The 57,671-nt window shown below is 45.4% G+C and carries 54 protein-coding genes and 2 pseudogenes (1 of these 56 running past the window's edge); 15 read left to right on the top strand and 41 right to left on the bottom strand.

The features are described from left to right. The 9 genes from V512_RS07240 to V512_RS07205 all read right to left on the bottom strand — a co-directional run. A protein-coding gene (locus tag V512_RS07240) for a C69 family dipeptidase (protein WP_099829779.1) crosses the window boundary here: on the bottom strand, positions 1 to 1,250 show its 5' portion. 412 nt of this gene lie to the left of the window's left edge; the window shows 1,250 of its 1,662 coding nt (coding positions 1–1,250); the start codon lies at positions 1,248 to 1,250; its stop codon lies beyond the left edge, outside the window. Between the two features lie 64 nt (positions 1,251 to 1,314). Beyond that, positions 1,315 to 2,589, bottom strand: coding sequence for a hypothetical protein (locus V512_RS07235; RefSeq protein WP_219724926.1), 1,275 nt, complete (start codon positions 2,587 to 2,589; stop codon positions 1,315 to 1,317). Positions 2,590 to 2,600: 11 nt separating this feature from the next. Next, positions 2,601 to 3,224: a DUF6305 family protein gene (locus tag V512_RS14595; protein WP_243392306.1), complete on the bottom strand. Its 624-nt coding sequence runs from the start codon at positions 3,222 to 3,224 to the stop codon at positions 2,601 to 2,603. A gap of 362 nt (positions 3,225 to 3,586) precedes the next feature. Beyond that, positions 3,587 to 5,182, bottom strand: a complete 1,596-nt coding sequence (locus V512_RS07225) for a C69 family dipeptidase (RefSeq protein WP_099829777.1) — start codon at positions 5,180 to 5,182, stop codon at positions 3,587 to 3,589. Between the two features lie 74 nt (positions 5,183 to 5,256). After that, positions 5,257 to 6,822 (bottom strand): C69 family dipeptidase, encoded by a 1,566-nt coding sequence (locus V512_RS07220; RefSeq protein ID WP_099829776.1) that lies wholly within the window; start codon positions 6,820 to 6,822, stop codon positions 5,257 to 5,259. 55 nt (positions 6,823 to 6,877) lie between these two features. Next, positions 6,878 to 8,044, bottom strand: a complete 1,167-nt coding sequence (locus tag V512_RS07215; RefSeq protein ID WP_099829775.1) for a succinylglutamate desuccinylase — start codon at positions 8,042 to 8,044, stop codon at positions 6,878 to 6,880. Positions 8,045 to 8,055: 11 nt separating this feature from the next. Then, entirely contained in the window at positions 8,056 to 8,220 is a 165-nt protein-coding gene (locus V512_RS14590) for a hypothetical protein (RefSeq protein ID WP_165775359.1), read from the bottom strand. Positions 8,221 to 8,247: 27 nt separating this feature from the next. Then, on the bottom strand, positions 8,248 to 9,540 hold the full coding sequence (locus tag V512_RS07210) for a C4-dicarboxylate ABC transporter (RefSeq protein WP_099829774.1): 1,293 nt from the start codon (positions 9,538 to 9,540) through the stop codon (positions 8,248 to 8,250). A 57-nt stretch (positions 9,541 to 9,597) separates the two neighbouring features. Next, positions 9,598 to 10,188 (bottom strand): DUF6305 family protein, encoded by a 591-nt coding sequence (locus V512_RS07205; RefSeq protein ID WP_099829773.1) that lies wholly within the window; start codon positions 10,186 to 10,188, stop codon positions 9,598 to 9,600. 408 nt (positions 10,189 to 10,596) lie between these two features. Between V512_RS07205 and V512_RS14585 the strand changes: the two genes are divergently transcribed. After that, positions 10,597 to 10,761, top strand: coding sequence for a hypothetical protein (locus V512_RS14585; protein WP_165775358.1), 165 nt, complete (start codon positions 10,597 to 10,599; stop codon positions 10,759 to 10,761). Here V512_RS14585 and V512_RS07200 read toward each other — a convergent pair whose 3' ends face one another. Continuing rightward, positions 10,762 to 11,562, bottom strand: a complete 801-nt coding sequence (locus V512_RS07200; protein WP_099829772.1) for a hypothetical protein — start codon at positions 11,560 to 11,562, stop codon at positions 10,762 to 10,764. A gap of 86 nt (positions 11,563 to 11,648) precedes the next feature. On the opposite strand from V512_RS07200, the gene V512_RS07195 reads away from it, so the two are divergent. Then, positions 11,649 to 12,452 carry a methyltransferase domain-containing protein gene (locus V512_RS07195; protein WP_108702525.1) on the top strand — a complete coding sequence of 268 codons (804 nt, stop codon included), beginning with the start codon at positions 11,649 to 11,651 and terminating at the stop codon, positions 12,450 to 12,452. Here V512_RS07195 and V512_RS07190 read toward each other — a convergent pair. The 5 genes and pseudogenes from V512_RS07190 to V512_RS07175 all read right to left on the bottom strand — a co-directional run. Beyond that, on the bottom strand, positions 12,444 to 13,382 hold the full coding sequence (locus V512_RS07190) for a PHB depolymerase family esterase (protein WP_099829771.1): 939 nt from the start codon (positions 13,380 to 13,382) through the stop codon (positions 12,444 to 12,446). The two genes, V512_RS07195 and V512_RS07190, sit on opposite strands and share 9 nt — an antisense overlap. Positions 13,383 to 13,592: 210 nt before the next feature. Continuing rightward, complete coding sequence (locus V512_RS07185) at positions 13,593 to 14,174, bottom strand: hypothetical protein (RefSeq protein WP_180977897.1); 582 nt, start codon at positions 14,172 to 14,174, stop codon at positions 13,593 to 13,595. Continuing rightward, positions 14,171 to 14,347, bottom strand: coding sequence for a hypothetical protein (locus V512_RS14990; protein ID WP_243392304.1), 177 nt, complete (start codon positions 14,345 to 14,347; stop codon positions 14,171 to 14,173). Before V512_RS14990 ends, V512_RS07185 begins: the two co-directional genes overlap by 4 nt. Then, a complete protein-coding gene (locus tag V512_RS14985; RefSeq protein WP_243392303.1) occupies positions 14,347 to 14,529 on the bottom strand; it encodes a hypothetical protein in 183 nt (60 codons plus the stop codon). Before V512_RS14985 ends, V512_RS14990 begins: the two co-directional genes overlap by 1 nt. Positions 14,530 to 15,355: 826 nt before the next feature. Continuing rightward, a pseudogene (locus tag V512_RS07175) lies at positions 15,356 to 16,378 on the bottom strand (FAD-dependent oxidoreductase); the annotation flags it as partial. A gap of 788 nt (positions 16,379 to 17,166) precedes the next feature. Between V512_RS07175 and V512_RS07170 the strand changes: the two are divergent. Then, the gene (locus V512_RS07170; RefSeq protein WP_243392302.1) at positions 17,167 to 17,559 is read left to right on the top strand and encodes a hypothetical protein; all 393 of its coding nucleotides are present in this window, start codon (positions 17,167 to 17,169) and stop codon (positions 17,557 to 17,559) included. A 2-nt stretch (positions 17,560 to 17,561) separates the two neighbouring features. On the opposite strand, the gene V512_RS07165 is transcribed toward V512_RS07170, so the two are convergent. Next, on the bottom strand, positions 17,562 to 18,206 hold the full coding sequence (locus tag V512_RS07165; protein WP_099829768.1) for an MgtC/SapB family protein: 645 nt from the start codon (positions 18,204 to 18,206) through the stop codon (positions 17,562 to 17,564). A 170-nt stretch (positions 18,207 to 18,376) separates the two neighbouring features. Here V512_RS07165 and V512_RS07160 point away from each other — a divergent pair, with 170 nt between their 5' ends. Beyond that, entirely contained in the window at positions 18,377 to 19,186 is an 810-nt protein-coding gene (locus tag V512_RS07160) for a sugar phosphate nucleotidyltransferase (RefSeq protein WP_243392301.1), read from the top strand. Positions 19,187 to 19,342: 156 nt separating this feature from the next. Here V512_RS07160 and V512_RS07155 read toward each other — a convergent pair whose 3' ends face one another. From V512_RS07155 to V512_RS07135, 5 genes are all read right to left on the bottom strand, one after another. Then, the gene (locus tag V512_RS07155; RefSeq protein WP_099829767.1) at positions 19,343 to 19,852 is read right to left on the bottom strand and encodes a ferritin family protein; all 510 of its coding nucleotides are present in this window, start codon (positions 19,850 to 19,852) and stop codon (positions 19,343 to 19,345) included. Positions 19,853 to 19,946: 94 nt separating this feature from the next. Further along, complete coding sequence (gene nifJ / locus V512_RS07150; RefSeq protein ID WP_099829766.1) at positions 19,947 to 23,477, bottom strand: pyruvate:ferredoxin (flavodoxin) oxidoreductase; 3,531 nt, start codon at positions 23,475 to 23,477, stop codon at positions 19,947 to 19,949. Between the two features lie 384 nt (positions 23,478 to 23,861). Next, positions 23,862 to 24,866 (bottom strand): lipoate--protein ligase, encoded by a 1,005-nt coding sequence (locus V512_RS07145; protein ID WP_243392300.1) that lies wholly within the window; start codon positions 24,864 to 24,866, stop codon positions 23,862 to 23,864. Beyond that, positions 24,850 to 25,695, bottom strand: coding sequence for a M23 family metallopeptidase (locus V512_RS07140; protein ID WP_099829764.1), 846 nt, complete (start codon positions 25,693 to 25,695; stop codon positions 24,850 to 24,852). The genes V512_RS07145 and V512_RS07140 overlap by 17 nt, the downstream gene beginning before the upstream one ends. A 251-nt stretch (positions 25,696 to 25,946) precedes the next feature. Continuing rightward, positions 25,947 to 26,267 (bottom strand): hypothetical protein, encoded by a 321-nt coding sequence (locus V512_RS07135; RefSeq protein WP_099829763.1) that lies wholly within the window; start codon positions 26,265 to 26,267, stop codon positions 25,947 to 25,949. 88 nt (positions 26,268 to 26,355) lie between these two features. Between V512_RS07135 and V512_RS07130 the strand changes: the two genes are divergently transcribed. Next, entirely contained in the window at positions 26,356 to 28,221 is a 1,866-nt protein-coding gene (locus V512_RS07130; protein ID WP_099829762.1) for a beta-L-arabinofuranosidase domain-containing protein, read from the top strand. 142 nt (positions 28,222 to 28,363) lie between these two features. Further along, complete coding sequence (locus V512_RS07125; RefSeq protein ID WP_099829761.1) at positions 28,364 to 30,259, top strand: alpha/beta fold hydrolase; 1,896 nt, start codon at positions 28,364 to 28,366, stop codon at positions 30,257 to 30,259. 49 nt (positions 30,260 to 30,308) lie between these two features. Here V512_RS07125 and V512_RS07120 read toward each other — a convergent pair whose 3' ends face one another. Beyond that, positions 30,309 to 30,893, bottom strand: a complete 585-nt coding sequence (locus V512_RS07120; protein ID WP_099829760.1) for a DUF1349 domain-containing protein — start codon at positions 30,891 to 30,893, stop codon at positions 30,309 to 30,311. 365 nt (positions 30,894 to 31,258) lie between these two features. On the opposite strand from V512_RS07120, the gene V512_RS07115 reads away from it, so the two are divergent. The 4 genes from V512_RS07115 to V512_RS07100 are packed head-to-tail and all read left to right on the top strand — an operon-like array spanning position 31,259 to position 35,701. After that, on the top strand, positions 31,259 to 32,299 hold the full coding sequence (locus V512_RS07115; protein WP_099829759.1) for an ABC transporter permease: 1,041 nt from the start codon (positions 31,259 to 31,261) through the stop codon (positions 32,297 to 32,299). Beyond that, on the top strand, positions 32,296 to 33,690 hold the full coding sequence (locus V512_RS07110; RefSeq protein WP_099829758.1) for an ABC transporter permease: 1,395 nt from the start codon (positions 32,296 to 32,298) through the stop codon (positions 33,688 to 33,690). Before V512_RS07115 ends, V512_RS07110 begins: the two co-directional genes overlap by 4 nt. A 5-nt stretch (positions 33,691 to 33,695) precedes the next feature. Beyond that, positions 33,696 to 34,667, top strand: coding sequence for an ABC transporter ATP-binding protein (locus V512_RS07105; protein WP_099829757.1), 972 nt, complete (start codon positions 33,696 to 33,698; stop codon positions 34,665 to 34,667). After that, the gene (locus tag V512_RS07100) at positions 34,664 to 35,701 is read left to right on the top strand and encodes an ABC transporter ATP-binding protein (RefSeq protein WP_099829756.1); all 1,038 of its coding nucleotides are present in this window, start codon (positions 34,664 to 34,666) and stop codon (positions 35,699 to 35,701) included. Before V512_RS07105 ends, V512_RS07100 begins: the two co-directional genes overlap by 4 nt. A gap of 890 nt (positions 35,702 to 36,591) precedes the next feature. Here V512_RS07100 and V512_RS07090 read toward each other — a convergent pair. From V512_RS07090 to V512_RS07060, 7 genes are all read right to left on the bottom strand, one after another. After that, positions 36,592 to 37,764, bottom strand: a complete 1,173-nt coding sequence (locus tag V512_RS07090; RefSeq protein WP_099829754.1) for an iron-containing alcohol dehydrogenase — start codon at positions 37,762 to 37,764, stop codon at positions 36,592 to 36,594. 55 nt (positions 37,765 to 37,819) lie between these two features. Further along, complete coding sequence (locus V512_RS07085) at positions 37,820 to 38,620, bottom strand: MBL fold metallo-hydrolase (RefSeq protein ID WP_099829842.1); 801 nt, start codon at positions 38,618 to 38,620, stop codon at positions 37,820 to 37,822. A 147-nt stretch (positions 38,621 to 38,767) separates the two neighbouring features. Beyond that, the gene (locus V512_RS07080; protein WP_099829753.1) at positions 38,768 to 39,595 is read right to left on the bottom strand and encodes a metal ABC transporter permease; all 828 of its coding nucleotides are present in this window, start codon (positions 39,593 to 39,595) and stop codon (positions 38,768 to 38,770) included. After that, a complete protein-coding gene (locus V512_RS07075) occupies positions 39,592 to 40,332 on the bottom strand; it encodes a metal ABC transporter ATP-binding protein (protein WP_099829752.1) in 741 nt (246 codons plus the stop codon). Before V512_RS07075 ends, V512_RS07080 begins: the two co-directional genes overlap by 4 nt. Then, entirely contained in the window at positions 40,322 to 41,206 is an 885-nt protein-coding gene (locus V512_RS07070) for a metal ABC transporter substrate-binding protein (protein ID WP_099829751.1), read from the bottom strand. The genes V512_RS07075 and V512_RS07070 overlap by 11 nt, the downstream gene beginning before the upstream one ends. Then, positions 41,203 to 41,598 (bottom strand): Fur family transcriptional regulator, encoded by a 396-nt coding sequence (locus V512_RS07065; RefSeq protein WP_243392313.1) that lies wholly within the window; start codon positions 41,596 to 41,598, stop codon positions 41,203 to 41,205. Before V512_RS07065 ends, V512_RS07070 begins: the two co-directional genes overlap by 4 nt. Before the next feature lie 118 nt (positions 41,599 to 41,716). Beyond that, the gene (locus tag V512_RS07060; protein WP_243392299.1) at positions 41,717 to 42,538 is read right to left on the bottom strand and encodes a thermonuclease family protein; all 822 of its coding nucleotides are present in this window, start codon (positions 42,536 to 42,538) and stop codon (positions 41,717 to 41,719) included. A 180-nt stretch (positions 42,539 to 42,718) separates the two neighbouring features. On the opposite strand from V512_RS07060, the gene V512_RS07055 reads away from it, so the two are divergent. Both V512_RS07055 and V512_RS07050 read left to right on the top strand, forming a co-directional pair. After that, entirely contained in the window at positions 42,719 to 43,510 is a 792-nt protein-coding gene (locus V512_RS07055) for a GGDEF domain-containing protein (RefSeq protein WP_099829749.1), read from the top strand. After that, the gene (locus tag V512_RS07050; RefSeq protein ID WP_099829748.1) at positions 43,507 to 44,466 is read left to right on the top strand and encodes an alpha/beta hydrolase; all 960 of its coding nucleotides are present in this window, start codon (positions 43,507 to 43,509) and stop codon (positions 44,464 to 44,466) included. The genes V512_RS07055 and V512_RS07050 overlap by 4 nt, the downstream gene beginning before the upstream one ends. Here V512_RS07050 and V512_RS07045 read toward each other — a convergent pair. Continuing rightward, complete coding sequence (locus tag V512_RS07045; protein WP_243392298.1) at positions 44,463 to 44,891, bottom strand: hypothetical protein; 429 nt, start codon at positions 44,889 to 44,891, stop codon at positions 44,463 to 44,465. The genes V512_RS07050 and V512_RS07045 overlap by 4 nt on opposite strands. A 165-nt stretch (positions 44,892 to 45,056) precedes the next feature. Between V512_RS07045 and V512_RS07040 the strand changes: the two genes are divergently transcribed. Then, positions 45,057 to 48,113, top strand: a complete 3,057-nt coding sequence (locus V512_RS07040; protein ID WP_099829746.1) for a glycoside hydrolase family 38 C-terminal domain-containing protein — start codon at positions 45,057 to 45,059, stop codon at positions 48,111 to 48,113. A gap of 16 nt (positions 48,114 to 48,129) precedes the next feature. Here V512_RS07040 and V512_RS07035 read toward each other — a convergent pair whose 3' ends face one another. From V512_RS07035 to V512_RS14575, 11 genes are all read right to left on the bottom strand, one after another. Further along, a complete protein-coding gene (locus V512_RS07035) occupies positions 48,130 to 48,711 on the bottom strand; it encodes a flavodoxin family protein (protein ID WP_099829745.1) in 582 nt (193 codons plus the stop codon). Between the two features lie 74 nt (positions 48,712 to 48,785). Beyond that, complete coding sequence (locus V512_RS07030; RefSeq protein ID WP_099829744.1) at positions 48,786 to 49,019, bottom strand: thioredoxin family protein; 234 nt, start codon at positions 49,017 to 49,019, stop codon at positions 48,786 to 48,788. A gap of 18 nt (positions 49,020 to 49,037) precedes the next feature. Then, positions 49,038 to 50,153 carry a permease gene (locus tag V512_RS07025; RefSeq protein WP_099829743.1) on the bottom strand — a complete coding sequence of 372 codons (1,116 nt, stop codon included), beginning with the start codon at positions 50,151 to 50,153 and terminating at the stop codon, positions 49,038 to 49,040. A gap of 14 nt (positions 50,154 to 50,167) precedes the next feature. After that, positions 50,168 to 50,701 carry a permease gene (locus tag V512_RS07020; protein WP_099829742.1) on the bottom strand — a complete coding sequence of 178 codons (534 nt, stop codon included), beginning with the start codon at positions 50,699 to 50,701 and terminating at the stop codon, positions 50,168 to 50,170. Then, positions 50,698 to 51,177 carry a permease gene (locus V512_RS07015; RefSeq protein WP_099829741.1) on the bottom strand — a complete coding sequence of 160 codons (480 nt, stop codon included), beginning with the start codon at positions 51,175 to 51,177 and terminating at the stop codon, positions 50,698 to 50,700. Before V512_RS07015 ends, V512_RS07020 begins: the two co-directional genes overlap by 4 nt. Positions 51,178 to 51,183: 6 nt before the next feature. Next, positions 51,184 to 51,471 (bottom strand): metalloregulator ArsR/SmtB family transcription factor, encoded by a 288-nt coding sequence (locus tag V512_RS07010; protein ID WP_099829740.1) that lies wholly within the window; start codon positions 51,469 to 51,471, stop codon positions 51,184 to 51,186. A 404-nt stretch (positions 51,472 to 51,875) separates the two neighbouring features. Continuing rightward, entirely contained in the window at positions 51,876 to 52,088 is a 213-nt protein-coding gene (locus V512_RS07005) for a hypothetical protein (RefSeq protein WP_099829739.1), read from the bottom strand. A gap of 679 nt (positions 52,089 to 52,767) precedes the next feature. Further along, positions 52,768 to 53,118 carry a DUF3147 family protein gene (locus V512_RS06990; RefSeq protein ID WP_099829736.1) on the bottom strand — a complete coding sequence of 117 codons (351 nt, stop codon included), beginning with the start codon at positions 53,116 to 53,118 and terminating at the stop codon, positions 52,768 to 52,770. Positions 53,119 to 53,231: 113 nt separating this feature from the next. Beyond that, complete coding sequence (locus V512_RS06985) at positions 53,232 to 54,410, bottom strand: MFS transporter (RefSeq protein ID WP_099829735.1); 1,179 nt, start codon at positions 54,408 to 54,410, stop codon at positions 53,232 to 53,234. A 141-nt stretch (positions 54,411 to 54,551) separates the two neighbouring features. Beyond that, positions 54,552 to 55,184, bottom strand: coding sequence for a GNAT family N-acetyltransferase (locus V512_RS06980; RefSeq protein WP_243392297.1), 633 nt, complete (start codon positions 55,182 to 55,184; stop codon positions 54,552 to 54,554). A gap of 141 nt (positions 55,185 to 55,325) precedes the next feature. Then, on the bottom strand, positions 55,326 to 55,598 hold the full coding sequence (locus V512_RS14575) for a hypothetical protein (protein ID WP_165775356.1): 273 nt from the start codon (positions 55,596 to 55,598) through the stop codon (positions 55,326 to 55,328). An 87-nt stretch (positions 55,599 to 55,685) separates the two neighbouring features. Between V512_RS14575 and V512_RS06970 the strand changes: the two genes are divergently transcribed. Together V512_RS06970 and V512_RS06965 are read left to right on the top strand one after the other, a co-directional pair. Next, positions 55,686 to 56,573, top strand: a complete 888-nt coding sequence (locus V512_RS06970; RefSeq protein WP_099829733.1) for a membrane-binding protein — start codon at positions 55,686 to 55,688, stop codon at positions 56,571 to 56,573. Between the two features lie 306 nt (positions 56,574 to 56,879). Next, positions 56,880 to 57,671: pseudogene (locus V512_RS06965) on the top strand (hypothetical protein); the annotation flags it as partial.

Genomic DNA, 57,671 nt, shown 5'->3' with positions numbered 1-57,671 from the left:
CTGTCATAAGCATAAGGAACGTCCGTTATTCCACAGTACATCGGCACAAGAATCGTTTCGTGAGGTGCAGCTGCTCCCCACCATACTACTCCACCGACAGGATCAGGAAGCCAGTCTCTCGACTGAGTGACGAAAACGTACTCACATCTGAAGATAGAAAGGGCTCTTTCCCAGCTTCCCTTTATTAGCTTACTGGAACCGGCATAGCGATTAGGATTGCCGAATGGACCTGCTGCAAGCCCTTCAGTAAGATCGAATTCTGTTCCTTCGTAGTGATCTCTGAAGAGATCAATAACATCTGCAACCGACAGTTTCTTGTCAGGTACGATAGAGAATGGGTAGTCTTTTGTAAAACTGTCTTCTACCCAGGGAGAAAGTCCAAGAGATGGAGAGACTCTGTCGAGAACTCTCCATGTTCTTCTCAGACTGTAGTAAGGCATAGAGTACTCGCCTGTACTAACAGTCGCCATCCAGTCGATAGGACCTGTGCTGGGATCGTACCAGCCGGCTTCTGTTGCAACATCGATAAGATTCGGCGAGAACATATTGTCAGGGCTTTCAGGATCGAGTTCTCTTATCCTGAACATGTTCGATTCTACGAAGACTTCTCCATCTGGAACCTTCTTCGCCGCCCAAAGTGCACTCTTCTTGTCTGGCGATGCACAGATTTCGAAGACCCAGGCTTCGTTTGGGTCTGTTACTGTCAGTGTTTCTCCCCAACCGTAGTAACCGTACTCAACGGCAAGCGCACCCATGAGTTCTATTGCTTCTCGGGCTGTGGTAGTTCTCTCCATTGCAACTCTCGAAAGAGCAGCAACATCGAAAATACAATCTGCACTTGGCTGCGCATAGACCTTCGCAGAACATGTACATTCACCGATTGCCAGCTGATGTTCATTGATTACGCCATAAACTGCATCAAAGTAGCCAAATGTGTGCTCGACCTGATCGATGTAACCCAGAGGCTCTGTTGCCGGAAGGTCTGGATCGTTGTAGGTCGGACCCATATCTGCACCGACATAACGTGGATATGGCTCGATGAAAGGATATACTGCTCTCTTTGCTCCCGCTTCATAATCTGCGGGTGGAACATAGACGTACCTGAAATCACAGAGGCCACAGTCAGCTGAATGGCTCGTCATTACTGAACCGTCAACAGACGCACCCTTAGTAACGATGATTGTGGTACATGCAAGGCCAATACTGACTATTGCAGCAGCCACAATCAGGACCAATAGGATCTTACGCAAATGAAACCCCTCCCAACTAGATTTTATTGGGGATATACCCCAGTTTAAGGTCGCTAGACCTCATCTATTTTCCTAACGAAATCAACCAAATATCTTTTCCGCCCTTGTTGCTTTCTACGTCTCCGTCAGATGATGTTGAATAACCACAGAAAATATGCTTTTCATCTGAACTGACACCCGAAAGAATTAGATCGTCTGCCGATCCACCTACCGATAATGATTCGACAAGCTCACCGTTTTCCTTTATTACAATTATCCACCCATCGTTCATACCTAGAGGATCTTTGACGTCAACATTCTGTGAAGTTGTGTGACCTGCAACAAGAAAGTGTCCGTTCCCGAATCGCTGAACCACGCGTGCTATATCTGTAAAGGTTCCTCCATAATTCTTCGCCCAGATTTCTTGCCCAGCTCTGTCTACTGTTACAACGTAGAAGTCTTTCCCTCCGAGTCCGCTGGAAAACATAGATACTCCAGCATCCTGTTCACCAACAATGATTATTGTGTCCTCAAAAATCATCACATCGTAACCATCTTCGAGATACATACCACCGTAACTCTTATAGGAAGAAAGGACTCCTTCATTATCGATGACCGCAAGTGCAGCCTGTTCGTTAACGTAATTACAGCTAATTCCTACGTCTTTGTAGGTCGTATAGCCTACAGCCAGTATCTCGCCTATGTCAGTAATCGTTAGCTTTCGAGCAAGATCTTCGTTGTTGTTTTCTCCATCTATTGTCCACTGCTTCAGAAGCTCTCCTGTAGAAGCGATCTCAATTATCCAGAAATCTTCTCCCCATACATGTCCTCGAACATCTCCATCTACCGATCTCGTGTAGCCTGCAACGACCACATTTCCCGAGGGCCTCTCAACAACATCGTAAGCATGGTCCTGGCCACTTCCCCCGAATGTCTTCTCCCAGAGTAGTTCACCTTCCGAGGAAAGCTTGATTATCCAGAAATCTCCAAGCTTGTTACTCACGGAAACATCGCCGTCTGATGATTCTGTCATGCCAACAACGATGAAGCCGCCGTCTCTTGTCTCAGCTATCGCTTCTGCAACATCAGAATCACTACCACCGAAAGTTCTAGACCACAACACTTCAAAAGAGCCGTCCATTTTCACTACGAGAAAATCCTCTTCCCCTTTTGAAGTCCCGAGATCTCCGGTAGTCGAAGTTGTATATCCTGCAATCAGAATACTTCCGTCTTTGAGCAAAACCAGACCGTTTGCAACGTCATCGCCTTCTCCTCCGTAAGCAATCGAATACTCAACACTAATCTCTGAAAATGTAAGTGCGCTTAACATAATAACGGCTAACAAAAATACTCTCTTCATTAATCCTCCTGTTAGTCACAGCACCTGCCGCCGCCGAAATCCCTTTCAAAGATTGAAACGAGATCTACAACAACTGGCAGCTCCACCAATATAGGGGTATCACTTTTCAGATATGGCAAGTATTGATCAGTGGGGCTCTCGGCTACTATAAGGACATCTAGAAACGGAACGATTGTTCGGACGAACTCTTCCTTTACGGGATCGTTTCCAATCCCTTCAACATCGATGTCTATTGCTAGAACCTTTCCTCCAGAGCTCTTCACTGAAGAGGCAAGCATCTCAATTCTAATGATATCTTCTGCTGATCCCCGTTCAGCGCCTCCAACAATGACAACAAGAGTACGATATGGAGTTCCGGTAACGTAGAATGGATGGAAAAATTCGTCGGGTAGCTCTCTCCCAATCCTGTATCCAGCACCAGAAGCGAGATCTTCGACTGTCGCAAACCGCGAATAGTCACGAGCAATCTGAAGACTGTCACAAAAATAGGTTATATTCTGAAGTTCTATGCTCTCGCCCCAAACTGTCATTAACAGAGGATCTTCAATAACGGGCAAAGGTTCGACTGTCAGAGAGCAAAGAATTGAACCAGCGAAAAGAATCAGCATAACCGTAGCAATTTTCAACAGTGCCATCCCCAAAATAAATAATAATCAGTCCAAGAACGGAAAACTCATTAAGTTAGGTTGTAAAACTTTCTTATAATCATTATAGCAAAGCCTTATGCCATTTTGCCCGCTTGCTCCAATCGATACACAAGTTTTAAATAGGAGGAAAAAGCTCTAGTTTCTGACTCCATGAGTGAGATTCCCTTTCAAAAAGACTTCCTGGCTCATTAAACACTTGCATCAACTTATTGACATGTCCCACATGGAACCACAGTCGCGGCTTAAGAATCGAGAAATCGACTTCAAATGAGTCTATAGTCATACGATATCAAGAACGCTTCAAGAAAAGAAGGGCGAAGATTACTCCGCCCTTCGATAGAACAATAGTACTATCTTCTGGTTGTATCTCCATAACCAACAGCTTCGAGCCACCAGGTTGGGTACCCTGCAGTAGAACCATTCACATAACCGTCGTTCAATGTGTAGATCAGTTCATCAGCGAGTTTCCACCATCTATCCACAACTCTATTAGCAAGACCGTTGCTGTAGTTCGTGATGAAATCAATCGCTGCTTCTGGACTGCTCTTGTAAAGTTCGAGCGCAACCTTTTCGATCAGTGGCTGATTCGTGAGGAACTCAGTTTCAAACTTCGTGTATTCCTCTTTGATAATCTCTATTGCGACATTGTATCTCAGATCGGCTAGGTTAGAGACGTGGTTGAATGCCCACCATGCAGAACTTCTGTCGAAGAAATTCCTTGCTCCCTGACTGAATGACTCGGGAACACTGGTAGCGCCAGCGTAGAAGGGAATGTATACAGTTGAATGAGGCGCATCTTCGCCAAACCATACCAGTCCACCGATTTCAGCAGGCATCCAGTTTCTTGCCTGTCCAACGATTACATAAGAACACCTGAACATGGAGATTGCTCTTTCCCAACCGTCGTAGTTGACACCTTCTGGCCTTTGACTGGAAGAGGTCGCATATCTGTTAGGATTGCCAAAAGGACCCGCGGCAAGACCAACCGTGAGATCGAATTCTGTTCCTTCATAATGATCGCGCTTGATCATCATAAGATCGTGAACAGAAACCTTCTTGTCTGGTTTGACTGACAGAGGGTATCTCTCTGCCCAGGGATCAAGCTCAAGTGATGGGGCTAGAAGATCCAGTACTCTCCACTCTCGTCTTGTGTTATAGAATGCATTCTTCGGCCCATAGGCTGCATAGAAGAGGAAAGTCCCTTCTCCGTCCCACAGTCCTAGATCGATAGCGGTTGAGTAGACATTTGGAGAGGCCATGAAGTAGTCGGTGTTCTCAAGATCGATTTCTCCAATCCTCGATCTGTTGGCGTGAACGAGAACATGATCGTCCGGAATTCTCTGTGCAACCCATACCGCTCCGGGTTCTTCGCTCCCAGGAGACCAGAAGGGTCCAGGACCACAGATCTCAAAGAGCCATGCCTCTTCTCCGTCGATAATTGTTAGTCCTTCGCCGCCATCGCCATATCCGTACTTCTCGGCTAGTTCTCCCATTACCTGTATAGCTTCCCTCGCCGTAGTGGCTCTCTGAAGACCGAGAACCTGCAACTGCTCGATTGTCATCCATCCCTGAGAGTTTCTAAGCGCTCTCTCACCACTCCAGGTTGTTTCTCCCATTATTACCTGGTTTTCGTTCATGAATGGATATCCTATGTGGAAGTAGGTGTACGTTACCGGTGCCTGAGGTATTTCTCCCACGTAAGATACAGTCCTTCCGGGAATACCCGCCTGACAGAGACCCTTGTAAATGCTTACGGTCTCGCCCTCTTCATGTACTCCACCGGGAATAATCTGAATTCTGGCATCGTAGCTGCCATCACAGGTGTGTGTGGTCATCGTTGAACCGTCAACCGATGCATCCTTTCCTACCAGGATAGAGGTGCATGCCATTGCGGTTACGCCAAATCCAACAAAAAGCACTAACAAAACAATAAGTACACGTCGCAATTCTTTCACTCCCCTTTCACAAAATGGGGGTCGGTCTATGACCGACCCGGAAAATATTCCAGAACTAACTTAAATCAAGGAAGCCTAAGAATCAAAGAGTCTGCTAGATCCCAATATGCTTCCTCTACCTCGATCATCAAGCTGGAAACGTAGCTAGTTAGGAATTCAACTGCCAGATCCCTATCGGTCTTGTAAAGCTCAAGTGCTGTAGCCTCAATTGCTGGCTGGACTTCGAAAATCCTTTCCTGAAGAGGTTTTCTGACAGCATCTACTCTCGGCATCATGTCCTGATACCTGACTCCGGATAACCTGTCGACAGTATAGAATGCCCAGAAAGCATCATCTCTGTTGATCTTGCTGTCCCCTCTGTTTATTGTGGTCCAAGATTCAGGAACGCTGGTCGTCGCACAGAATAGAGGAACAACAACTGCTTTGTGGGAATTTCCAAGACCAAACCACGAGACCGCACCAATCTCAGGTGGCAACCAGTCTCTCGTTTGGTTTATGAAGAAGCAGCTTGTACTCTGAACACCGATGTTCCTTACGCTCGGAATTCCAAGAAGATTTCTGAATTCACTTCCTGGCTGTGGCGATGCCAGCCCACTCTTCCTTATCTCGTCTCCGTATTCATATAACCAGGCTTCATTAGCTTCCATGTCACCAGGTGTACCAGTCATAACATCTCTGTAGAGCTCAATTATGTCATATACCGAAACCAGTTCATCAGGCTTCACAGAGAAAGGATAGTCATCAGTCTTGTCATAGGACCAGTTACCGGAAGGATTCAAAGTGCTGAAAATCCTCCAGAGCCTGGAACTCCACTTACCTTTGATGTTTCCGTAAACATACTTCCAGACAAACGGTTCACCACTAGCGGGATCATAAAGACCGAGTTCGATGGCTGTGTCGAGATAATTATCGGAGATATAGAAGTCTTCCTCTGGAACGGCCGGCGGTCTTTTTGTCTCAGGATCTATTTCTCCAATCATACTGTAGTTGACAACAGCCGAAATATGTTCATCGGGGACACGCTGGGCAGCCCATACGGCTCCTGGACCATCTCCTGGCTTCCAAAGAGGGCCTACCCCGTAAACTTCAAATACCCATGCCTCCTTGCCATCGGCTATTGTGATGCATTCCCCAAGATTGCAGGATTCGCGGTAACCATACTCTTCGGCAAGTTGCCCCATAAGCAATATAGCTTCCCTTGCAGTAGTACAACGTTGTAGTGCAAATGCCTGAAGCTGCTCAACAGTCATTATTGCTTCGGGACTATTCGCAGTTGCTCTTGCTCCTCCCAAGGTTGTCTCGCCCATAAGAAGTCCCTTTTCGTTGCCAAAAGGATACGATGTCAGGAAGTACTGGTAAGTATGCTCCACCTGCGGAATTTCGCCCAGTTTCTCGAGTGGCCTTCTATCCGCGTAAACTATCCATTCCCAAACAGGTGTCATGCTTCCCGGTTCATGGTCTGCTGCAGGCTGTATCAGAATCCTAGAATCATATGTCCCGTCAACTGTCTGCGAACAGATAACAGAACCATCAATTGTAGCCATCTTACCAGCAAGTATATCTGTGCAGGCAATCAGACTTGCGTAGAAAACTGACAGTACAAGAACAATCGTTACTAGTATCTTTCTCACCTAAAAACCCCTCCCTTTTGAGGAAAAAAACTCAACAATAATGATGCTTTACCGGTCATTCATAGTAAATCTTACTTGCACTTGCTTTAGATGGATCCTGGAAATAGAAGCCGGTACCGTTACTAACTACCTCGTCGTATCTCGGAACTCCTCCGACAAGTACCTCCTTTCCTGGATTGAAATCGCTCCATAGCTCGAGAACCATGAGAGTCGTGGAGCAGTGTCTGCCGACTCTCACATCGATTGGCCAACCTTTCTCGTCTATCTTCTCGTAAAGCAGACCGTACTTTCCGGCTGTCATAACAAATTCATCCTTACCTGTTAACAGAAGCGCCTCATCCGTGATTCCCCTAACCCTGTCCAGGAAAGGCTCGGGAGTCTCGAACAGAAGAGATATCGCGTCCGAATGATCCCCCACTTCTCTATGAGAGAGTCCGTGAAGGCTAGGAGGAGAGAACTCCATCCCGATCCTGAATTCCGAAGAAGTGAGAATCATGGAAGCCAGCCCCGCTATGTCTGCGGCCTTCTGATGAGCAACTATTGTGCTTATGACAGGGTACTCAAGCTCGGCCTCATGTAAGTCGATGAAAACGTCAACTCCTTCTTCCCTTATAAGATTCATGAAAGCGTAGTTAGTCTGTTCTGTGATCATTCCGTTCTCCCTGCCTGGCCATGTTCTGTTGAAGTTACGAATGTCCATGTAGGCAAGAAGCTGACCACTTGGATAGTGGACGTACGTCTCGGGATCCGGCCACGAATCGAGAGGGCTTGTCCATCTGTCTCCCATTCGGTATTTGCTCTCTCCCCAGGGTGTTTCGATCGTGTAATACATGGGATATGCGTCCCCCGGTCTGGTAACTCGTGATCCACTCTGGTTTGCAGTTATGGCTACGATCAGCCTTCCCTTGCTTGGCATGGCGTTCTCGACTAATATCTTTGCGGCTAGATTCGTCGCTGGTTCCTCTGGATGAGATCTACCAATCACAAGTGCCGTTCCACCGGGTACACCACTATCGATTATGTAGATATTGGTGTCGTTTATGGTGCCTTTCAAGGGCGCAAAATAGTCACCAAGAGTCTTCACATTGGTTACCCCCGGTCCAATTACAACTGGCTCCCGGAAGTTTCTGTGGTTGTAGAACTCGATCCCCGCAATAATAAGGGCAATCCCGACCAATGCAGTTGAAACTATTTTGACAATCATCAGGTTTCTGTCAGTCATACCAGCACCCCCTACTTGATTCTCAGGATTCGCAGGATGAATGGCATTAACATGACAGAAAAGAGGATTGCCTCCTGAAAATTCTTGGTCTTGATCAGGTTTCTAGCTATAACGAAAACTACAAAAGCGATTATCAAGTAGTAACAGACACTGATTATTGTATAAAGAACAGCCATTAACAACACTTCCTTTCGGCCATGACATCACCCGCCAACCAAGAAGGAAAGTTCATTACTGAAGATCAAGAACAGTGTAGTGATCAGCAGAATAAACCCCATTGGAACAAGCGAAGTCTTCAAGAAATCCTTATAGTAGTGACCCTTGAACTTGAGCTCCATAACCGTTGCCCTTCCAACAACTGCAGTAGGGGGAAGAATATCTCCCACTGGCCACATTACTGCCATTGCAGAAAGAGCGATTATTGCGTCCATACCTTTCATGTTGAACAAAAGTATAAGGGGAACTCCGAGAAGCGGTGCAACCGCGTATTGGAGCAACCCTTCAGAAACAGGCAATATTAGCCAGAGTGCAGCAAACAGAACCCACATAGGCAGTGTCACTACGGCCAGAGAGATCAACCCTCTTGCGCCACTCAAAGCCATTATCTGTATCAAAATACCCACAACTATCATGATTCCTACAAGAGGGATCAAAGTGTTTATAGTGTTTGTCGCTATTTTTAGAATCTCCAACTTCTTGGGACTGAGGAGAATCGCAAATACAGATGCTACAACGAACATGAAAGGCAACCCCAGCGTAGGAATTGAGTGGGGCCATATCCGTCCCGCCATGATCAAGAATATTAGGACCACGAAGGGAATTCCTACCCTTATCCAGTTCATCTTCGCAGGCGGTTCAGGCAGCTCCTTCAAAGCTTCTCCTAACTCTACAGGCTTGCCCTTTCCTCCCAAGAAGAACATCGCAAACAGAGACCCCGCAAGCGACAGGACAAGGAGCGGAATGAAGAAGCCTACATAAGGCATGTTAGAACCTGCGGCTGCCATCATCGCCCAGAGGTTAACAGGAGGTGCGGCGGCACTCATTGCAGCACAAACGAAAATTATCGCTGCTACTCGTTTCTCAGATATTCCCATGTAGGTGAGAACTGTCCCAACCAGCGTACCGACCGTGAGCACTGTGGTAGCACCAGAACCAGTCAAAGCACCGGGAATTAACAGGAGAAGAGTCAGGAAGAAAAGGCAGAGCGCTCTGCTCTTGTGGAAGGCAGTAACTATACGCCTTACCAGAAAGGCGACTCCCCCGGACTCCTTTATCAGATTCATGAAGAAAGTAGCAGTGATAAAGATCAAACAGACATCAAGATAAGTGAAAGAGCCTTCAACCAGATGACGAACGGGAATAGCTCCACCAGAATGTACAATGGCCGCTGCGATTGCAGCAACTAACATCGAGAGTTCAACACTAAGTTTAAGTGCCTTTGCAATCCCGAAAGAGACGGCAATTACGGCAAGTATTAGACCAGCGTGGAAGTACACCAGGACACTCCCCCTTCAGAACCGACCATGAGGTCGATTGCAAAATGATTCATTGTTTCACTCCGACTCAAACAGCTCTTTTAGAGCGGGACCGATGTCCAACGATTCCTTCACCTTGATCAGAGGTATTCCATTCTTTTCAGAGTAGTTCGTGAAGAAACCATCTGAATCGCTGTCAGCGATGACAAGAATCAAATCGGATTTTGGAATGACTGTATTTATCGACCTTTCGTCAGTAGAATCTACACGGCGCGCCATCCCCTCAATGTGTGCACCAATAATTGTCATTCCGAGTTCTTTAGCCTTAGAAATAAGAGCTTCAACCCTTTTAACCTCGAAATTCATATCAATACCGGCGGCTCCCATTCCTTTGAGGCTCGTTCCTGTGGTTATAACCAATGTCTTTGGAGCATTTTCTCCTGCCGCCATCTCGGAAAGCTGTTCGGCAGTCAAGAGATCCTCCTGAACACAGGCGATCTGGCTTCTTGTACACACCAGTCTGAACATCAAAGCACCCGGACTCTGCCCCATAGTGGTTACAACCATAGGTGGCTGAACGACCGGCATCTCAGTCTCCACTGAGAAAAGGGCAGAGCACGGCAAAACTAAAATCAGCATTACTAGAAATCCCAGGATAATCTTTCTCACAAAAAACACCCTCCTTTTAAAACTATTGAACTAATATACAGACTACCCATTCTGGCAAATAATAGACCCAAAACGATACTCTTGAAGGCTGCCGAAGAATATAGAAACAAACAATAAAATAAGTACGTAATCCTTATCGTTTACAAACTTATTCTACCATCTCTTCAATCTCTGACAAACCATGATCTGTCAAGATGATCTCCAATGTAGCGCAACTACGTTCGATTATCACTTCATAGTTAATTGATGTGTGATAAGCCAATCGGCAAATGCATTCTTGTTTAATTCTCTGCTTTCATTAGCTTTCGATCCAGTTAATTACCCGCATTGTTATGTTTATGGAAATTCTGCAGACTCATCTCATGCGTGCTACCATGGAAACCAAAAATCTCTTTCTGGAGGGTTTTGATGAAGAGCTGGAGGGTCTGGGAAGGTTACGAATACATCATGTTGAAACCAGGCGAGTTGAAGGGCATAAGGGATGCCATAAGATATTATGACCCGAAAGGAAAACTTGTCGCGGTACAGGTACTACGAAAAACAAGCGAACTGGGGCAGATGAAGATTACATAATCATCCTTTAATGCAGGTTCCCATATTCATATCCTGAACAATTATCAGTCCCATAGAATACATAACCAGGCATAAAACGAAATACAGCCCAATAGGGATTAGTACTCTCAAGACTCTATTCGAGGTTCTGGAATTCAGTTTTTCTACTAAGAAATTGACTGAGAGAATTATAGCCAAAACAAGAGTGTACTCGACTCCAAATAAGAAGAACGGTAAATCGTTTATCTGGTTAACACTGAAATAGGCTTGACCAACTTTCTCCCAGAAAGGCCATGGTGTGAACATCAAATGGCTGATAAGATAGACCGCCCACGTTCCAAACACAATCGGCAAACTCTTTGAGGTCTTCAGATAGTATTTCGAAAAGAGATAGGCGCCTATAACTATTCCCGAAAGATGCACAACGTCATAAACTATCTGGAGCATGTATACATGGTCAGAAAGATCGAGAGTTGAGAGTGCCGCAACAAGAGAGATTCCCATTGTCGCCATTGCCCCCTGTTTTGCCCACTCCCACCCAAACAACAGAGCCAACCAACCAATCAAGAATACTAGATAACATAGATAGATCAGATTATGTAAGTTGTTCGTCGAAAAATAAGTAATCCCGCCGTCAGAAGTGTGCTCGTATTTCATATCAAGAAGATCGAGATCGAAATGCTGGTTTGGTCCACTGTAACCGCAATCTCGCCACTCGTAAAGCCACCCATCCCAAGTTAAGTAGAAGATAAGAATTAGAATCCACAAAACCATGAAAAAAAAACCGAGCCTTCTCTCAAATATGTTTTGGTTTAGCTTCATAATAACTCCCGCCGAAAAGACTAAAGATAATCCTGATTTTATCATGATAGAATGCATAATAGAATTCATCCATTGGAGTGGTTTTCTTGTCTCTTGACTGGATAGATGTGACAGACATTGACATCAAGACTCTTCTGTTGTTGGAAAAGCACAATATTTCTCATCTTGAAAGAAACCATTCAGATCAAAGATCGCTTGCAGTGGTTCTGAAGGCCAATCCAGAAATTCTATGGTATTTCAAGATGATTCTGCCTGAGAGGGCTGAGACATTCAAAAGAATGGTAGAAAACGTCTCGGAAGACCTTTCTCGAGAAGAGATCAGAAAAGCAGAATTGGAGTTGCTGAAGAATGTGAATGACTGGATAGTGTACGCCGTTGATCCGTCGGTGTACGACTCTCTCGAATTCACGAAGTGGGATAACAGATTATTGACTGACTTAGTTAGCTTTAGAGGCAAGAGAGTCGTCGATTTGGGTGCGGGTAGCGGCAGACTGTCATTCTTTGCGGCGAGCGAGGGCGCATCAGTCGTTTATGCCGTTGAGCCAATGAGAACTCTGAGGGAGTACCTGAAGACAAGGGCAAGAGCGAAAGGATTAAGTGACTTCTATGTTGTGGATGGCTTAACAGAGGATATTCCCTTTGAGAGAGATTTCGCAGATGTTGTTATTTCCGGTCATGTCTTTGGTGACTTCATGGAGAAGGAATTCAGTGAAATGTATAGGGTAACAAAACCGGAGGGCGAAATCGTTCTGTTTCCGAGTAATAGAGATTCAGACGATCGTATTCACTCTTTTCTTCTCGAGAAGGGATTTGAATGGGGCAGATTCAAAGAACCTGGTGCGGGCCTTGTGAGATGGTACCTATTTAAGGTGAACAAGATATTACCTTAAGGATTTGTCTCTGAAAAACTCCCAGATCATTTCGCTGGCTTTTATTGTGGCCTCAGACGAGCTGTTGAGAGCATCTAGTCCTTTTTCTCTCCCCGGCCAGGTGTGATCACCGTCAGTTATCATATAGAAATGGACAAGACTCCTCTCGTCTTTCCCGGTGTATTCTTTCAGTATGACCAGTCCATTTTCATGCTGTGTCTCCTGTACGGTACTTGCTCCCATCTTGGTTGCCCAGAATTCCACAGATTCTTCTACCGGGGGAAAATACATTCCGTTGGCTTCGGAGCTGCTCGAAAAACCTCCCTCAAAGGGTATTATTGGGTCTTTCATCCCATGGAACACTATCAGCGGAACTCCTCTATCCGGAGGATGTATCATAACTATGGAATTTTCATCGGTTCCACCTGCCGGAGAAGAAGAGACAATTGCGCATGCTGCAAATAGCTCAGGATAGCATGATACAAGCCGATAGGCGAGCATACCCCCATTAGAAAGACCGACAAGATAGACTCTGGTCTCGTCAACGGGATAACTGTTAATTATTTCGACAATAAGCTCGTAAATGTACGAAACATCATCAACATTGTTCTCCATAGCATATCCACAACAGAAACCTGAGTTCCAGCTCAAGAAAACGCTGTTCAAAGGGCCTGTTCCCTCAGGATAGACTGACATGAAACCCTCTTTATCAGCAACTTCCGTTATTCCGTAAGTGTTCTTTGTGTAATTGCCATTGCCAAAGAGGCCATGAAAGACAAGAACTACCGGCAACTTCTCATCTTTGATTTCCGGAGGTAGATGAATTATGGTTTGTCTCGTTCTGCCGTCATGCTCTATCGTCATAACCTCATCTACTCCCTTTTTCGTGCCACTGACGAGGGAGAATCCCATGGCCAGAAGAGTGCCGATTATCATCATTGTCTTGAACACTTAGCTACCCCCCGTTCACCTTTTAATTACAACAGTTGATAACATTTCAATACTAACATTTGTTAAGCCAGAACAATTCCTCAGTCTCTCCAGAAAATCAAACACGTTGTCTGAACAAATCCTCTTCATAACTCTTACTAAACGGCATTCAAAAAGCGAAAGCCTCTCCCTTGCGTAATTTGTCGAGCGAATTTCCATAGCCTGAAACAGTTAGTTCGAAGCTGTATTAAGCTTGCCGAAGGATGGATCTCTGAGGTTAAGAAGGACTATGTCTCCGTCCGATAGAAATGATACGGGAATCTGACTAAAAAATGTAGTGGTGACGTATCTACCCATAAAAGTCGGAAAGAGACCGAGGATAGAGATGCACGAAGCCGCAACTTCCCCTGCCGCCCCTGAAACAAGCTTGAGCGAGCGTTCTTCGAGATCAAAAACCTCAGAACTGGCATCTGTACTTCCTGATACCCCTTTCAGAAAGAAATCCCTAACATCGCTTTCGAAGACGTAATTCTGTCTGGACCAGATCCGGCAGTGACGAATCTTCTTTAACTTATCCCGCAGCCCTACCGGTGAAGAGATTGTCGAACCATCCATTACTTTCAGAGTGCCGAAGAGACTCTTCACAAACTCATTTAACCGGCTAATCGCCTCCCCCTCTCCCAGCGCTTCTGCAGTCACCGTATAATATCCTGTCAGTCCATTCAGTATTATGTTACCCTTGCCGGCGAGATCACTTATGTGCTCCAAAGCAGCAAGACCTTGAAAACCGTATCCCCCGACATGTATCTTCAAAGCGTCACTCCGTTCAAGTCACATCCGAGCGTTTCTTCATACGATTCATTCATGATATCAATAAAGGATGAGAAATCCATCAAATCTATACTCCTGGTCATAACGGGAGAGATCAAAACATCTGCAGCAGCTATTTCTCTCTGCAAAATCAAATCGGCTCTGTATTCATCCATCACTCCCAATATTGAATTCGAAGTATTGAAGTAACCCTATTCGATGAAGAAAGATCTACGGCAACTAAGAAAGTACTATTCGCCTCTCTTGCGACGCTTACAGGAAGATTGTTCGGGATACCGCCATCGGCAAGTGTTAGGTCTCCTTTCTTTTCAGGTTTGAATAATCCTGGAATAGCCATTGATACTCTAAGAGCTTCATATATACTTCCATGATTGTGGATGCAAAGTTCAGCGGAATCCATGATTGTAGATGTACAAATAAAGGGGATCTTTGTATCGGTGAACCTGTACCCCCAAGCGCTTCCTAAGAAGTCTGACGTATCTCCTGGAGGGAAGAACTTCTCTAAAAGTGTTCACATATGAACACACGATCGCACTTAAGATCGGCAAGTGCGTTCTTGCCACTGATTTCGTTAATGAGAACCATCTGGCCGCCTTTCTGCAGGTCCTCAACGTAATTTTCCAGAGGCTATTTGAATCAGCCAATATTGCATATCCCGCCCCGACTAGAGCATCAATCCTTACTCCAACTATGAGGTCGGGAATGAAACCCTTCTCTTCAAGCGCACGAATAACCCCAACGGAGCTGCACCTTTTGCTCCTCCACCTCCCAGAACCAATGCTCTTTTCATTTCGACACCTCTAAGTAAAAACCACCTATGAAACACCGTTTCATTGTTCATATATTGTTGGCCGTACGCAACTTCCAGAATTGTTCCAGCTCAGTCAGAATCTAATAAGCGCCGCTACAAAGTAGATTACTGGCGCACGAATCTCTACTCACTCCTCCTTTAGCCAGGGTTTTAAGTTCACGGGGAGAAGCTCTTTCTATCAATATCGCCGTCCCATCTTCGAAAATCCAGCGCTGTCGATTCCCTTCAAAAACTGACTGCATACCTGTATCCGGCGCAACAATGACTCAATTCTTGCCACTATCTATTCCAGTACCACATCTGCCAATCGCTTAAAATGAGCCTCCCTGAACCAAAACAGGCGTACCTGACCTCATTTGCTTATCTTCAGAAGGGCCGCCAGAGAGTATAGCGGGTTTTTCTCGGTTATCCTGTCAAGTTCTCCGATAATCTCGTCTCTCGAGGTTTCTCTTATGGGTATGCCGCTTTCCAAAGAAATCGCAGAGGCTACACCAATAACCTGTCCCATGCCTGCTGACGTCAGCATTATTCTACCGGCGCTTTGCCCTTCAAAATCACTTGAGAAACATCTGCCTGCCATATTTAGATTGTCTAAGTCGCTGCTGATGAGTGTTCCTAAAGGTATCTCATAATAGTCAGAATATGAAGGTACTCTGCCTTTGACTTCCGGAGTAATCTTCTGAGTTTCAGGGGAATGGACATCTATTCCATATGTTGCTTTGGCGACACTGTCATAGAACTTCCTATGCAATCTAAAGTCTTCTCCAGTGAAGATATAAAGTCCCCTCACTCTTCTGCTCTCTCGAATTCCAATATCGCCTGCAATCTTCTCAATTCTTGACTTTTCAAATCCCCGAACGTACTTCCTAGAAAAGGCTACAAGTTGGTCGATCTGCTCAGAACATTCGAAGACCGATTTGCTCAATTCGAAAGGATTGACAGGACCTTTACCGAACGAGTGAGTTGTGTTGACGGATACTCTGTCTTCCCCGGGAAGTTCAATGAAGAAAAAGTAGTCGTGAAGATTGTTAAGTCCACTCTTTCTAGCCTTTTCGATCTCTTCAAAGTAGCCCGCAACTGAAAGAGGCTTCGAATCTGGTGTCACCCATTTGAAGAAGTTGCTTCTTCTACGACTGACGTCCTCCCTAATTCTCTCGAAGTTGATGTTACTCATAGTAAACATAAGTGTTGAGGCCTGATTTGCCCCATCAGTATCACCGGAGAAGAGCGTAGCTCCTGCCATTTGGCCTAGTGAGGCGTCACCCGTAGAATCAAGAAACATCTTTGCTATTGCAGTGAACTCCGCACCTGAAGAGGAAATGAAGCTAACTTCTTTAACTGTTCGCTCGGAAGAGGAAACTCTTGTCGGAAGTGAATGAAGTACAAGTCAAACTCCAGCCTATCACAGCTTTTCCAGAAAGATGATCTTCAGAATCTCTGAATCGAAGGCGTTTCTAAGGATTCCCCCACGCTCATGCAGGAACCAGGATTTCGCCAAAAAACCTCCCCTAATAGCACCGGTACCAGCGAACGACGATTCTCCGATACCAGAATGAGGACCAAATCATTTTGCTGTTCTTTAGTAACGTCTTCCAATCTTCATAGCTTTGTCTGTTTGTCCCGTTCGCATTCAATTACTCAACGCAGAACCTATTGACGAGTCTCTTATTTCCAATTCCGACTCCAAGAGTCTCCACATTGCTTTCTCTTGATCTTCCTTCTCTTTAGTAGAGACCGTCTTGAACCTCTTCATATTAACATCAGCGGCAGCTAGATGCTTTCTGAAAGGAGAACCCAAAACTCTAACAATTCTCTTTATCTTTTCTCAAGACTTGCACGCAAATTGAGGTATCTTTCTTGACGGGTCCCTCGACCATTCAAAGTGATTAGAACCAACACAGGTCTTGGCTTTCTTTGATCTGGGAGAGAGACGTATAATTATCTGGTCTCAATCATTCTTTCTCTAATTCTCACTTCAGTTTCTGCCAAATTCTACGGGGGGCGATTCAGAAACGTGTTGTCACGCTAGCACTTGTATTGACGACACTTCTTGTGTTCTCTGGATGTTACGTGGTTTTGAAATGTGTTGACTTTGGGGAATTCACTGTTCGAGCATAATATCATAATGATGACGTCTTTTCTGAACTGACAACACGGATGGTTATGAAAAAACCCTTCTTCTGGTTCAATGGAACTCCCACTCCAAACGGAGTAATGACCGTTACAAATGCAGGTATGGCGGGACACTCGGGAAAGGATATCAAAAAGGATATGAATATGAACAACGTCACGATCTCCTTCAAGTTCCCTGTCAATCCAACCGGCCTTATTCTCTACTATGGAGAGTACGGTGGAAACATAAATGTGGAAATAAACGGGGTTCTCGAAAACGTACAGGACTTCTCTGACATCGATGGAAAAGTAATAGGCGGAGTGAATGTAACTCTGACAAGCGTAAGCGGCCCCAAGGGAGTACTGAATCTTCAGGGAATGATCACATCTTTTTCGATAGGAGGTCAGGAACTCTGGATAGACCACATTTGTCCGAGAAAATAGAGTTATCGAAGCTCCACACTTCTGATGCCCCTTAATCTCGACAAACCAACCATAAGATTCTTGATTTTTATAGCATCGCTTTTGCTTATCTCAATTAGCAATGTGAGGTTTTCTTCATCGTCTTCAACTTCCATAGATTCTACTGTCAATCCATTGTCCTTGAACCATTCTGAGATTCTTCTGGACATTTCCTCAGTATTACTCGCAACTATTAGGATTCTCGGCAGATTTCTTCCGCCGGTGAAAAGCTCTATCCTCTTCAGAAAAAGCACGATCATTATTGCGAATACGGTCACTACGGTGGACAATAGATATTCACCGCTTCCGAATCCCATGCCAACCGCTGCAGTTACCCAAAGCGTTGCTGCCGTTGTAAGACCCTTGACCGAAAAACCCTTTTTCAGGATCGTTCCCGCTCCCAAAAATCCTATTCCAGAGACAATTTGAGCCGCAACTCGGCCAGGGTCACCGTGTTCTGCGGTTACAAATACTGTTGTAGAAAGCACCGTAATGAAAGCAGCACCAACACAGATGAGAGAGTGTGTCCTGAGTCCTGCCGGCTTGTATATTCTCTCTCTTGTCACTCCTATCATCGCTCCTGCAACAAGAGCACAGAATAGCCTCAAACACAGATCCAAATATTCCAATTTTCAACCCTCCCTTAAGTTACGATTATAACCTTTCCCTCCGATAAGTAAACACAAGAGAACAACATTTCTACACCAATCGACATTGTTTCGACTTCTCGTATGATCTCTTCCATCAGGCTAAAACGCTAGATCATATCTGCGTTTTCATGAGTTACCGAAGTCGGAATGTGATTCTTCCTTTAGGGCCACTTTCCAAGAGTAACGTAATGCTCTCTTCACTTCCAAAATGCTATTATTGGTTGGAAGGAGTGATAGATGTGCTGATTCCCGTAATCCTCGCAGCCGGAAAGGGGAGAAGACTGAAGTCGGAAGTCCCTAAGCCCCTGGTCAAAGTGAAAGGCAAGCCGATGATCGTTCACATCCTAAGAAAGGTTTTTTCAGTATGCGATAGCGTCAATTCAATAGTAGTAATAAATCCGGACTTCGAAAGCGATTTTCGGAATGTGCTCGATAGCAATACCATACTTGCATATCAAGATTCGCCTAAGGGAACTGCAGATGCGCTGAAAAGAGCACTTCACTTGGTCCCGGAAGGTTCTGAGATTCTGGTGATGTATTCTGATCTCATTCTGATCACGGAAGATTCCCTTAAGGCCCTTGCTGAACTCCATAAGAGTAATTGCTGTGATATAACATTTCTTTCCGGAGTAACCGAAACCAAATTTCCATATGCTCTTGTTGAGCGTGACGAATACGGTAAGGTAATCTCCTTCAAGGAAAAAAAGATTCCTGACTTCCCGCCTCCCTGGGAGTTCTACATTGGACCAATAATTCTGAGAAAAGATGTGGTCGAAGAATATATCGACAATCTGATACCAAATAAGGATACCGGAGAAATTTACATTTCCGATATTGTGTCTCTATCGTTGATTGAACATAAGTCTGTATGCGGCTTTGTAACCGAGAATCAAGAGGAATTCTTGGGGGTTAACACTCCTGAGGATCTTGAAATTGCAGAAAAACTTCTCTCCGACTGAACCTTTTTCTCAAGGGTGAAGTCTCATTACCAGAGACCAGAGAAACCACAGGCACAACCCCTTTAAAATGTAAGGCAAACGAAGGCGACATGGATTACCCCTGAGTTACAAAGACCGGGACAGAGTCCCGGTCTTTCCTTGTAGCGACAATCCGGATCAATACTTGTCTAGATCAGTGAACTGATCCCATTCTTCAAGATGGCTGAACTCTGGCGATTCGGTCCAGTCAAGGCCCTTTCTGATAAAGTCCATTAGATTCTCAAGAATTATCTGATGCTTGTTTTCCTCGGCTGCCAGTTTAAGAAGTATCTCCTTCTCAGATAACTCGTTTGTTAGTCTTGCCTGATCAAGATAGAGTTTGATGCTTTCCTTTTCCATCTCTACCGCATGCTCGTATGCATCAAGATTCGTTGCATCGATTTCGAAACACTTCTCATCCTTAAGCATCTCCGAGAACATATTCCTGGTAGTCTTGAAAGTGTATGTTCCCTTATACCTGTAGTTTCTGTCCTCAAAACCCCTTATTATCTCATAGTGCCTCTGCTCATCTTCCGCAAGCATCTCGAATAGCTTCTTCAACTGCTCGTCTTTAGCGCATTCTGCCTGTTTTGCGTAATAAGCCTTGCCGTCCTTTTCCAACTTAAGGGCATAATCGATAGCGTTCATCTAAAACCTCCTTTGGAGAATCGCAAAAACAGAAAACCATCCGATTCTGACAAAAAGCGGGCGGCGGTGAACCACCCGCAGAATTCACATTGAATCAATCAGAGGCAAGTCTCTTGTATGTTTCATACCTTTCTTTAGCGTCTTTCTCAGCCTTCTCGAACAATTCATCGGCAATATCGGGGAACGTCGATTTAAGAGCGCTGTATCTCACTTCACCCATCAAGAAGTCGACAAACGACTCTTTTGGTTCCTTCGAGTCAAGAATGAAGGGACTCTTACCCTGTTCCTTCAGAAGAGGATTGTATCTGTAAAGATGCCAGTAGCCTGAAGCAACAGCTCTCTTTTCCTGCTCTTGAGTTTTTCCCATTCCGATCTTTATTCCGTGGTTTATACATGGTGAATATGCAATGATTAGAGACGGTCCAGGATATTTCTCAGCCTCAGTGATCGCTTTGATCACCTGATTCTTGTCTGCTCCCATTGCGACCTGGGCCACATAAACATATCCATACGTCATTGCCATCCTGCCTAGATCCTTCTTCTTCGTTCTCTTTCCAGAAGCTGCAAACTTCGCTACAGCAGCTCTAGGCGTAGACTTGGAAGATTGACCACCGGTGTTTGAGTATACTTCGGTATCAAATAGAAGAACATTGACATCTTCCCCTGAAGCAAGTACATGATCAAGACCGCCGTAACCGATATCGTAGCCCCAGCCGTCTCCACCGAATACCCACACGGATTTCTTAATTAATAGATCCTTTCTTTCCTCAATTTGCTTCAAAAGAGCGTTGACTCTCTCGTTTCTTGATCCCTTTGATATCACATTGAGAATGCCAAGAGTAGCTGCCTTTGAGGCTTTTGCATCGTACATTCCTTCAAGCCAAGCCTTGAAAGGCGTCTTCATGTCCTCGGGAATATCCTGCTTCAGAAGCTCTTCCATTATACCGGCAAGCTTACTTCTGCCGTGCTTGACCGCCATCGCCATCCCAAATCCATATTCGGCATTGTCTTCGAACAGAGAATTCGCCCACGCCGGCCCTTTGCCGTTGCTATTCTTGCAGTAAGGAGTTGCAGGAGCCGAGGCTCCCCAGATTGAGGAACAACCGGTCGCGTTGGCTATAAGCATTCTATCTCCAAATAGCTGTGTAACAAGCTTGGCATAAGGTGTTTCACCACAGCCTGCACAAGCCCCTGAGAACTCGAGGAGAGGCTTGGAGAACTGGCTCCCTTTGAGTGTCTCAACATTCATGACATCCTTCTTCTCAGAAACTGCTGTAGCAAATTCCCAGTTTGGTACTTCTTTCTCTGTCTGCGTATCAAGAGGTTTCATGACTAGAGCCTTATTTGGAGACGGACAGATATCTGCACAGTTACCGCAACCCGTGCAGTCTAGCGGCGAAACCTGAATCCTGTACTTCAGCCCCTCGAAAGTCTTTCCACCCATTGCTTTCTTAGCTTCGAAGGTTGCAGGAGCCCTATTTTCCTCTTCTTCGTTTATCAAGAACGGCCTGATCGCTGCATGTGGGCAGACATAGGAGCATTGATTACACTGAATACAGTTGTCGATCTGCCATTCCGGAATCATGACCGCAATGCCTCGCTTCTCATATGCGGACGTCCCATTTGGGAACTCTCCGTTTTCTCTACCAACAAAGGCAGATACGGGCAATTTGTCTCCCTGTTGCCTGTTCATGACATCTGCGATGTTTCTCACGAACTCAGGTCTTCCAGATTCTTCTTCTTTAACTTCTTCTTTCGCACTCTTCCAGGATTCTGGAATCTCTATCTTCTTCAATGCCTCAATACCGCTATCTACTGCCTTGTAGTTCATCTGTACTACCTTCTCACCTTTCGTGCCGTAAGACTTCACGATCGCGTCCTTTAGATACTTAACTGCGTCTTCTATAGGTACGACATTTGCCAGTTTAAAGAATGCCGACTGCATTATCGTATTTATCCTCGTGCCAAGCCCAATCTCCATTGCAATCTTAGTGGCATCGATGCTGTAGAATTTGATCTCGTTTTCGACAAGGTATTTCTTCATACCGGCAGGAAGATGCTTGTCAAGCTCCTCGAAATCCCAGCTAGTGTTAAGAACGAAAATGCCGCCCTTTTTGAGTCCTTCAAGCAATTCATATTGATACACATAGGACTGTTTGTGGCAAGCAACATAATCTGCCTCATCTATAAGGTAGGTGGATTTGATTGGCTTCTTGCCGAATCTAAGATGCGATATCGTAACGCCTCCAGACTTCTTCGAATCGTATGCAAAGTAACCCTGGGCATACATATCGGTATGATCGCCGATTATCTTTATTGCATCTTTGTTAGCTCCGACAGTCCCATCGGAACCCAAACCCCAGAATTTGCAGCGAATAGTGCTTTCTGGAGCGGTATTTATTCTCTCTTTGATCTCCAGAGAAGTGTTGGTAACATCGTCTACGATACCTATCGTGAAGTGGTTTTTCGGTGTCGAGAGCTTCAGATTGTCGTAAACTGCCTTTATCTGAGAAGGAGTTGTGTCCTTGGAACCGAGTCCGTATCTTCCCCCATAAACCTCGGGAGCGCTCTTTTCACCATAGAAGAGAGTCTTCACATCTTCATATAGTGGCTCTCCAAGAGAACCCGGCTCTTTAGTTCTGTCGAGAACTGCTATTCTCTTGACTGATTTCGGGAAAACATCATAGAAGTGTTTTGCAGAGAACGGTCTGTAGAGATGAACCTTGATGACTCCTACCTTTTCACCCTTCTTCATCAGGTAATCAATGGTCTCCTCTATCGTATCGGTGACAGAACCCATAGCGATAATAACGTTTTCTGCATTGGGGTCACCATAGTAGACAAAAGGCTTGTAATCTCTGCCTGTGATCTTCGAAATCTCTTCCATGTAATCGGCCACAATATCAGGAACAGCGTCATAGAATCTATTTGATGATTCCTTCGCCTGGAAGAAAATATCGGGATTCTGGGCCGTCCCCATCGTCTTGGGGTGATCTGGATTGAGAGCCCTGTCTTTGAACTCCTTTAGCGCTCCATAATCGAGAAGTCGCTTAAGGTCCTCATAATCCATAACCTCAATCTTCTGAACTTCACTGGAAGTTCTGAATCCATCAAAGAAATGAAGGAAAGGAACTCTCGACTTGATTGCAGAAAGATGTGCCACAGAGCCAATGTCCATGACTTCCTGAACACTTCCTGAAGCCAGCAAAGCAAATCCTGTCTGTCTCGTAGCCATTACATCAGAATGATCACCGAAAATCGAAAGCGCGTGACCGGCAACTGCTCTAGCACTGACGTGGAATACACCGGGCAAGAGTTCTCCAGCAATCTTATACATGTTCGGGACCATTAGCAACAATCCCTGTGACGCCGTAAAAGTAGTCGTCAGAGCTCCAGCAACAAGCGAACCGTGAACCGCACCGGCCGCTCCGGCTTCAGACTGCATTTCTATAACGTCAACCGGCTGCCCAAAGATATTCTTCATTCCATTTGCTGCCCAAGCATCTGCAAGCTCCGCCATAGATGACGAAGGCGTAATGGGGTAAATAGCCGCAACTTCCGTAAAAGCATAAGCAACATGGGCGGCAGCGGTATTACCGTCCATGGTTTTCATTACTCGTGCCATCCTAAACCTCCTGTAATCCTGAAATTGATCTCATATCTATTGGAAAACATAAAATTATATTCTGCGGCAAACACATAGAATATCAAGCAAGAAATCTGGCTGCTCATTAACATTATAGAACATCTTTTCGCTGCTTACACAGATGTATCTTTTCGATTTGACAAATCAAAGATAATCTCTGTAATGTGATGGTAACAGTCATTTAGGAAAGACACAAGGTGCGATTGCCGTCTGAAGATAAGAGTTGGTCTCCTGAAGAAGGTCTCATTTGACCAAAGGTTTTATAGATCATTTCGTGTTGCTTCCAAGAAAATTATCGCCCTTCGGCATTTCACCGTTAAACTTCAGGGATTACACAAAGCGAGTGCAACTGCTGAAGATGAACTAGTTCAGATCGGTTGTCTGAAGCCACGCAATGATATCGTTTCTTTCTGAACAGTCTGGAAGCATTTCAATCGCTTTCATTATGGCAACTCTGGAAAACTCAACTCTGATTAGCTCTCGTTTCAGTTGTTCAATGAAATCCACATCCATCGAGTCTGAATAAACTATCACGTCGGATATAATTCCCTTCTTCGATGTAAAAAGCAGCTCGATACCTCCCCAGGAAAACCTATTGCCAATTTTGAAATTGAATTCCGGACTCTTTCCCAATAGCCATTCCTTAGAAGAATACTTTCCGTAAAGCGACTTCACATCGAGTGACTTCCTTAGTTCGTCAAAATCCAAGACTTCGTGTATTCTGCCGTATTCTTCAGCGAACCCCATATACATTGCCTCTTTCATTCTTTCTATGGTAAGGTCAGGTTTCAGCTCTTTTAGATTCACTACTCTAGAAACGACAGACTTAACTCCCTTCGATTCTATCTTTGCTCTGGAGACATTCAGATATTCAGAAAGTCTTCTCGTATCTACATCAACGAGGATAGTTCCATGGTGATAAGAGGCATACTGTCCATGGTAGAAAGCATTTCCAGAGAACTTCCTTCCCTCCGCGAGAATGTCATTTCGACCACTGAAATGAGCATCTATACCTACCGATTTTACCCCGTCCACAATTACCGATAGTTGCCTGTGAAGATCGTACTCTCTTTTTGGCAAGAGGAAGGTAAAGTTGAGGTTTCCAAGATCATGAAAAACCGCACCGCCTCCGGATAGTCTTCTTGCTAACTTACCACCATCTCTGTGAAGGTTGTCCAGCCTGCATTCCTGCCAAGCGTTCTGGTTTCGACCAATCACTACCGTGTTCTCGTTTTGCCATAGGTAAAGAACAATGTTTTCTTTGGCAAATGAATTTAGAAGATACTCTTCGACTGCGAGATTCAGCCAGGGATCAAATGAGTCAGATTCAACAAATATTGTACTAGGGATTTTACCTACCTCCGACACCAAGAGTTTCGATTTCTCTTCTCACATACATGTAATTCGCTCCTGTTAGATAGCTTCTTGGATCTCTACACTGATCGTTAGAGTCTACGATCTCGAAGTGGAGATGAGGCCCGGTTGCTCGTCCTGTCTCTCCAACTCTGCCGATTAGCTCCCCCCTGAGAACTCTCTGCCCTACATAGACGCTTATTCTGTTAAGATGAGCATACCTTGTCTTGGTGCCGTCATAGTGTTGGATTATTATATTCAGTCCGTATCCTCCGTTTTCCTGGGCTTCTATAACCGTTCCATCCTTCGCAGCAAAGACGGGAGCGTCCTTCTGGACTGCTATGTCCATACCGGAATGAAAGGTTGAGGCGCCGGTGAATGGATCTTTGCGCCAGCCGAACTCCGAAGAAATCTTCCCATAGACCGGCCAGGTGAACTGTGTACCGGGATTTGCATTGCCGCACACGTTTATCGAATCAAGCGGAATGAACAGACTTTGGCCGGGATATATATAGGAATTGCAGCTAAGATTGTTTGCGACCATTATATGCTCTGCAAGCGCAAAAAACAGCCGAGCAATGTAATCGATGGAATCACCGTACTGAACCTCATAGAAGAAGCCATCTCCAGTAGGAAGGTAAATGAACTCACCCGGTTCCAGCTGACGGGGATCGCTAATGCTGTTCAAATCGAGGACAGTGCTTATTCTCAGGTTATAATCCCTGATTATATTGAAGAGACGATCACCTGGCCTGACCAGGTATTTGATAAAACCAACTCCAAAGGCAGTTGCTAGGGAAAACATAAGTATAATGGTAAGCGTCAAGAGAATCTTAGCTCTCATCTGAAACCCCCAAACCATTTTTTATCCGCAAAATGATACAAAGAATTCTAGTTCATTTGAACTGATAGTAATTTTAATAATATCACAGCGACAGTCCTTAAAAGAAGCTCTCTCTTGAGTAGATTTAATTATGATGCATTACGGCTTCCAACAAACAAATTCCAGCTCCCGAAGTCTCGGTTTCTTCTTTGGACGAAAAGCCAAGTGGGCTTTGATTAAACTTAAACCAACATTTACTTCGAGTCTTGCAACTACTTGAGACTGTCATAGAACGGGATATCTCCAAGATAATCCCCTGTCTTCTTCATCTCATCAGTCCTGATAAATACTCCTTTTTCGGTCTCAACTTTTCTCAACTGAGAACCCATCTTCCAATTCCCTTTTTCATCTTTACAAATCAGACAAAACACGAATACGTCGCACTTATCAATGATCTCTTCGCGTGTCCACTCCTCACCATATTCGTGGGTCTCCCCCACATTTGGATGGATAAGTGCCGCCTCAATTAGCCAGGTCCCATTTCTGTCAGAGTAACTAGCTGCCGAAACCCAATAATCTATCTTCTCAAACATGGTCTTCCCCTCCTTATCTCAGGATACAAAAGTTCTCACCTTTTCTGCTACTCTTGAGGAGAGAGCATCTTCTTTGGAGGTGAAAAGCGTGACTTTTGTCAACGACACTTCGCGGTCACCAAGAGCGCAAGTTAGACCTATAGCGCTTGAAAGAGTCAAACTTGAGGGATTCGTAAGCAGATATCAGGAACTTATGAAGTCGACGAGTCTCTCTCTTCAATATGAGTATCTGGAATCGACGGGAAGAATAGAAAACTTCAGAAAGGCTGGACGGAAATCGGAAGGAGTCTTTACCGGGTGGTTTTTCAACGATTCCGATGTATACAAATGGATAGAGGCGGCTTCTTATTCGCTACCGTATAATGAAGATCCCGAAATCAGGGAGAGAATCGAGTCACTGATAACACTTATTGAGGAAGCTCAGGCTCAGAACGGCAACGGATACATAGACACTTACTTCATAGGTGATCGGACTTCGGAACGCTGGAAAGACCTTAAGAACATGCATGAACTCTACTGCGCGGGTCATCTTATTCAAGCAGGGATAGCATATAAGAGAGCTTCAGGTGATGAGAAGCTTTTCGTAATCGGCAAGCGAGTGGCCGACGAAATTCTGGAGACTTTTCATGACGACGACAGTGAAGTTACTACCGGGCATCCCAATCTAGAAATGGCATTGGTTGAGCTTCATCGCGAAACCGCCGACCGTGCTTATCTGGAGTTCGTGGAAAGACTCATAGATAATCGCGGAAAGGGCTATGTAGGTGGTGACGAGTATCATATTGACCATGCTTCCTTTAGAGATCTCAAAGAACTTACTGGACACGCAGTCAGAATGCTTTACTTACTCGCTGGAGCGGCCGACGTATTTCTAGAGACAGGCGATGAAACACTCCTCGCAGTTCTCGAAAGACTCTGGGTCGATCTGATCGCGCGAAAGATATACATCACGGGCGGAGTTGGCTCAAGATATGAAGGAGAATCGTTTGGCGAGGCGTACGAACTGCCAAGCAGAAGAGCATACGCGGAAACGTGTGCCGCAATTGGAAATGTATTCTGGAATTGGCGTATGTATATGATTTCCGGCGACGCAAAGTATCTCGATGTAATGGAGCGGACTTTCTACAACGGTGTCCTTTCTGGAATCTCTCTCGACGGTAAACGATATTTCTACGTGAATCCTCTGGAGGATGCCGGAAAGCACAGCCGAGAGGAATGGTATGAATGCGCGTGTTGCCCCCCCAATATCGCAAGATTGCTCACATCCTTCGGGGGCTACATTTACGGTACTACTTTGAACGAAATAAGAGTCAATTTCTACGAGGAGAGCAAGTCTGCAATTCCCTTTAGGGACGGTGAGGTGACGATCATCCAGAAGACAGCCTATCCTCATTCCGAAGAAATCGATCTTATTATCTCCACCGATCTAGATACAGACATCTCGATTCTCCTAAGAATTCCTGAATGGACCGAAGGGGAGTTTGATCTTCAAGTAGACGGCGTGAAACAGAAAACAAGACCTGAAAGAGGTTTTGTGAGACTTGAAGGCAACTGGAAGGGCAAGACAGAGATTTCGCTCACATTTCCGATGAGAATCAGGTTGATGACCTCTAATCCACTTCTAAGAGAGAATACCGATAAAGTTGCTGTCCAAATCGGCCCGCTGGTTTACTGTGCTGAAGGCGTAGACAATCCTTCTTTTGATGTGCGTACGTTGTCTATCCCTTCGAGAAAAAACTTAGAACTCTCACGAAGCGATACGCTCACGGGAAATCCAGTCACATTAAGTGGAAAGGGAATCGCTTATGATATTAACAACTGGGACAAGAAGCTTTACAACTCGCTCGGTTCTGTGAAAAGCAAGAGCGAAAATGTAAAATTCTCTCTTATTCCCTATTATGCGTGGAATAACAGAGGAAATTCACCGATGTGTGTTTGGCTTCATATGCACTAGAGATTCCTTTTCGTAACTCTGACTGAGGATTCGTACTAGCGTTTTGACTTTTCGGTTTTCGCGTTCAACTTGAACTGGACACGGATCGATAGGATAATAGTTGAGTTAAGACTCTTAGTGTATCTTCTGGAGTGTGAATGATTTGCGAAGTATTCTTGCAGTCTTTCTATTGGTTCTGTCAGCAGTCTGTTCATCGTTTTCTGGACAGATAGTCTTCAATGGGAACCTTATCTATTACGAGATAGAGGGGACCGAAGGGGAACTAGTAGTAGTAATAAGTGATGGGCCCGGTCTTGACAGCTCTTACATGACGGGTATCTTCCAGGAAAGAAGAGTCCTAAGGTACGATCACCTTGGAAGCGGGAAATCGGAGAATTCGTCCTCTATAGACATCGACTTCCAGTACTATATATCTGAACTAGCCGCACTAATATACTCCCTAGACCTAAACTCTTTCCATTTAGTTGGTCATGGCTTTGGAAGTGCAGTAGCCGTAGGGTTAGCTCTGACAAATCCTCCCGGACTCCTCAGTCTTGTAGTGGTCAATCCAAGACTTAACTATACCGCGATTGATCTGGCAATATCCGAACTAAGAGAAACGGAGCCAACGAATGGGTTCGACAAATACAACTTTTTGCTTGGCGGTATTTCTGCTGAAGACAGAGCCAAAGGTATTACGGACGATCTGATTAACAGGGCGACCTACAGCCTCTTCTGGGGTGAGGATCCAACCTCGATTGAAGGCAGACTTCGTGGACTGGACTTGTCTTCAGGTTTACCCGACCTTCGAGTGCCTATTTTGGTCTGCGTTGGGATCAAGAGCTTTCCGGGGATCGCGCATACCTCAGCCTACCAGTCTGGAGCTCCGAACAGCGAATTTGTGACATTCATGAACAGCGGTCACTTTCCAATGATTGAAGAAAAGGCTGCTTTTGAGTTGATCGTCGACGGCTTCTTCAAACGGGTTGAAGAGAACTCGAGCACAGGAATACTCCCGAAAACAAGCCGTGAGATTCTTCAAGGAAATCCTGGAGACAGAGTATTCGGTCAGGAAGACCTGGAGAGAAACGTGAACATGCAGATAAGTGAGGATTTTACTGTCATGCTTCCTTCAAGTCCTGGAGCTGGCTATTCGTGGAAGATTAGTAACTTCGATGAAGACATGTTGAGGCTCATTTCAGATCCCTTCTACGAAGAACCAATAGAACAAGGCAACGGCTACGATGTGTTTAGCTTCAGAGTGGTTGGGTCCGGATCAACCCGAATCACGTTTTCATTCGGCTCCATTTGGGACGAGACTCCAATGAGAACTTGTTCAATGTCGCTAGATGTTGAAGAGTATTCTGTCGAGCCCCTAACCATTACAACTCCGGATTCTGGAAAAACCTTCATTGTTGGACTGAACGAACCGGTCGAGGTAGTACTAGAATCACCAGTTGATTCTGACCTGAAATGGCGAATAGCATCAACAAATCCCGGAATCCTTAGACAGCCGGAAGAAAGCGAAACCAGGGTATCTGAAAATCCATTGTATGCAGCGAAAGTAATCGAGCAAGTATACTATTTTGAAGGAATGAACTACGGTACGGCGTCTGTTCGCTTTGACTACGGGAGTTCCTGGGAGGATCTACCTCCAGAAAGAACATTCGAGGCCACTATAGTAGTCGCAGAGCCCGTTAGAGAGTGTATTATTATTCAGGATTCGGACAATGGTAGAACAATTGAGATTGGTATACAGCAAAGCGTGTTTGTTAAGCTAAAAAAAAGCAGCGATGAGAATTCCGATTGGCAGATCTCTTCTTGTCCCGGATTTGAGGTAATCAGCGGTCCCTATGCAGAAGAGTATATGGACGTCCGATATACGATATTTCATTTGAAGCCCACCGGCCCGGGGGAAGTCCTGATTGAGTTTGCCTACGGAGGGAAAAATCCGGAAGCCTCGTCTGCAGAAACATTTACAATCAGGGCACAAATCGCCGAAAAGACGGAACACCTGCTTAAGCCTGGTGATGAAGACCACGATGTCGGCTCAAACTAAAACCCGCAAGATGCAAAACTAGCAGCGCTAAAAGAGGAGATTTCGATGTTCATTCAGAACGCAAGTCGATTTCATCGAAAACTACTCTGTATCCGCTACCTCTCGGGCTACAGCAATATGGTCCAACCATGACCGGGATCTTGCCATCATCCTCCAATAGTCTCGCCAGACGTAGCTGAATCCAGCCGTCTTGCCAGAAGCAAACCGAATAGTCAGGCCCCTTTCTGTCAACACGAACCCTAAACTCCTTCGTATCGGCTGGCACATTCTGAGTTGACCAATCCGAGTAACCCGAGTTCGTAACGACCGCACCGAGTTTTGATGGGTCTGAGCCTTCAAATTCAACCGAGCTCTTGAGCCAACAAGAAGGAGAGATTCTTACCATCACACCAGCTTGATCATATTGATTGACCGGCAGAAACTTCACTCCAACTATCAGCGAGAAATCTCCCATCAAAGAAAGATGTAAGAAGTGCCCGTTATCGTTTCTAAACCCATAACTCGTCCTCTGCCAGAAATCCGTTTGTGAATCCGCATCAATCACAAGTTTCTCACCATCCAGCTCCCAGTTGCTTGGTTCATTGAACCATTTGAAGTACTTCATAGCTTCCTTATTAAATGAAGACAACCGCATATGATACCTCCCGATTTTCTTTCTGGATTATATCGCGACAAGATCGAAACCCGTAACCAATAGTATATAATTGCTTTGAATCATTAAGACTATCCTAACTTTTCCTGTGCTTTGCAATACTATGTGTCTTTTGAAAGGAAAATAATCTGTAGACTAGATTTTCCTTCTAATCATGTTGTTTCGAGTTGCTCCGAGAAGACCTTAACACCACTCACAAAAACACAAGACATTCACCCGGAGTGATTCAGTTCATAGGCAACTGAAATACGAGATCGTTCCTGATGCTTATTTGGAAATGGTGGAGGTCCCGGTAATACTTTTGTCAGTGGAAGTCAGAAGGAATTGTCTGCCAATCGAGGTGACTTATGTACTGGAAATACGCAATCAAGAGAGTTTTATACGGATTTCTGATGTATTCAATCCTAATCTTCATCTTTTCTGCTCTATTCAATACAGTAATGGAGCAAACTCTGAGAGCGCAGATAGAGGAGCAAATCAGAGGCGAAACTATGAGGATGACAAGTCTCAACGAGAGCCAGCTTGCAAATTACGTCGCAAACAGAAGAAACGACCTGTACTCTCTATACCGGCTGAACAGACCTGTCGCTGAGAGAGTAGTGTGGCGAACATGGGACACGCTGACATTCAATTTTGGGAATTCTACAATCATTAGAGCTTCAGATGGCAGCAGGAGCGTATGGAGTGTTGTTTCGGAGGCGATCCCAAAGACACTTCTTCTCTTTTCGGTAGCTATGATGGTAGACATTGTCCTGGGCCTGCTTCTAGGACTGAAAAAGGCACAGAAAGCAGGCGGGGTTCTAGACAAAAGCACTTCGGTGGGAACTATGGTGGTATTTGGCATGCCATCATGGTGGTTGGGAATGATAATGATAATGTTCTTTGCTTACGGAGTGAAGATCTTTCCTTCAGGTGGTCTACATTCTACTCCTCCTCCAGAGGGAATTTCGTATTTCTTCGACCTTCTCTATCATCTAGCTCTTCCGGTACTGACACTTGTTGTCATCGGGTTCTGGGGAAGGGCTTTCCTTACTCGAAACATAGTCCTCGGAGTCCTTCAGGATGATTACATCATGGCAGCAAGAGCAAGAGGTATTCCTGAGAGGAAAGTTCTGTACGGGCATACAATGAGAACATCTGCTCCACCAATTGTAACGATGTCACTTCTCGCTCTTCTGGCATCTGTAGGAGGCAATATAGTGTTCGAGGGCATTTTCTCCTGGCCTGGAATGGGCAATCTGTACTGGATTGCTTTGCAGCAGAATGATGTTCCGGTCCTCATGGGAAACCTGGCTATTACGACCGGACTATATATTTGTGGTCTTGTGATTCTTGATCTTATATATGGCTTGCTTGATCCAAGGATCAAGGTAGGTGGTAAACAGTGACTATTAGCGACTTCAGAAGATCATTAGGCGGTTTTTGGAGCGAGTTCAGAAAGGTCAAGTCAGGCATAATCGGGGTAATCTTTCTTGTTATATTCATATTTATCTTGATCTTCGAACCGGTTATCGTCCCCTATCCCGAAGCAAATCTGAAGTGGAGGGACATAACTTATTGGCAGGACCTGCCGGCTAGCGCTCCGCCTTCATGGATCAATATATTCGCTTCAAAAAAGAGAGCTGTTTCCGAGAGTATTGAGGAATACTCGTTTTCTGAGACTATGGCGGGAGCGATGAGAATACAAGAATACGTCTTCGAATACGATTATTCTGCTTCAGTTGCTCCTTCAGATATCGTATTTCATGCCTCGGGAGTCGGCAAACCAACTGTAGTTATTGCGATCGAGAGACCGGACGGTTTGACGATCGATCTATATAGAAAACAGCTTGAAGTGTCCCCTACTCAGAGTCTAAGAGTTTCGATAGACAGATCGTCTCAGACTTCGGCCATGAATTTTGGAAAGAAGTATTCCCCCTCAGAAGGAGTCCAGCTTCAGACCATAAAGACTACTGATGTTCTGTTCTCTAAGGCTCAACCGGGCATATTCAGAAGCCCTTCGCCATTGGTGGGAACATACAAGTTGAAGGTAACCCTTTTGCTGCAGAAGGCCGACGAAAACATCGAAGGAGCCTTTGTAAATATTGCAGGCAGAGTGCACGGTATTCTTGGAACGGACAACTCCAAGAGAGACATATGGAGCGGAGTAATCGCAGGCGTGAAATGGGCTATGCTTATCGGACTGCTCACTGCCCTCATCTCAGTATCCATAGGTGTCGTATATGGTGTCATAAGTGCATACGTCGGAGGTTGGAAGGACTCACTCATGCAAAGGATATTCGAGATATTCATAAGCGTTCCTATGCTTCCCGTTCTCATCGTCATGAGCGCAGTCTTCAAGCCGAATATATGGGTAATGATAGGAATAATGTGCATCTTCTACTGGGTAGGACCGGTGAAGACAGTCAGAAGCATGGGACTCCAGATAAAGGAAGAGACCTACATAGAGGCCTCAAGAGCTCTCGGGGCATCTAATACGAGAATAATCTTCAAGCATATGGTGCCTCTGCTTATCCCTTACGCCTTCGCCTCTATGGCGCTCAATGTCCCAGGTGCTATCGTTGTAGAGGCTACGATAAGCCTTTTGGGTCTTGGAGATGCAACTATTGTTACGTGGGGACAGATACTCCAGGCAGCCAACAGCGGCGGAGCTATGCTGAGTGGGATGTGGTGGTGGGTAATACCACCAGGACTGGCGATAGCCTTCATGGGTATGACATTCGCATTTGTAGGGTTTGCAATGGACAAGATACTTAACCCGAAACTGAAGACGAGGTAATGACTATGGATAACATATTGACAGTAGATAACCTCAAGCTTTACTACTACACGAGCAAAGGCGTCGTGAAGGCCGCAGACGATATCTCTTTCTTTCTCAAGAAGGGTGAGACTCTCGGTCTAGTAGGCGAGTCCGGTTGCGGAAAGACTACCACCGGCTTCGCCCTGCTTAAGATGCCCACTCCCCCGGGTAAGATCGCAGGCGGGAAGATAGTGGTCGACGGTATAGACATTACTCCCCTGCGTGAGAATGAAATGAGAAGGAACATCCGCTGGGAGAAGATCTCCATGGTCTTTCAGGGCGCTATGAATACCCTCACTCCCGTCTACACCATCGGAAAACAGATGATGGAGACTCTGCAGGAACACAGAGAGATGGAGAGAGACGAGGCGAGAAAGAGGATAGAGAAGTATCTCAACCTGGTCGGTCTCTCCAGCGACATAGTTAAGAGATATCCACATGAACTCTCAGGTGGCATGAAACAGAGAATCGCCATCGCTACCGCTCTCTTTCTAGAACCGAAGGTGATAATCTGTGACGAACCCACCACAGCCCTGGATGTTATCGTGCAGGCTCAGATAATAAACCTTCTCAAAGACCTGAAGGAGAAACTCGACCTTTCCTTCATCTTCATAACTCACGATCTTGCAACTGAGGCGGAAGTGTCCGACAGAATAGCCGTTATGTATGCCGGAAAGATAGTGGAGATAGGAACAAACCAGCAGATATACGGAGAACAGGGGCCCTGTCATCCCTATACAAGAAACTTGCTCGCTGCAACTCCCAGACTGCACGCGAAGGTAAGTGAATTATCGTTCATCCCCGGTGCTCCTCCAGACTTACTGGAACCTCCATCGGGCTGCAGATTTCATCCGAGATGTACCCTCGCTATGGATAAGTGCAAGGAAGAAGAACCACCCCTTATTGAGATTGAAGAGGAACACATGGTGGCCTGCTGGAGGTGTGAGAAGAGATGACAGATAAGATCATTGAAGTGAAAGACCTTCAGAAGTGGTTCCCCATAAGGAGAAGCATATCCCAGTTCTTCAAGGGTGAACACAATTATGTTAAGGCCGTTGACGGTATATCCTTCTCAATAAACAGGGGCGAGATATTCGGTCTCGTTGGAGAGTCCGGTTGTGGAAAGACGACGACGGGAAAACTAATTATGAAACTCCTCGAGCCTACAGGCGGCAACATGCTTCTAAACGGAAAGGATGTCACTCATATAGAGAAAGATGAACTGAAGAGATACAGAAGGAACGTACAGATGATCTTTCAGGATCCATACGCTTCCATGAACCCGAGGTTCAAGATAAGGGATGTCATGGAAGAGCCTCTCATAATACACAAACTCGGAGAAGACAGGGACGCGAGAATGAAGATGATAGAGAAGGCTTTGAGGGAAGTTAAGCTCAACCCCCCAGATGAGTTCCTTGTGAGGTATCCCCACATGTTATCCGGTGGTCAGAGACAGAGGGCTGCTACTGCCAGGACTCTTCTTCTCAATCCCGAGCTTCTCGTTGCGGATGAACCGGTATCCATGATAGACCTTTCAACCAGGGCCGAGATACTCCATATGATGAAGGAAGTGCAGAGAGACCTCGGGCTTACTTATCTCTACATAACACACGATCTCTCTACTGCGAGATACTTCACAGACAGGATAGCTGTCATGTATCTTGGAAAGATAATAGAGATAGGAGATCCAGATGATGTTATAGACAATCCTGTTCATCCATACACAAGGGCTCTCATTGCTGCCGTATGTGAACCGGTCGCGGGAAAGGTGAACAAACCCAAGATAGTGCCTATAAAGGGAGAGATCCCCTCAGCCGCCAATATCCCTCCCGGCTGCAGATTCCATCCAAGATGTCCTTATGCAAAGGCTGAATGCTGGGAGAAGGAAGAACCTCAGCTTCAGGAGATAGAGGACGGACACTTGCATGCCTGCAGGAGATGGAAGGAAGTCGTTGAAGAAAGCAGGAACGGGGTAGGGATTAAGGGGTAGGAAAGAGCAAAGGAAGCGGTTCACCGTTGAATGGTTCTCCGTTCGACAAGGAAAAAACCTGTTCTTCCAGAGCGAGGATTTGTCTTTCGTTCCTAGATCCGCTGTGCGCTTGTTAAAGCTCAGTTGCAAGTTCCAAGATGCAAGTTGTAAGAAAAAGCAAAAGGCCGGGGTTGGGGGTAGCGGGTTCGTGGTAGGAAAGAGCACGTTGAACCAAAAAAGCTTCCCTGCGAAGCAGGCATTGCTATCACTGATGCTCTTATCGGTGGACGGGTCCTTGCTCTTGGACGGTCAACGGATTACGGCTCTTCCCACCGTTCAGCGGTACTTAGATGCGAGATCCCGTGCAGAAACATCACGGGATGACCCTTAACAGAAGGTCTTCGTTCTTAGGTGTTCAGCGGCTCTCCCCAAGAACGGCTTCTAGCGATCTAACCGGGCCCTAGACCCCAGACCCGGTTCTTCCCTGCGCCTCATACCCACGAAGTGGTACTGGCCAGGCGAAGCCTGAATGGCTATTTTGTTGCCTCCTGCCGAAGGCAGCATTGCGCCCTGGCGTGATCTTCGCCAGCCTTGCGTCCCCGGATGCTTCTCCGGGCATTGCGACCTGGGCCGTTCTTGCCCAGCCCTGCGTCTGATGTTTTACTCCAGCATCACTTCCACGCGCCAGCGAGCATCACTTCCCGACGAAGTCGGCATCATTTCTGCTTGTCCTCTCTTCTCGGTCGGAGAACGGCGGACCGTTGACGGTCAACTATGAATTCTCGCACTCTCGAAGCGAAGCTCTCGACAACGCCCTTTCTCGGCTGATCTTCACGAAGGACGGTCATGTTATTGGACGGCAGAGGACGGCTCTTCACAGCGTTGAACGGATCTTTACGGCGAACTCTCTATCAATAAGACATCTCCAGAATCTTCTTCAAGTCTTCGGTCTTCAGGTCTCCTGGAGTCACCTCAACCAATCCGCCCATTGTTCTCATTGCATCTTCAGCTAATCTGCCAAGCATAGACCTCTCGACTCCAAGCTCCTTAAGAGTGATATCGATTTCTACACTTTTCTGAAGCCTATGAATGAGTTCTATTGACATTTCAGAGAGCCTGTTGATATCTATCACGCTTTCTGGAGCTCCCATTATCTGAGCCACTCGCGCCAGTCTCTCTTTTGTATGAGGCCTGATGTAATCAAAGAAGGCAGGTCCTGTAGCACAAAGCCCCGCACCGTGTGTAGCATCGTAATGAGCACTTATTGGGTGTTCTAATGAATGGTTTGCAATACAGCCCGATAGTGTTTCACAAATGCCGGCGGCAGTACTCGCCCAGGCAAGAGCAGTCCTGGCTTCAATATTATTCCCATCCGTGTATGCTATTGGTAAATAGTGATTTATAAGCGCCATTGCTTCCATCGCGAGAAGATCAGATGTCGGTTGATGATTTGTATTTATGTACGACTCAATTGCATGATAGAAGGCATCCATGCCGGTAGCTGCCGTCTGATAGGGAGGCAAGGTCTTCATAACCTCAGGATCCACAACGGAAATGACAGGAAAAGTCTGGTCGAATCCAACGCCTATCTTCTCGTTGGTTTCACTGTTCGTCACAACCGCAAAGGGGTCAGACTCGGTTCCTGTTCCGTGAGTTGTTGGAATGGCGATGATAGGGAGCGCAGCTTTCGGAACTCTTCCTCCTCCAGATCCGGTGTACTCCCAACATCGGCCACCATCTTTGGCCACCACTGCAATGAGCTTTGCCGAATCTATTGGGCTGCCTCCGCCAAGACCTATGACCATATCGCATTTTTCTCTGTTGGCAATTTCGGCGCCTTTGTCGACCGTTGATGATAGTGGGTTAGGTACTATATCATCAAACACAACACTTTCGATTCCACTTTTCTCCAAGATCGAGATCACTTCATCAAGAAGACCTGTTTTCTTCGTACTACTTCTTCCTGTTACTATCATTGCCTTCTTGCCCAGATTTCTGGCTAGTTTGCCTACCTTATTCACCGTACCCACACCAAAGACAATCCTTGTCGGCAGAAAATACTCAAAGTTCATCATTTTGTCCATTTCTTCGACCTCCTAATTTGCTACTTCATGATTTGACGGTAATAGTCTTACATTGTTATATAAGAGACTCAAAGGTTTCTCCGGCTCGAAGCTCACAGACTTTGGCAGAAAACCTTCGCTCAATAGCCTTTATAACTTCATCCCCTGTACAGTGCCCAATGTGGAATTTCTCAATTTTAAATCCCTCTAAATAGTTGAAAATCCCATCAAGCTCCTCCTTTGTTTTGTGAAGCAAATGTAGGCCCCCAACCACAGCCTTCACCTCTCCATACTCAGAGGCCTGCTTGATTATGTTTCCAATACCCCTGTGAGAACAACCGGTTATTACCGTTACAATACCGCTCTCGACAAGAGCAAGAGAAAGCTCATCACCGAAGAAATCGCGAGTTTGCTTTCTGCCATCAACCTTGTTATGTTTCTCCTCAGGCCTCTCATCTGTGGCAAAAGGCGCTGCGGTCAATACATAGAGATCCTTTTCAATCTCCTTCGAAGAGCATACATTTTCTACTGACGCCCCAAGCTCTTCGAATTCTGCTCTATTAATTTTGGGACTTGACTCCACTTTACCGCTATACTTCGGCTCAAAACCACCTTCACCAATCAGTACTTTCTTTCCTCCAGACTCACGAAGTACGCTCTCTAAACCTCCAAGATGGTCGTAGTGACCGTGGCTGATGATAATCATTTCGATCTCAGACAAATCTATACCAAGTTTCGCTGCATTCTTAACAGCAACGTCTGTAGATCCGGTATCGAACAAGTACTTTTTTTTGCTTGATTCAATGTAAAAAGAGATGCCGTGTTCAGACTCAAACCCTTTAAGAGCTTTGTCGTTGCACAAAACAGTTATCTTCATGTAATTTCTCCCTTCGCCGCCAAGCTCTCTACTCAATTCCCACTGTACAACAAGCTTCACCGACTATTCGGATCATATATCTATCCCGCTCAACTCCACCTGCAATCGACCAAGTTTGTACTACTGCGCATCTGATAGTCGTATCTTTCAAGATTCCTTTCCAATAAACCTCTTCAAAGAAGCTGACAACAAGAATTCCAAGAATAGTGCAACTACGATTACCGGTCCGGGAGGCATATCAAGCACATAAGAAACGAATATGCCTATTATGCTAGCTACCACTGCCAGGCTCACAGAGAAAACGATCATACTTCTGAATGAGCGTGCGATAAGCTTCGCGGCCACTGCCGGAATGACCAGAAATGCCGTAACCAGTATAATTCCTGCAATCTTGACCGAGCTTACAACACTCAAACTGATTCCTATTAGGACTGCATAGTGAATAGCGCCAACAGGCACACCGTAATGCTTCGCCATTCCCTCGTCATACGAGTAATATAGAAGCTCTCTGTAGAATATCGTGAAGAAGGCCATAGCGACAAGGTTAGCTGCGATAAGCAGCCAAACGTCTTCAGAAGTAACCATCAGGATGTTCCCGAAGAACAGGCCCATCACATCCGGTGTGTATCCTTTTACAAATGAAAGCGCAATTACTCCCAGAGACATCGAAAGAGGAAGGAGTATTCCGATTACGCTGCTTTCGGACAACTTGTTCCTCCTGGTAAAGTAGCTTACGGCAATTGCAAATACAACGGCCGTAATTGCCGCCATAAGCAAATAATCCGTTCCGAGAAGTAGGCCGAAAGCAATTCCTCCAAATGTCGCATGAGCCGCACCATCTCCAATGAACTCTATCCTTCTTAGCACAACCACACTCGAGAACACTCCAGTTAGTGAACTTACGAGAATGGCGGCCACTAACGCGTTTCTCAGGAAACCGTAGCTTATGATGTCCTTCACAAAATCCTGAATCATAAGTGGTGCTCCCTTTCGAAGTGATCTCTCGATCTTATGAAAAGGTCGAGGTCGCCAGAAAAAGCTGATTGCAGTTCTTCTGGTCGTATCTTGTCAGCAGATTTGTGGCAATGAAGGGTCTTGTTAATACACATCACGGTATCACAAGCTTCAAAAACCATTCCAATATCATGGCTCACCATAAGTATTCCCATGTTTTTATCGTTCTTTAGTGACTCAAGCAATCTGTAAAAGGAGGCTTTTCCCATTTCGTCCACACCGGCCTCAGGCTCGTCCAGTATCAACAACTCCGGTTCTGATGCCAATGCCCTCGCAAGCATCAGCCGCTGATACTCGCCGCCGGAGAGTGCACCGGCTCTCCTTTCCTTCAGATCATATATACCTACCCTTTCTAGAAGATCCTCAACTTTCTTCCAATCGCACTTTCTCAGGGGTTTCAGGATTCCGCGCTCTCCATAGAGACCCATCGCGGCCACTTCCTTAACTCTTATTGGGAAGTCTCGCTTTCTTTCGGGGTTCTGAGACAAGTATCCAATTTTCGCTGAAACAGACACCTTCCCCGAATAGTCGCTTAGATCACCAACGATCGCTTTAATTAGCGTTGTCTTTCCGGCACCGTTTGGACCAATTATTCCTACGAATTCTCTTCTGGACACTTCGAAAGACACGTCCCTCAGGATCCAGTGGCTGCCGATCTTGTAGCTCAAGCTCTCTACTCTTAGGATTCTACTCTCCATCAAAGACCCTCTTGATCTCTCCGAGATTCCACCGCAACAGCTCGATGATGCTGCTCATTGAAATTCCAAGACTGTCAAGCTCCCCATGTCTTACAGATGTCTCGGCCGTCAGAATATCTATGGCTCTCTTAGAGTGCTGGTACTCCGCAAAAATACCAACAACTTCCTCGCCCCTCACAAAATCGACAAGTTTCTTTATCTCGCCTATTGTAGGCTCATCTCCTATCCCTTCTAGAACCGGTTCGAGTCTCAATCCATATCTTCTGAAGAAATAGGTAAAGCTGGGGTGTGCAACAATGACTACGCTTCCACGAAACTTCTCAAGGTATGAATTTGCCTCTTCATCGAACTCCTGCAGATCATCAATAAGCTGCGCAGCATTCGCTGAAAAGTACCCAGATTTCTCTGGTGCGATTTCTGAGAGCGCTTCAACTAGAAAGGGTATAACGTAATCAGTAAGAATCACTGGATCAAGCCAAATGTGAGGATTCACGTGATGGTCATGTTCGTGTTCTTCGTTCTGCTCTTCTTTCTCCATGATAAGCTCCTTGGGCAAGAGATTCCCAATGTACACAACCGTCTTGCCTCGGGAGGCGAGATCGTCCAGATATCTTTCCAGGAAAATCTCAAGATCTAGGCCGTTTGCGATTACCAGGTCCGCTCCATCCAGTCTTCTTATGTCAGAGATCTTTGGAGAGAAAATGTGGGGGTTCTGACCCGGCCCTATAAGAAGATCTACCTGAGCATTTTGACCCACGATTTCCTTTACGATCAAATAGTAGGGATTAATCGTTGCAACTATCCTGAGCGAAAAAACTGTACCCGAAAGTAATGTAATCAGCAGAAAAGGAATCAATATTACTCTTCTTGTCATAGTCTGCCCTCCTCAACATCGGAGACGATCTTTCTCCTGCAATCCCCGCAGATTCCAATGAAGTAAAACACATGGTTAGTAATCGTAAAATCTCGGTTTTCCGCAACTCTCTTTGCAAAAGAATCGGCAAAGCACTCATAGAAAGGCTTAGTTTTGTGGCATTTCTTGCAGTGCAAAAAATGAACTGGTTCCCTCTGACTGCTGAAATAGAATCTAGTCTCGCACTCGAATGATATCGAGCGGATAAGACCCTCCTCCTCAAGAAAGGAAAGACCTCTGTAAACGCTTGAGAGATTAGGTTTTTCATCAAGCATTTCATGAATTGAATCAGCGGTCAACGGCAATTCAGATTTATCTATGATCTCCAGAACTTCTCTTCTCAGTGATGTCATTCTCTTCAAAGGGCACCTCCTATAGGCAAACAATTCGCGCAAATCATTTGCAATACATTTTCTCACATTTCTCACTTCCTGTCAATTCCTGGTATGCGGCATTTTCTTGTGAAGAGCTTCAGAAAGCCCCCAATGCTAAAAGAGGAAGAGTCTTTGCAAGCTGAGCTACTCCTATGATCTCTATTCCCGGGTCTCTGATCAGCATCAAAGCCTTACCAGAAGTATCCTGCCAGACTTCTCCATAGACTCTGATCCTCTTTCTATAGAGCACCTGCAGATCTGCCTGATCGAGCGCGAAAAGTGATGCCTCCTCTGACCTGATTCGAACCACAATGTCATCGCCTACTAAGGTGAGACCGTTTACCGACGTTACTTCGAATTCCACCCAGATCACTCTTCCCAAAAAACCCCCTGACTGGTAAGAATAGAGATTCCCTCTCACAATTGAAGCATCAAATACAGGAGACTGATCATAGAAAGTGAAGATCCCTCTTCTACTCCTGAAAGCTTCTCTGTAAGCATTCCTTATCTCAGATGAATAATGGGACGTGTCCTCATAGGTAAGAGGTCTGGCCAAACCTTGCCTAACTATATCAGAATTTATCAAGGTACCTTCCGAGTCAAAAAGATACGCAAGGTGTCTGCCGTATGTATCCTTTCCATGAAGCTCAAGGGTAACTTTTCCACTCTCGCGTGTTATCATTTCCAGATAATCTTTCGCTTCATCGGCAAACTGGCCCGCAGGTTTGCTGCCTGATCTCGTTTCCGGCGCATCTATTCCTATAAGCCTTACAGTGCCCTTTAGCGCCTTCACCGTAATGGAATCGCCATCAATTACCGAGGTAACCGTAGTGACAAGTCTTGAGCGGTCGCATGCCTGCAGGAGAAGGAGTGCAATCAACAACAGGGAAGCCATGGCTAACGCAGCTCTTCTCTTCAATATCCGCTCCTCCTTTCCAATATTAAGACATCAGTACCATTATACCGACAAGTGCGGAGATCTCTCGCCTGCATCTGTTTCATGATTAAGCTTTCTGAACAGTTACCTTATTCCTACTAACAGAGGTTACAATATGACTGAGGTTACGATCTGTTCGTGCAGTACAAAGGTGGTGTGATAATGAGACTGGATAATCTCTCTGTGAATATTCCGGATCTTCTTCTCGAAGCTCTAACGGGAATTGAAGATGGAATAGCGATTATCGATGAACACTCAAATACGGTATTTGCTAACAGCGCTGCGTCTATCATGATAGAAGACATCAAAGAAGAGATCTCGAAGAAGATAAGAGAAGTTAATCACTCAAGCGAAGACTCATTGGAGTTTCATCACATTAGACGTGCTGGAAGGTGGTTAAGGTATTATGTAAAGAGACTGTCGGTGTCGGAGAGAGTCTTCTTTCTCTTCGTGGTTGAAGATATCTCCGACCTGAAGCTGGCCGAACAAACTATCTCCCAACTGGCCCACTTCGACGGCGAAACCGGTCTTCCAAATTACGTGCTTTTCAGAGATAGAGTTAACATGGCGATATTCAGGAGCAGAAGAAATAACTCCTCCTCTATGGTTGCTGCCTTCGAGTTTGTGAGCAAAGGAGGGGTATCGAGTATCGAAGAATCAACGATAATCGATATGACACACTCGCTGGTGAGAGGGATTAGAAAGAATGACACGCTCTGCAGATTCTCAAGAAGAGAGTTTCTACTTCTAGCTGAAGATCTGAAGGATTACAGAAATGCCAGCACAATACTTCGAAAGGCCCTCAACGCATTCAAAATCTGGCAAGAAAACTGTGGCGAGTTCTCTATGGAACTAAGAGCGGGATTTGTATTGCTCCCGAGAGATGGTGTTGATGCCGAGCAGCTTGTCAATAAGGCCTTCGCTTCAATTCAGAGTTCAGAGGCAAGAAAATGAAGACCTTGCTCACCATGACCTCGCTGATCTCAATACTGCTGATCGCGCCTTTTTTAATACCGGTGAGCGATCTTGAAGATACTGTGGTCCCAAGGCTTCTAGCCGATGAAGACAGTATGTTCGTCACGATCAATAATGCAGACATCCACTACAAAGCAAAAGGAGAAGGCAAACCCCTTTTAATGCTGCTACATGGATTCGGAGCAAGCACTTTCTCATGGAGAGAAGTGATCGGTCCTCTCTCTGAAGAGTTCTCTGTTATTGCTTTCGACAGACCTGGATTTGGCCTGACCTCAAGACCACTTGGCGAGGATATCAGTTCTTTCAACCCATACTCTTTGGAAGGACAGGTTGAGTTAACAGTATCGCTTATGGAATATTTGGGATTCGAAGAGGCAGTACTCGTTGGTCACTCGGCCGGAGGGCTTACAGCTCTTGAAGTCGCGGCTCAACACCCAGAAAAAGTGCTTGGCCTTGTCCTGGTTGACGCGGCGATCTACACAGAAGACACAGACAGTTTCTTGTTCAAGATACTTACGAGCACTCCTCAGGGAAGGCATTTGGGGCCGCTTATCTCGAGAACTCTCTTGAGAAACTCAGACAGTATCCTGGAAATGGCGTGGTATGATCCGGAAAGACTGACTGATGAAATACGTGAAGGTTACAGAAAGCCGCTTAAGGCATCAAACTGGGACAGGGCTCTCTGGGAACTTACACTCGCAAGAAGACCTTATGACTCCTCAAAGGTACAGAGCGTAAGAATCCCATCTCTAGTCATTACTGGCGACTCTGACAGAATTGTCCCTGTGCAGGACTCAATTAGACTGGCCGAAGAGTTGCATTCTGCCGAGCTCTTCATCCTTCCCGAAACCGGCCATCTCCCACAAGAGGAAAGTCCAGCTCTTTTTCTGGAGATTGTCATTCCCTTTGTCAGATCGCTGATTGAAAAAGACTAGATTATCGGGAACCAGATAAACTCAGGAGCAAGTAGATGCAGAAAGAACGAGAGCCATGTGACGATCATCAGAGCTCTGTGCAATGGCCTCCACTTATTCTTCATAGCAGGAACGTACTTGCCCAGAAGGTAGACTACGAACTGGGCCAAGACGCTTAAGAAGACCAGGCTTCCGCTGTAGAGAATGAAGCCGCCGGTTGCCAGGTATCCGTGTAATAAAGCGGAAAGCATAAGCACAGAGCCAGTCCAAGGGTGAACAATAGCAAGAAATCGAACCTGCTTCACGAAGGCCGCTCTCGGAGGGTTTTCAAGTTTTGAAGAGCGTTTTAGGATTGACCGCCTAAGAATAAACAGTGATGTATTAAAGAGCAGTAAAATAAAGTTGAACCATCCGAGAAATCTCATAGTATCAAGCAACAAAGACACCTCCTCCATAAATCAACACCTACAAGATACCAGCGTGATATAGAAACCGGCACTATATGACACTCACTGTTTTTCGGTAATCATACTCTTGGCATGTTTCTTTACTAACAGTTCATTATGGTCTAATGAGTGTAGCTCCGAAAATGTATTAGGGAGAGGTGCACTATGTACTATTCTAAGGAAAGCGCTAGAGGTAAGTTTCTTCGGTCCATCGGTGAAATGTACCCATACACAATCAAAAAAAGGAAGAGAATCGACTCCTGGTCCTTCAATTCAAGAAGAGTCTCCCCGGAGTTCAAGTGGTCTCCCGATAGCTTTCCGGTATGTTTTTCAAGGGAGATCGAACTCCCGCCAATTGATGCTGATGAGCAGCTCATTCTCAGAAACTGGTTTGGTGGAGAATCACTAGTGAGAATCAATGGAATTACCTATGGAGAGATCAATACACATCACAGAGAGCTCGATCTTTCCGTTTTTGCCGGCGAAGTGGTCCTTTATGAAGCGGATGTTGTTCCCAAGGGGCTCTTTGGAAGCAGTATCAAAGAACCTGTGTTCTCAGAGTCCGATCTACTTATTGTTGATTCAGATATCAAGCGAATTATAGGGAAGCTTAGAAATCTGATAGAGCTTTTCACCTATACTGATGATGAAGTTCTCGCTAGTAGTCTCTACAGAATTCTGTCGGATAACTTAGCCGGAATAAGAATCCCGAGAGATTCATCCGGCTACTGGAAGGCAGTTCTAGATGATCCGGAGATCTCTGGCGAGGTATCGGCGGTATGGCTGCCTGAGGAATTCACTAGATCTGAAGGTCAACGACTTAGTGAAGAAGATCACAACACATTCACTGAAGCAGAGAGAACTGTTGAAGAAGAACTTGCAAATCTCAAGAGACGCTTCCCTAGTCGGCTTACAATGACGCTTTCTGGTCATGCACACATTGACTACGCGTGGTTATGGCCGCTAGAGGAGACTAGAAGAAAGATACTCAGGACTTTTTCCAATTCTGTGAGGCTTGCAAAAAAGTATCCCGAGTACATTTTCTCACAGTCTTCCGCTGCTATGTACAGAGATGTAATGGAAAGAGACCCCGGTCTATTCAAGGAAATACAGCTCCTTGTGAAAGAAGGTCGCTGGGAGTTGCTGGGTGGAATGTGGGTAGAGAGTGACACCAACCTGCTGAACGGCGAATCTTTGGTAAGGCAGTTTCTCTACGGTCAAAGATTCTTCATGGAGCATTTTGGAAGAAAGTGCAGCACTGTATGGCTTCCAGATGTCTTCGGATTCTCCTGGATTCTGCCTCAGATTATCCGGAAGGCAGGTATGGACTCTTTTTTCACAACGAAAATGACCTGGAACGATAAGAATAGCCTCCCCCACGATCTATTTGTGTGGAGAGGAATAGACGGTTCTGAGGTAATCTACCACAGCTTCAAGAATCCATCCAATGGATACAACGGTCTTCTGGAACCAAAAGACATCCTGACAACTGCAAAGAACTTCAAAGACCAAGATTTGTTCCCAGAAACCGTCTTTTCATTTGGCTATGGTGATGGAGGCGGGGGACCTACAGATGAGATGATCGAAAACTACAGGTTTCTCAAGGATCTGCCTGGAATGCCCGAACTGGTGATGAGAAGCTTTGAGAGTTACTTTAAGCGGGCAGAAGAGGTCTCTCGCTCGTTTCACGTACATGACGGCGAATTGTATCTTGAGCTTCACCGTGGCACTTACACCTCTCAGGGAAGAATCAAAATGGCTCACAAAGAGTGTGAAGATTTGCTAAGACTTGCGGAGATGCTTGGCGCAATCTCAGGCTATAAGCCCGGGGAGATCGAATTACTATGGAGGATCCTCCTTCAGAATGAGTTCCATGATATTCTGCCTGGTTCATCAATAAAGGAGGTATATGAGGACGCATTGAACGAACTGGATGAAGTCCATTCAGCCACATCGTCAATGGTTCAGGCCTCTTTTGATCGATTGACGGACGAAGACAATATGAAACTGACAGTCTTCAATCCGAGTTCTTTCTGCAGGAAACTTGAATTCACTGCACAGGGTTCGAAAGAGCCGTTTTGCCCTACGGGTGAATTCTCTTGCCAGTTGTTGGATAACGGTGATACTTTGTTCTTATCAGAGCTGGAAATTCCTCCCACCGGCTTCGTAACAATAGAGTTCTCTAATAAAGAGATCGTGAACCCGCACACAGAATATCACGACTCAAAGCTGATGGAAAACGAATATCTCACTGTTGAAGTAGATCCAGAAGGAATAAGTGTTTATGACAAAGAACACTTAAGAGACGTATTCGATGGAAAAGCCTCAATAGCGACTTTCAAAGACATTCCCTCTTACTGGGACGCATGGGACATCGAAAGAGATTATCGTAACACCGCAGAGAGCCTGAAGCCTTGGGTGATTAAGAAAACTGAATTCGGCCCAATAAGAGAGACAATCAGATGCGTCTTTCAGGCGGGGAAGACAAGGATAATCCAAGACATTTCTCTTTACAGAAACTCAAGACGTGTCGAGGTAAAGAACACAGTTGACTGGCATATGAGAAGAACAATGCTCAGAGCCTTGTTCCCCTTGAAAGTCCTCACAAGACAGGCAAGATATGACCTTTCATGCGGGTTCATTACACGACCCACAACAGAAAACGATGTAATAGAACAGGCGGCTTTTGAGGTCCCCGGTCATAGATGGGTAGATCTATCAGAATACGATTACGGTATATCGATATTGAACGACGGGAAGTATGGTTACGGAGTAAGAGGATGCAATGTGTCCCTTAACTTGCTTAGATCTCCAGTATTTCCCGACTTCACAGCAGACGAAGGGCGTCACGAATTCACATACGCTGTTTTTCCTCATGAAAGTTGCGATCTGCTCAAGACAGTTCAAGAGGCAGAATTACTTAATACAAGACTACTTACGAGTAAGGGGTCTTTCAGGGCGAATTCACCGATCTTCGAAGTGAAGGCGTCGACTTTAAGGATTATGGCCTTCAAGATCGCCGAGAATGGGAAGGGTAGAATACTCAGGGTATGTGAGCTGTTAGGATCAAGAGGCACAGCTGTGATAAGGAGCACTCTGGATTTTGAAAGGGCCTATCTCACAAATCTTCTCGAGGAAAGGATAGAAGAGCTGGATGTTTCTCATAGCACCTTCTCTCTGAACTACGAACCTTTCGGGATCTATACGATCCTGCTGGAATAGTGGTTTTCCGTAAATACTAAGAGTTCCCCGCAGTTCTTTTCAGAAGCCAGGCCATATTCTGACCAAGAGTTCTCATAGTTCTTATACCCTCTCTGTCGCCTTGAAAATCTCCCTTCTTCCAGGCAATTGAGAGATTCCAATATGAAGATCCAGGTACTATCATCTGAGAGATAAGGAAGAGGTGATTAATTGAATCGAAAGCATGTACCGAGCCTCCTCTTCGAACGGCTATGACAGCGGCTCCCACTTTCCGCTTAAGCATTGCATCATTAGCAAGAGCAACCATTCCCACTCTGTCGATTAGAGCCTTCACTTCAGGAGACACATCGGCAAAGTAAGTCGGAGAACCTATGATGATACCGTCGGCTTCAAGCATCTTCTCGATGCAACCATTGACGTAATCGCCGCCTATTATGCATCTCCTATCCTTCGTCTTGAAGCAGACATTGCAGGCAGTGCAACCTCTTACGGAATTCCCACCTATCTGAACCGCTTCGGTATCGATTCCTTCTTCGCGCAGTACACCTAGGACTTCTTCAATCATCTTTGACGTATTCCCGTCCCGGCGAGGACTTCCGTTGAAAGCCACAACCTTCATATCAAACCTCCCAAACCCATGAAAAATGGAGGGATTCAACCCTCCACAAATCTAACATCTGAGAGCCCTCTTATTCAACCCTTAATTAGTCTCTTGGCTTCATCAATAGAGGGGATCTTGCCTGACAAAACGATTTTTCCGTCAATTGCTACGGCCGGTGTCGAAACAATTCCCTTCTCCATTATTGCCATCATGTCCGTTACCTTATCAACTTCTGCATCTGAACCTAGCTCTTCGACAGCCTTTTTCATGATCTTCTCAGTTTGCTTGCATCTCGGACAGCCTGAACCAAAGATTTCGATCTTCACTATACGACCTCCTTAATCCTAAAATAGATTTCCATATATGAATCCCCAAAACGTTGAGAAGACAACTACTAATCCAAAGTAAGTGAAAGCTCTCTTCTTTCCAAGAAGGCGGGTGATAACAATCATGCTGGGCAAACTAAGTGAGTTGCCAGCCATGAAAAGCGCCAGTGCAGGACCCTTACCCATTCCTAGAGACATGAGCGACTGGACGATAGGCACTTCAGTCAGAGTCGCAAAATACATGAATGCTCCAAAGACAGATGCGAAGAGAGTTGAGCCGAGTCTGTTACCTCCGAGAAGCGATTCTACGAAGCTTTGCGGAAGCGCACTGGAAATGATTCCTGCCGCAAAAACCCCAAAGAAGAGGTAAGGAAGAATCTTCTTTGCAAAGTCCCATGTTTCACCTATCCACTGATTTCTCAGTTCTCCCTTGAAACGTATAGCCATCACAAAAACTGCAATAGCGGAGATAATCAGTATTGATGCCTTAACAATCGGATTGATAGCCAGACCGCCAACAATTAGGAAAGTCATTTGCAGACCCAGAAAAGCAATCGCTTCGGGCCAGGAAATCTGATCATCCGATTCCTGAGTCGCAAAACCTCCCGATCCCTTCTCTCTGAAGATGCTCTGCATAGTTAATCCAATGACAATCGCTGAAGTCGAGGCCCCAACGATTCTCACAAGTGCTATCTCCCAGCCGATCGCGCTTCCAGTAAGAAAGATCGCAGCAACGTTTATCGCCGGACCGCTGAAGAGAAAGGCAACTGCCGGTCCTAGACCAGCGCCCCGTTTGTAGATACCACCGAAAAGAGGAAGAATCGTACACGAGCAAACTGCCAGAATTCCACCAGAAACGGCGGCGATTGGGTATGAAATGATCTTTCGGGCGTCGGGACCCAGTAGTTTTAATATTGCGTCTTTCCGTATAAATACAGTGATAGTTCCCGCTATGAAAAAGGCAGGTACAAGACAGAGAAGTACGTGTTCTCTTGCATATGAACCAAGCATTGTAAATCCGCTGATTATCGCATCCTGCACATATTGGCTTCCAAAAGGCAGAAAATAGAAAACCAGAAAACCAGTTGCCAGCAATCCGAACTTCGTAACCTCTTTCTTCAAATCTTTCTCCATCTCAAAAATGCCTCCTATTCACTAAGGCCGGTACACTGTGCATATATCGCTTCAATACTTTCCTTTCCGGTTATTATTTCGAGTATTACCGCCATAAGAAGTATTCCCGGAATGTTTATCACCAGTCTGAGCAGAGCGAACCCTGCTCCCATTGATCCCATCTCGAACATAAACATCGGAATCTTAGTTGTTGACCATGCTCCGATGAAGATCAGCACATTCGAAAACTTCACTCCTTTCTTCATGAAGACCGCTGCTATTGGAAAGGCTCCATATAAAGGCCCCGCCGCAGCCGCTCCAAGAAGAAAGGAAAGTACTATTCCCTTAATACCTGATTCTTCTCCCAGATGTCTGATAATCCTTTCTCTCGGAATCCATACATCGAGAAGGCCCAATAGGATAAATATCGGAGGAATAACAGACAACATCTCCAGAAAACTCGATCCAGTAATGCTCAAAGCGCTTCGCCCGAGCTGATTGTCGGCGGCAAATACAACTGAAACGACAGCTGCCATTACTAGTGGAAAGACATACCTTTTCGCCTTCATCCCAAAATCATTCCCATAAGACCTGCCACTATAAACGAGAATCCAAATGCCATCACATTTCTAATAATCGTCAGTCTGCTCCCGAAATACTTCTTCTCCACTGGAAAAGTTGCAACTCCAACCATCATGAGAGTGGAGATGAAAAGAGCTATCTGAGTTATCCCGGCACCGTTATCTACCAAGATGGCCGCCGTAGGAAAAGCGACAAAACCGGGAATCAGCGTGATAGACCCCACTATTGAAGCTATCATCAACCCCCAAACTCCCGAACTTTCTCCCAGCAGCTGCGAGATTGTCTCGGGATTCAAAAGCGCAATGAGTAGCCCAACAAAAAGCATAATTGCTATAAGTTCAGGAAGGATTCGCTCAAATGATATCCAAGCCTTCTTGAGAGCCAACAATGTCTTCTTGCGGCTCTTAATGAGAGAAACCAAAAGAAGCAATCCAGTAACTGCATATATGATAACGCTGTACATGGGTCGCTACTCCGTTTCTTCCGAAGACTCATCAGTAATAGAGTGAGCAAGCTTAATAATCTCCAGGACCCTACTGTCTGCTATGCTGAGCTCCTTTCTCGTACCATTCCTTTTCTCAACAATAAGCTTCGCATCGACTAAGGCCTTGACATGTCTCGAGAGAGTTGTTTTGTCTATGGGGAACAAGTCGTCGAACTCGCAGACGCACAGAGTACCTTCTGAAAGACGCTCCAGTATTTTCAAACGCCACCTGCAACCTAGTGCCTTGAAAAGCATTACTGTCTTCTTGTTCATCGAGATACCTCCTGTCAAGATACACTCATAGAATAACCGATATTGCATTGTTGTGCAACAATGAAACTTAACGTTCCGAAAAAGCTCGGAAAACAATCGGCGAGTATCATATTCATATATTCGAATGTGAGAATATTGGAGGCAGTATATTGGAACAGAAACTTGACCTTTTCACCAAGTACCTTACAGTGTGGGTGGGGTAGCTATGTTTCTAGGGGCCATACTGGGTAACATTCTTCCCGGTCTATCAAATTCCCTTGGGAACTGGCAAACCGCAAATGTGTCAATTCCTGTGGCAGTAGTCCTGCTCTTCATGATTACCCAATAATGCTAAAAATCGAGTTCAAAGAAATAGTCTATGTGCAGAAGAACTCTAAGCCTCTTCTGGTTACATTGATAGTCAACTAGGCGATAAAGATTCTCTTCTCTCCCTTTATTCCTGAAAGACTTGCCAATGAGTATGTTGCAGGGATGGTATTGCTTGACTGGCTCCGTGTACTGCCTATACACACTCTCTTATTACGTGGCTGCTTCTTCTCTTTATCCCAGTAAGATATTCCCTCATAAACGCAGGTAACCCCTGTATCCTTATTTCTTACATGAATACGATGAGCCATGCATTCTCTCCTCTCAATAGGTATACACTTATACCTAATAAATGCACGAAATGCAAGCCCACAAGATACTGTAACGAAGATGCTCTGTTGCCTTCGAAGAAACCTAGTTACAAAACAAGCGGGATGTCAGGTTGTTATAGGTGCTGTGCTTGTTTCAAGCTTGACGGCGGCTCCCGGTCTGTCTAGATTCCTCCAGAAATACATGGGAAAGTTAGTCGGTCCGATAATGATCATCCTTGGTATGTTTCTTCTTGAACGCTTAGTTTCAGAAACAAGGGGAGAGACCTGGATACAAAATCACAAGAAAAGATCAAGAGCAAAGGCCTGCTCGGTGCCCTGATCCTCGGCTCTCTGTTCGCCCTTACCTTCTGTCCTGTATCGTCTGCATTGTTCTTTGGAAGTGTAATTCCACTGGCCGCCAATGAACAGTCCAGACTACTAATCCCTGCAATCTATGGTATCGGCACAGGCTTACCTGTTGTGGTAGTCGCAGTTGGAATTGCCATAAGCACCAAAATGGTTGCGAAGATGTTCAGCCGAATCACCTGATTCGAGTACTGGGCGCGAACTATTACAGGAGAAGTTTTCACAGTCCTGGGAATCTACCTGAGCAATACAAAGATTTTCTTGTGAAACGCTTCACAAACAGTGGTCGAAAAATTCGTTCAAGTCAAAACTGCTATAATCTCACTCCAAACCTTGAAAGGATAAGCAAAAAGAAGGCATAGCCCGCCATCATGATTCCACTGGATAAAGCAAGCGCTACGTAGAAATTGATGCCTCTTCTAAGAAACAACGGCATAGCAACAAAGAAAATCAGAGAAGGAAGAACAAATAAGAGAATACCGGTGGAAAGTTCTGCAACTTTACTTGGATTTTTTGTATCGTTGTAGAGCCAGAATAGCGCCAGCATTGAAGTAAGGGGTAAAGAAGCTATAAGTCCTCCAATGTATCCGGACTTCTTGCTAACTTCAGAAACAAGAGCGATTATTATCGATGACACAAGGATTTTGACGATGTATCTCAACAAACTTGTTCACCTCCGCTTCGATCATTCTTCTTGCCCACGTTGCCAATTGTTTTGAATAATCTCCTATTACTTTGCTCCTGAGATTCTACTGCACTATCATACGCCGGTTTGACTCAGCTCGTTATCAATCGATCCTTCGTAAAAACAATCACGATTAGTCCTCCAGCTGCAATGAGTGAAGCCATCATGATGAACATGACGAAATAAGAGTATTCTGCAACCGTTCCGGCCAGTAAAGGCCCCACCATGAAACCAATCGCTCTCGCTGACCTAAGCAGTCCAAGAAACTCGGCCCTTCGCTCGGGTGGTGAGCTCAAAGATATCATAGTACCAGCACCGTTAATGAAAGCACCAAAGGCAATTCCAAGCGAAAAGTAACCGAGTGCTATCAAGACCCAGCTCTGCGCCATCGCAAAGAAAAGCATCGTGAATATTGTAAGGCCGATACCGATCAATGTGCTTTTCCTGGGTCCTATTCTGTACATTACTCTACCGAAGAAGATATGGGAGAATATTTGCATGAAAGGATTTACCGATGTGATTATCGCCGTTGCCGAAGCCGACAGACCTATCCTTTCCGTCATGAATATCGCAATGATAGAAGTCGCTCCTGCAGTACCTAACTGCCTTAAGAATGTTCCGACATAGACCGCCCACAATCCATTCTCCCAGAGCGGCGAAGAATCCTGCTTAAGAGGGAACAGTCTGTTCAGAAAACCCTTTCTGCGGGCCACGGTGTGTTCTTGATCCCTCAAGAAAAGAGCCGGAATCACTGCTAAAAAAGCTATTGTCGCGTACCAGTTGATCGTCTGGGTTACAGTAAGAAATACTAGAAGCATAGAAAGCAGTAGCCTGCCTGATAACATCCCCATTGAATTGGCGGTGTTCAGTATCGATAGCTCCCTTGAAGTATTTCTGACAGAGTCTCTGGAATGCTCAGTGCTGAGCGCCATTGCTATGGGCTCAAATCCAGCTGTGAAGAATGCTATCAAAGCAGAGAACAATATGAAAACTAACGGTATCTCGATAACGGAATAGGCAAAGTAGAGAAGAGCAGAAGTCAGAACAAGCACTATCATTAACGGTTTTCGCCTCTTCAGGCTGTCCGATATTGCTCCCCATGCGGGCGAGCCAAGAGTCTCAACCGCTCCCCTAACTGTTGTTAGAAGTCCGACCATAAGAAGAGACGCTCCCAGCTCCCTCAACTTCAACTGAAGTAGTAAGCCGAAGCCGAACATCACGAAGAACACAATGAGGGATGTTAGCAAAAGTGGAAGACGTTTGTTGAACAACGGAAACTCTCCTTTAGTTTGATTTGCTTACCAATTATAGCTCTTCAATGACTACTCAAATCCAGTCTTATGGTTCAGAGAGCTTATTACGGTTGATCTTGGAAATCTTCTCTCGAAACGATCAAAGTTCGGGATCTCTTCTCATTGCTGTAGACTCTTCTCCAGAAGAATTGAGAATTCACTCATCCCGACAGCCTTAGACCAATTGTGATAATCGCTGTCAAAGACACATTCAAAAAACGTTTCATCAACACCTTCTCCCGACAGATCATTCGTGGCAAATGAAAGCAGTTTCTTCGCAACACCCTTTCCTCGAAAATGTGGCATGACAAATACGAGTTCTATATATCCAAGTAGATTATATGTCATCAAATCCTCGAAGACAGAGTAGATAAGTATCCCGACAGCTTTCTCATCTCGCCTGCAGATGAGAATTCTGCCCCCTGAATCCAGAGTCTCATTCAACGTGAAGAACAGCTCGCTTGGAGTCATGGACATCTGGCTTCTCAACACTTCAGGAGAAGAAGAAATCTCGAAAAAAACACTTCTCAAATCTTCACGTATACCGCGCATTACCTCTAGCCTTCTATCGGCAACATGGTGTGTTCTGCCGACACTAAAGCAAATCTTCTTCTCTTCAAACGCCAGAGCACTGCTTAGAGGCAAGTCTTTTGATTCGGCACTAAAGCAAATCTGCTTCTCTTTAAACGAGGCAAATACTATTCCACCGACAAGAAAATCATCCCACACTAAAGCAAATCTGCTTCTCTTCAAACCCGTCGCTCTTGAGAAGGCGCCATCCTGCTCCAAGCCTGTATGTATTTGCTGTGACCGTCAAGTAAGAGGATCTCTTGAGTTCTTCTAAAGAAGCACTAAGCAGAAGCTTCCCTGCTCCTCTTCTCCTATATATGTCGCTCACAAACAGGTCATAGATGTGACCGGATCTTCCGAACGCGAGTCTTTCATCGATCTGGGGACCAGAATGTACATGTCCTCGATTTCTTCGCCGCTCCTGAGAACTATCAAAGAGTCTCCTCTCTTGAGAAAGTCGGAGTATACTTCATCCATCGGTCTTAGATCCGGAAGTGAATGCCTCCCGCTACTAGACTCGGCAATTGAGTAATACATTTCCTTCATGATCTCGAATTTCTCTTCTTCAGATGGTCTATCGATTAGCAGATTCTGCATTTTCGCCCGCCTTTAGATAAGATAGATGCTCCTTTTTCTTACTCTCTCCTGTATGATTATAGTAACTTAGCAAATGGAGGTGTAGTAATGAAAAAAGTGTTATTGATTTCTTTGCTCGTCGCATTCGCTCTAGTTGCCTTTGCACAATCGGAATTCATGATCCCAATGAGTGCGAGCGACTTCAATCTGCGAGGACCGGTCAAGACAGTTAAGATAGTTTATCCAGAAGACGAGTTCTACATGGAAGAGGATTTTGCGTTTCCGTCTTACGAGATGCTCACTTTCGATAGATCGGGTAGACTTCTATCACAGATTTCTTCTGACAAAGAAGGGAACGAAATCAGTGCGATTCTGTTCAACTATGACGCAAGCGGAATGCTAGCTTCTATTACCGGAAGAGAAAATGGAGTTGAAGAATCAGTTGAGCAAATAACCATCGAGAATGGGAGGATAGTGTCAATCATTGTAGAAGATGGAGAGGGAGAATCCACCATCATAATGGAATACGACGAGTTTGGCAGGTTAGTCGCTCAGAAGATGTCTGGAATCAGCGAGGGCGAGGAAATCGAAATGACGATATCGATGGCTTACGATGAGAGAGGCAATCTTGTCGAAGAGGGATTTGGCATGATGGGAATGGATCTAACCAGAACCTTCTACGAATACAATGAGAAGAATCAGAGGATAAGAGAATCGGAGTTCATGTACATGTTTGCGATGCCCGGAGAAGACGTAGAACCAATCGTGTCTACTCTTGAATACAACGAAATGGGCGACGTATCGATTAAGATCTCCGATAGCTACTGGGGAGATGAGAAGGAAGCGGTCGTGTACGAGTATGAATATGACTCAATGGGCAACTACATCTCTATGGTAGCCTACTATGTCATGAACATTGCCGACCTTGAGACAGATGGTTGGAAAGAGATGGCGATGATAGAGCAGGAAGAGACAAGGGAGATTGAGTATTACTGATTAAAATGACAAATCGCAAGAGGGTGGAAACACCCTCTTTTTATTTCGAAGCAACCAATTTCATTTTCCTCGTGTTTGCTGCGACTTATTATACCCACTTTTGTTTTTAACTCGCGACGATACTCACATTCAACACAGAATTTTCCCCGAAACATTCGAACAATCGAATTTGTAACGTAATCGACCGTTGAGCGAATCTATATATAGATATCGTTCTTTCGATACTATAATCTCCGTGCACAATGATTTATTGACATATAGCGCATATAAGATGGCGGAACTTCCGCATGAGGGGAAGGTGATGCTATGCGGCTGAAAAGAATAATGTTAATAATGGTTGCTGCTCTTATTGCAATGCTTCTTATATCTTCCTGTATTCCCAAAGACCCTGTCGCCGCCGCCACGAAGAAGTTTATCCAGTTCATACAGGGAGAAGGAGAACCGGAAGACCCGTTTACGGGTGTGTATTTAGGAGAAGTCGAACAGGGTGATGTTATCGGTTCCGAGTCAGTTGGAGGCCAGCAGCTCCAGTTCCAGCTGCAAGGGATAAACGAAGCCGGTTACTTCTTCTATCTGGACAAAGCACCTGGCGCATTCTATGATCATCTAGGTAAACTCGTGGTTGTCTCCAAGAAGGGCAAGATTATCTTCGAAGAAGATACTGAGGGTTGGCCAACACTGAACGGAAACATAGTGGCAGCAATGACCAGCAGAGAAGTCTATGCTAATGCCGTTATTTGGGATAACTGGCAAATGATCAAGCCGATAATAAAAGTGATCGATATTGATTGGTTAGTGAGGTTTCTCAGAGTAAAAGGCGCTGTAATTACCAGTGGGATTACACCATCACAGAATCTTTATGCAGAGGCTCGTGACGTTAGAAACCTTATGTCTGACGCATTCAAGGCCATTATGGGTTCTGACAGAGTACGTGACGTGAAATATGTCGCGGGAGCGGCCGCTCCAAACTGGACTGCCGTTCAAGCTGCAATGAACGATCTCTTGACTACTGAAAAAGTGGATTACATTACCCTCTACTTCATTGCACATGGAAACACTAATCTGATGAACCTCGGAGGAACAACTTTCTACGCGAGT

Source organism: Mesotoga sp. Brook.08.105.5.1 (assembly GCF_002752635.1).
Classification (GTDB): Bacteria; Thermotogota; Thermotogae; order Petrotogales; family Kosmotogaceae; genus Mesotoga.
The sequence above is the reverse complement of the archived record's forward strand: the minus strand, read 5'-3'. Positions and strand labels throughout refer to the sequence as shown.

Excerpts from the sequence above, each read along its gene's own strand:
- V512_RS07105 (WP_099829757.1), top strand. The coding sequence starts at position 33,696 with ATGGATAACATATTGACAGTAGATAACCTCAAGCTTTACTACTACACG.
- V512_RS07155 (WP_099829767.1), bottom strand. The coding sequence starts at position 19,852 with ATGAACGCTATCGATTATGCCCTTAAGTTGGAAAAGGACGGCAAGGCT.
- V512_RS07170 (WP_243392302.1), top strand. The coding sequence starts at position 17,167 with ATGAAAAAACCCTTCTTCTGGTTCAATGGAACTCCCACTCCAAACGGA.
- V512_RS07080 (WP_099829753.1), bottom strand. The coding sequence starts at position 39,595 with ATGATTCAGGATTTTGTGAAGGACATCATAAGCTACGGTTTCCTGAGA.
- V512_RS07085 (WP_099829842.1), bottom strand. The coding sequence starts at position 38,620 with ATGAAGATAACTGTTTTGTGCAACGACAAAGCTCTTAAAGGGTTTGAG.
- V512_RS14985 (WP_243392303.1), bottom strand. The coding sequence starts at position 14,529 with ATGGCTATTCCAGGATTATTCAAACCTGAAAAGAAAGGAGACCTAACA.
- V512_RS07020 (WP_099829742.1), bottom strand. The coding sequence starts at position 50,701 with ATGAAGGCGAAAAGGTATGTCTTTCCACTAGTAATGGCAGCTGTCGTT.
- nifJ (WP_099829766.1), bottom strand. The coding sequence starts at position 23,477 with ATGGCACGAGTAATGAAAACCATGGACGGTAATACCGCTGCCGCCCAT.
- V512_RS14585 (WP_165775358.1), top strand. The coding sequence starts at position 10,597 with ATGAAGAGCTGGAGGGTCTGGGAAGGTTACGAATACATCATGTTGAAA.
- V512_RS07065 (WP_243392313.1), bottom strand. The coding sequence starts at position 41,598 with ATGACATCACTGAGAAGAGAAGTTCTGGAGATCATAGATAAATCTGAA.
- V512_RS07070 (WP_099829751.1), bottom strand. The coding sequence starts at position 41,206 with ATGACAAGAAGAGTAATATTGATTCCTTTTCTGCTGATTACATTACTT.
- V512_RS07115 (WP_099829759.1), top strand. The coding sequence starts at position 31,259 with ATGTACTGGAAATACGCAATCAAGAGAGTTTTATACGGATTTCTGATG.
- V512_RS07200 (WP_099829772.1), bottom strand. The coding sequence starts at position 11,562 with ATGAAGCTAAACCAAAACATATTTGAGAGAAGGCTCGGTTTTTTTTTC.
- V512_RS07025 (WP_099829743.1), bottom strand. The coding sequence starts at position 50,153 with ATGGAGAAAGATTTGAAGAAAGAGGTTACGAAGTTCGGATTGCTGGCA.
- V512_RS07235 (WP_219724926.1), bottom strand. The coding sequence starts at position 2,589 with ATGAAGAGAGTATTTTTGTTAGCCGTTATTATGTTAAGCGCACTTACA.
- V512_RS07050 (WP_099829748.1), top strand. The coding sequence starts at position 43,507 with ATGAAGACCTTGCTCACCATGACCTCGCTGATCTCAATACTGCTGATC.
- V512_RS14590 (WP_165775359.1), bottom strand. The coding sequence starts at position 8,220 with ATGGCTGTTCTTTATACAATAATCAGTGTCTGTTACTACTTGATAATC.
- V512_RS07035 (WP_099829745.1), bottom strand. The coding sequence starts at position 48,711 with ATGAAGGTTGTGGCTTTCAACGGAAGTCCTCGCCGGGACGGGAATACG.
- V512_RS07135 (WP_099829763.1), bottom strand. The coding sequence starts at position 26,267 with ATGTTTGAGAAGATAGATTATTGGGTTTCGGCAGCTAGTTACTCTGAC.
- V512_RS07005 (WP_099829739.1), bottom strand. The coding sequence starts at position 52,088 with ATGGCTCATCGTATTCATGTAAGAAATAAGGATACAGGGGTTACCTGC.
- V512_RS14575 (WP_165775356.1), bottom strand. The coding sequence starts at position 55,598 with ATGCAGAATCTGCTAATCGATAGACCATCTGAAGAAGAGAAATTCGAG.
- V512_RS14595 (WP_243392306.1), bottom strand. The coding sequence starts at position 3,224 with ATGGCACTGTTGAAAATTGCTACGGTTATGCTGATTCTTTTCGCTGGT.
- V512_RS07055 (WP_099829749.1), top strand. The coding sequence starts at position 42,719 with ATGAGACTGGATAATCTCTCTGTGAATATTCCGGATCTTCTTCTCGAA.
- V512_RS07090 (WP_099829754.1), bottom strand. The coding sequence starts at position 37,764 with ATGGACAAAATGATGAACTTTGAGTATTTTCTGCCGACAAGGATTGTC.
- V512_RS07075 (WP_099829752.1), bottom strand. The coding sequence starts at position 40,332 with ATGGAGAGTAGAATCCTAAGAGTAGAGAGCTTGAGCTACAAGATCGGC.
- V512_RS07100 (WP_099829756.1), top strand. The coding sequence starts at position 34,664 with ATGACAGATAAGATCATTGAAGTGAAAGACCTTCAGAAGTGGTTCCCC.
- V512_RS07215 (WP_099829775.1), bottom strand. The coding sequence starts at position 8,044 with ATGACTGACAGAAACCTGATGATTGTCAAAATAGTTTCAACTGCATTG.
- V512_RS07015 (WP_099829741.1), bottom strand. The coding sequence starts at position 51,177 with ATGTACAGCGTTATCATATATGCAGTTACTGGATTGCTTCTTTTGGTT.
- V512_RS07010 (WP_099829740.1), bottom strand. The coding sequence starts at position 51,471 with ATGAACAAGAAGACAGTAATGCTTTTCAAGGCACTAGGTTGCAGGTGG.
- V512_RS07040 (WP_099829746.1), top strand. The coding sequence starts at position 45,057 with ATGTACTATTCTAAGGAAAGCGCTAGAGGTAAGTTTCTTCGGTCCATC.
- V512_RS06970 (WP_099829733.1), top strand. The coding sequence starts at position 55,686 with ATGAAAAAAGTGTTATTGATTTCTTTGCTCGTCGCATTCGCTCTAGTT.
- V512_RS14990 (WP_243392304.1), bottom strand. The coding sequence starts at position 14,347 with ATGGATGAATACAGAGCCGATTTGATTTTGCAGAGAGAAATAGCTGCT.
- V512_RS07120 (WP_099829760.1), bottom strand. The coding sequence starts at position 30,893 with ATGCGGTTGTCTTCATTTAATAAGGAAGCTATGAAGTACTTCAAATGG.
- V512_RS07140 (WP_099829764.1), bottom strand. The coding sequence starts at position 25,695 with ATGAGAGCTAAGATTCTCTTGACGCTTACCATTATACTTATGTTTTCC.